Origin of the sequence: Hymenobacter frigidus (assembly GCF_014640435.1) — a bacterium.
GTDB lineage: Bacteria > Bacteroidota > Bacteroidia > Cytophagales > Hymenobacteraceae > Hymenobacter > Hymenobacter frigidus.
In genome coordinates this window covers 1-57,671 of record NZ_BMGY01000014.1, presented here as the reverse complement: position 1 = coordinate 57,671, position 57,671 = coordinate 1, and the positions used below count along the sequence as shown (strand labels likewise).

General features: G+C 60.2%; 47 protein-coding genes. 25 read left to right on the top strand and 22 right to left on the bottom strand.

What is annotated here, in order from left to right; translation table 11 throughout:
• Positions 1-100: 100 nt before the first annotated feature.
• Positions 101-256: a hypothetical protein gene (locus IEW17_RS09415; RefSeq protein WP_188561836.1), complete on the top strand. Its 156-nt coding sequence runs from the start codon at positions 101-103 to the stop codon at positions 254-256.
• A 275-nt stretch (positions 257-531) separates the two neighbouring features.
• On the opposite strand, the gene IEW17_RS09410 is transcribed toward IEW17_RS09415, so the two are convergent.
• From IEW17_RS09410 to IEW17_RS09390, 5 genes are all read right to left on the bottom strand, one after another.
• Entirely contained in the window at positions 532-3,321 is a 2,790-nt protein-coding gene (locus tag IEW17_RS09410) for a DUF4394 domain-containing protein (RefSeq protein WP_188561790.1), read from the bottom strand.
• Positions 3,322-3,738: 417 nt separating this feature from the next.
• Positions 3,739-8,262 (bottom strand): DUF4394 domain-containing protein, encoded by a 4,524-nt coding sequence (locus IEW17_RS09405; RefSeq protein WP_188561789.1) that lies wholly within the window; start codon positions 8,260-8,262, stop codon positions 3,739-3,741.
• A 225-nt stretch (positions 8,263-8,487) separates the two neighbouring features.
• Positions 8,488-9,693: a DUF4394 domain-containing protein gene (locus IEW17_RS09400; RefSeq protein WP_188561788.1), complete on the bottom strand. Its 1,206-nt coding sequence runs from the start codon at positions 9,691-9,693 to the stop codon at positions 8,488-8,490.
• Positions 9,694-9,838: 145 nt separating this feature from the next.
• On the bottom strand, positions 9,839-10,354 hold the full coding sequence (locus IEW17_RS09395; protein ID WP_188561787.1) for an MOSC domain-containing protein: 516 nt from the start codon (positions 10,352-10,354) through the stop codon (positions 9,839-9,841).
• A gap of 24 nt (positions 10,355-10,378) precedes the next feature.
• Positions 10,379-10,843 (bottom strand): hypothetical protein, encoded by a 465-nt coding sequence (locus tag IEW17_RS09390; protein ID WP_188561786.1) that lies wholly within the window; start codon positions 10,841-10,843, stop codon positions 10,379-10,381.
• A gap of 352 nt (positions 10,844-11,195) precedes the next feature.
• On the opposite strand from IEW17_RS09390, the gene IEW17_RS09385 reads away from it, so the two are divergent.
• The 3 genes from IEW17_RS09385 to mutM all read left to right on the top strand — a co-directional run bounded on the left by IEW17_RS09385 (position 11,196) and on the right by mutM (position 14,312).
• Positions 11,196-12,161: a M48 family metalloprotease gene (locus tag IEW17_RS09385; protein WP_188561785.1), complete on the top strand. Its 966-nt coding sequence runs from the start codon at positions 11,196-11,198 to the stop codon at positions 12,159-12,161.
• A 114-nt stretch (positions 12,162-12,275) separates the two neighbouring features.
• Entirely contained in the window at positions 12,276-13,190 is a 915-nt protein-coding gene (locus IEW17_RS09380; RefSeq protein ID WP_188561784.1) for a PhzF family phenazine biosynthesis protein, read from the top strand.
• A 285-nt stretch (positions 13,191-13,475) separates the two neighbouring features.
• Positions 13,476-14,312: a DNA-formamidopyrimidine glycosylase gene (gene mutM / locus IEW17_RS09375; RefSeq protein WP_188561783.1), complete on the top strand. Its 837-nt coding sequence runs from the start codon at positions 13,476-13,478 to the stop codon at positions 14,310-14,312.
• 135 nt (positions 14,313-14,447) lie between these two features.
• On the opposite strand, the gene IEW17_RS09370 is transcribed toward mutM, so the two are convergent.
• From IEW17_RS09370 to IEW17_RS09355, 4 genes are all read right to left on the bottom strand, one after another.
• Complete coding sequence (locus IEW17_RS09370) at positions 14,448-15,305, bottom strand: tetratricopeptide repeat protein (RefSeq protein ID WP_188561782.1); 858 nt, start codon at positions 15,303-15,305, stop codon at positions 14,448-14,450.
• The gene (locus IEW17_RS09365) at positions 15,277-15,777 is read right to left on the bottom strand and encodes a hypothetical protein (RefSeq protein WP_188561781.1); all 501 of its coding nucleotides are present in this window, start codon (positions 15,775-15,777) and stop codon (positions 15,277-15,279) included. Before IEW17_RS09365 ends, IEW17_RS09370 begins: the two co-directional genes overlap by 29 nt.
• Before the next feature lie 8 nt (positions 15,778-15,785).
• Entirely contained in the window at positions 15,786-16,142 is a 357-nt protein-coding gene (locus IEW17_RS09360) for a hypothetical protein (protein WP_188561780.1), read from the bottom strand.
• A gap of 92 nt (positions 16,143-16,234) precedes the next feature.
• Positions 16,235-17,281, bottom strand: coding sequence for an SDR family NAD(P)-dependent oxidoreductase (locus IEW17_RS09355; RefSeq protein ID WP_188561779.1), 1,047 nt, complete (start codon positions 17,279-17,281; stop codon positions 16,235-16,237).
• Between the two features lie 179 nt (positions 17,282-17,460).
• On the opposite strand from IEW17_RS09355, the gene IEW17_RS09350 reads away from it, so the two are divergent.
• A complete protein-coding gene (locus IEW17_RS09350) occupies positions 17,461-17,970 on the top strand; it encodes a hypothetical protein (RefSeq protein ID WP_188561778.1) in 510 nt (169 codons plus the stop codon).
• 109 nt (positions 17,971-18,079) lie between these two features.
• Positions 18,080-19,108 (top strand): bile acid:sodium symporter family protein, encoded by a 1,029-nt coding sequence (locus tag IEW17_RS09345; protein ID WP_188561834.1) that lies wholly within the window; start codon positions 18,080-18,082, stop codon positions 19,106-19,108.
• A gap of 209 nt (positions 19,109-19,317) precedes the next feature.
• Here IEW17_RS09345 and IEW17_RS09340 read toward each other — a convergent pair whose 3' ends face one another.
• Entirely contained in the window at positions 19,318-20,031 is a 714-nt protein-coding gene (locus tag IEW17_RS09340; protein ID WP_188561777.1) for a dienelactone hydrolase family protein, read from the bottom strand.
• 143 nt (positions 20,032-20,174) lie between these two features.
• Between IEW17_RS09340 and IEW17_RS09335 the strand changes: the two genes are divergently transcribed.
• From IEW17_RS09335 to IEW17_RS09315, 5 genes are all read left to right on the top strand, one after another.
• On the top strand, positions 20,175-21,230 hold the full coding sequence (locus tag IEW17_RS09335; RefSeq protein ID WP_188561776.1) for an LLM class flavin-dependent oxidoreductase: 1,056 nt from the start codon (positions 20,175-20,177) through the stop codon (positions 21,228-21,230).
• Between the two features lie 169 nt (positions 21,231-21,399).
• A complete protein-coding gene (locus IEW17_RS09330; protein WP_188561775.1) occupies positions 21,400-22,554 on the top strand; it encodes a DUF4856 domain-containing protein in 1,155 nt (384 codons plus the stop codon).
• Between the two features lie 88 nt (positions 22,555-22,642).
• Entirely contained in the window at positions 22,643-23,761 is a 1,119-nt protein-coding gene (locus tag IEW17_RS09325; RefSeq protein WP_188561774.1) for an imelysin family protein, read from the top strand.
• 131 nt (positions 23,762-23,892) lie between these two features.
• On the top strand, positions 23,893-25,260 hold the full coding sequence (locus IEW17_RS09320; protein ID WP_188561773.1) for an HTTM domain-containing protein: 1,368 nt from the start codon (positions 23,893-23,895) through the stop codon (positions 25,258-25,260).
• Positions 25,241-27,700: a TonB-dependent receptor domain-containing protein gene (locus IEW17_RS09315; RefSeq protein WP_308420611.1), complete on the top strand. Its 2,460-nt coding sequence runs from the start codon at positions 25,241-25,243 to the stop codon at positions 27,698-27,700. The genes IEW17_RS09320 and IEW17_RS09315 overlap by 20 nt, the downstream gene beginning before the upstream one ends.
• An 83-nt stretch (positions 27,701-27,783) precedes the next feature.
• Here the strand turns inward: IEW17_RS09315 and IEW17_RS09310 are convergent, their stop codons facing one another.
• Together IEW17_RS09310 and dnaB are read right to left on the bottom strand one after the other, a co-directional pair.
• Positions 27,784-28,551: a sulfite exporter TauE/SafE family protein gene (locus IEW17_RS09310; RefSeq protein WP_188561771.1), complete on the bottom strand. Its 768-nt coding sequence runs from the start codon at positions 28,549-28,551 to the stop codon at positions 27,784-27,786.
• Between the two features lie 97 nt (positions 28,552-28,648).
• Positions 28,649-30,265 (bottom strand): replicative DNA helicase, encoded by a 1,617-nt coding sequence (gene dnaB, locus IEW17_RS09305; RefSeq protein ID WP_229748920.1) that lies wholly within the window; start codon positions 30,263-30,265, stop codon positions 28,649-28,651.
• Positions 30,266-30,561: 296 nt separating this feature from the next.
• Here dnaB and IEW17_RS09300 point away from each other — a divergent pair, with 296 nt between their 5' ends.
• Complete coding sequence (locus tag IEW17_RS09300) at positions 30,562-31,953, top strand: UDP-N-acetylmuramate--L-alanine ligase (RefSeq protein WP_262891825.1); 1,392 nt, start codon at positions 30,562-30,564, stop codon at positions 31,951-31,953.
• Between the two features lie 156 nt (positions 31,954-32,109).
• Here the strand turns inward: IEW17_RS09300 and IEW17_RS09295 are convergent, their stop codons facing one another.
• Both IEW17_RS09295 and IEW17_RS09290 read right to left on the bottom strand, forming a co-directional pair.
• Positions 32,110-32,670: a hypothetical protein gene (locus IEW17_RS09295; RefSeq protein WP_188561770.1), complete on the bottom strand. Its 561-nt coding sequence runs from the start codon at positions 32,668-32,670 to the stop codon at positions 32,110-32,112.
• Between the two features lie 46 nt (positions 32,671-32,716).
• A complete protein-coding gene (locus IEW17_RS09290) occupies positions 32,717-33,514 on the bottom strand; it encodes a M48 family metallopeptidase (protein ID WP_188561769.1) in 798 nt (265 codons plus the stop codon).
• A gap of 243 nt (positions 33,515-33,757) precedes the next feature.
• Between IEW17_RS09290 and IEW17_RS09285 the strand changes: the two genes are divergently transcribed.
• From IEW17_RS09285 to IEW17_RS09255, 7 genes are all read left to right on the top strand, one after another.
• Positions 33,758-34,372: a fumarylacetoacetate hydrolase family protein gene (locus IEW17_RS09285; RefSeq protein ID WP_188561768.1), complete on the top strand. Its 615-nt coding sequence runs from the start codon at positions 33,758-33,760 to the stop codon at positions 34,370-34,372.
• Positions 34,373-34,559: 187 nt separating this feature from the next.
• Positions 34,560-36,584: a M23 family metallopeptidase gene (locus IEW17_RS09280; protein WP_229748926.1), complete on the top strand. Its 2,025-nt coding sequence runs from the start codon at positions 34,560-34,562 to the stop codon at positions 36,582-36,584.
• A 142-nt stretch (positions 36,585-36,726) separates the two neighbouring features.
• A complete protein-coding gene (gene bcp / locus IEW17_RS09275; RefSeq protein ID WP_188561766.1) occupies positions 36,727-37,176 on the top strand; it encodes a thioredoxin-dependent thiol peroxidase in 450 nt (149 codons plus the stop codon).
• A gap of 439 nt (positions 37,177-37,615) precedes the next feature.
• Positions 37,616-38,479: a transketolase gene (locus IEW17_RS09270; RefSeq protein ID WP_188561765.1), complete on the top strand. Its 864-nt coding sequence runs from the start codon at positions 37,616-37,618 to the stop codon at positions 38,477-38,479.
• Positions 38,480-38,649: 170 nt separating this feature from the next.
• Complete coding sequence (locus tag IEW17_RS09265; RefSeq protein ID WP_229748919.1) at positions 38,650-40,020, top strand: vWA domain-containing protein; 1,371 nt, start codon at positions 38,650-38,652, stop codon at positions 40,018-40,020.
• The gene (locus tag IEW17_RS09260; RefSeq protein ID WP_229748918.1) at positions 40,017-40,520 is read left to right on the top strand and encodes an endonuclease domain-containing protein; all 504 of its coding nucleotides are present in this window, start codon (positions 40,017-40,019) and stop codon (positions 40,518-40,520) included. Before IEW17_RS09265 ends, IEW17_RS09260 begins: the two co-directional genes overlap by 4 nt.
• Positions 40,521-40,632: 112 nt before the next feature.
• The gene (locus tag IEW17_RS09255; protein ID WP_188561763.1) at positions 40,633-41,589 is read left to right on the top strand and encodes a transketolase family protein; all 957 of its coding nucleotides are present in this window, start codon (positions 40,633-40,635) and stop codon (positions 41,587-41,589) included.
• A gap of 598 nt (positions 41,590-42,187) precedes the next feature.
• Here IEW17_RS09255 and IEW17_RS09250 read toward each other — a convergent pair.
• The 3 genes from IEW17_RS09250 to IEW17_RS09240 all read right to left on the bottom strand — a co-directional run bounded on the left by IEW17_RS09250 (position 42,188) and on the right by IEW17_RS09240 (position 43,660).
• Positions 42,188-42,559: a hypothetical protein gene (locus IEW17_RS09250; RefSeq protein ID WP_188561762.1), complete on the bottom strand. Its 372-nt coding sequence runs from the start codon at positions 42,557-42,559 to the stop codon at positions 42,188-42,190.
• A gap of 412 nt (positions 42,560-42,971) precedes the next feature.
• On the bottom strand, positions 42,972-43,313 hold the full coding sequence (locus IEW17_RS09245; RefSeq protein WP_188561761.1) for a DoxX family protein: 342 nt from the start codon (positions 43,311-43,313) through the stop codon (positions 42,972-42,974).
• On the bottom strand, positions 43,313-43,660 hold the full coding sequence (locus IEW17_RS09240) for a DoxX family protein (protein ID WP_188561760.1): 348 nt from the start codon (positions 43,658-43,660) through the stop codon (positions 43,313-43,315). Before IEW17_RS09240 ends, IEW17_RS09245 begins: the two co-directional genes overlap by 1 nt.
• A gap of 209 nt (positions 43,661-43,869) precedes the next feature.
• Between IEW17_RS09240 and IEW17_RS09235 the strand changes: the two genes are divergently transcribed.
• The 4 genes from IEW17_RS09235 to IEW17_RS09220 all read left to right on the top strand — a co-directional run bounded on the left by IEW17_RS09235 (position 43,870) and on the right by IEW17_RS09220 (position 46,914).
• Positions 43,870-44,418 (top strand): RNA polymerase sigma factor, encoded by a 549-nt coding sequence (locus IEW17_RS09235; protein ID WP_188561759.1) that lies wholly within the window; start codon positions 43,870-43,872, stop codon positions 44,416-44,418.
• Positions 44,419-44,483: 65 nt separating this feature from the next.
• Positions 44,484-44,951 carry a hypothetical protein gene (locus tag IEW17_RS09230; RefSeq protein WP_188561758.1) on the top strand — a complete coding sequence of 156 codons (468 nt, stop codon included), beginning with the start codon at positions 44,484-44,486 and terminating at the stop codon, positions 44,949-44,951.
• A 33-nt stretch (positions 44,952-44,984) separates the two neighbouring features.
• Entirely contained in the window at positions 44,985-45,461 is a 477-nt protein-coding gene (locus IEW17_RS09225) for a hypothetical protein (protein WP_188561757.1), read from the top strand.
• A 256-nt stretch (positions 45,462-45,717) separates the two neighbouring features.
• Complete coding sequence (locus IEW17_RS09220) at positions 45,718-46,914, top strand: aspartate aminotransferase family protein (protein WP_188561756.1); 1,197 nt, start codon at positions 45,718-45,720, stop codon at positions 46,912-46,914.
• A 109-nt stretch (positions 46,915-47,023) separates the two neighbouring features.
• On the opposite strand, the gene IEW17_RS09215 is transcribed toward IEW17_RS09220, so the two are convergent.
• Positions 47,024-47,485, bottom strand: coding sequence for a tellurite resistance TerB family protein (locus tag IEW17_RS09215; RefSeq protein WP_188561755.1), 462 nt, complete (start codon positions 47,483-47,485; stop codon positions 47,024-47,026).
• Positions 47,486-47,840: 355 nt separating this feature from the next.
• Between IEW17_RS09215 and pfkA the strand changes: the two genes are divergently transcribed.
• The gene (gene pfkA, locus IEW17_RS09210; protein WP_188561754.1) at positions 47,841-48,812 is read left to right on the top strand and encodes a 6-phosphofructokinase; all 972 of its coding nucleotides are present in this window, start codon (positions 47,841-47,843) and stop codon (positions 48,810-48,812) included.
• A gap of 142 nt (positions 48,813-48,954) precedes the next feature.
• Here the strand turns inward: pfkA and miaA are convergent, their stop codons facing one another.
• The 4 genes from miaA to IEW17_RS09190 form a co-directional block, all read right to left on the bottom strand.
• A complete protein-coding gene (gene miaA, locus IEW17_RS09205) occupies positions 48,955-49,893 on the bottom strand; it encodes a tRNA (adenosine(37)-N6)-dimethylallyltransferase MiaA (protein ID WP_308420610.1) in 939 nt (312 codons plus the stop codon).
• A gap of 173 nt (positions 49,894-50,066) precedes the next feature.
• Positions 50,067-51,746 (bottom strand): amidase, encoded by a 1,680-nt coding sequence (locus IEW17_RS09200; protein ID WP_188561753.1) that lies wholly within the window; start codon positions 51,744-51,746, stop codon positions 50,067-50,069.
• A 600-nt stretch (positions 51,747-52,346) separates the two neighbouring features.
• Positions 52,347-52,817 carry a DUF3828 domain-containing protein gene (locus tag IEW17_RS09195; RefSeq protein ID WP_188561752.1) on the bottom strand — a complete coding sequence of 157 codons (471 nt, stop codon included), beginning with the start codon at positions 52,815-52,817 and terminating at the stop codon, positions 52,347-52,349.
• A 177-nt stretch (positions 52,818-52,994) separates the two neighbouring features.
• Positions 52,995-54,146, bottom strand: a complete 1,152-nt coding sequence (locus IEW17_RS09190) for a glycosyltransferase (RefSeq protein ID WP_188561751.1) — start codon at positions 54,144-54,146, stop codon at positions 52,995-52,997.
• Positions 54,147-54,276: 130 nt separating this feature from the next.
• Here IEW17_RS09190 and IEW17_RS09185 point away from each other — a divergent pair, with 130 nt between their 5' ends.
• On the top strand, positions 54,277-57,618 hold the full coding sequence (locus tag IEW17_RS09185) for a PAS domain S-box protein (protein WP_188561750.1): 3,342 nt from the start codon (positions 54,277-54,279) through the stop codon (positions 57,616-57,618).
• The last annotated feature ends 53 nt before the right edge of the window (positions 57,619-57,671 follow it).

The following is a 57,671-nucleotide window of genomic DNA, read 5'->3' as shown; positions in this document are numbered from 1 at the left end:
AAATAATTTATACTTAAAAATTATTTGCGCTTGATGCTTCGGTTATTTCTGAATAAAGCGCAAGCACCTCAAAAAGCTCACTTAAACCGACCAGTTGGGTTTGCTATGTCAACTTATTGTCAACCCCAACGACTACCTCATGCACCTCGACGGGAGCCATACGGTAGTGGCTTTGCTGCTGCTGCTGCCCAACCGGTACATCAGTGTAGTTGGGCGTAAGGAATACGCCGTATGCGGGCCCCAGCACATCGAGTAAGGCGCTTCCCATCAGACGGAAATTGCGATGAACCTGCCCGGGACCGTAGTCGGCGCGCTCATGCCCGACGCTCATCCTCCGCAATCCAACTGCTCGTCACTACGCGTAGGTGGGCGTGTCTCCTTAGGGAACAGTTGTTTTCATAGCTCGGAAAGCCTCTCGCCTTTGGCGGGAGGCTTTTTTACTGGACAGCTTCGATGATAATAAAAGCAAAATGCCCCAACCATAACGGCTGGAGCATTTTGCTTTTAGTGTTGACGGTCAGTTTCTTCTGCTTACTGGATGACGAGTCTCTTGGCGACGAGTCCGGCGGCGGTGCGGGCCAGCACCGAGTACACGCCGGGGGCCAGCCCGGCCAGGGGCAACTCGAGGGCCTCGGTGGTGCCGGCGGCCAGCGTGCGGGTGAGCACGGTGCGGCCCAGGTTGTCGACCACCACCACGGTGGTGGCGGTGGTGCCGCGCAGGGCCACGGGCAGCAACAGCGTGGCCGTGCTGTGGGCCGGGTTGGGGTACACGGTAGCCAGCCGGGCCAGTGCCGCCGGGGCGGTGGCCAGCACGCGGTTCTGGGTGGAGAAGACCACGGCGTAGCGGCCGCTGGTGGCCCCGTTGGCGGCCAGCGTCAGGCTTACTGCGGGCGTGGTGGCCAGGTCGGAGTAGGTGCCGGTGAGGACGTCGCGCAGGTAGGCGCGGTAGTTGGTGGGCAGGTTGGTCAGGTTATCCACAGCCAGCGTGTAGGAGCCAGCGGCGGCGGCGCTCAGGCGCAGGGGCAGCACCACATCGGTACCGGTGAGCACGGGCAGGCCGTTGATGGCAACTGCTTCGGCGCCCGCTTCGGTGGCCAGGGTTAAGCCGTTGCTGTTGGGCAGGTCGGCGGCGTCGAAGGCGCGGTCGAAGGCGGCGGTGGCCCCTTGCTCAAAGTAAACGGCCGTCTGGGTGGCGGCGGTAACGTTGCGCAGCGTTAGCGTGAGCTGGGCTCGGTCATCGGCGGTGCCGCGCTGGAAGGGCGTGTTGTTGTAAGTGGTGAGACGCTCTTGGTTGGTGAAGGAGATGCTGCCGACTTGGCTGGGCGCGCTGGTGCGCACGAAGAAGCCCTGCGATGAAGGCAGAATATTCGTGCCGCCGTTCACGCCCACACCGTTGATGTAGCTAGCATACGAACCGGTGTACTGCCCGCTGCTCTTGAACACATAGAGCGCATTGTCAACATTGGTGAGGCGGCCGGCGTTAATCATGGCCTGCCAATCGAGCGGGGCGGGGTAGGGGTTGCCGCGCAGGTGGTAGCCGCTTTCGGCCTGGCCGCCGCGGGTGAGGCCGCCGGCCGTGAGCGGGCCATTATTGAGCGTGCCCACAAAGTCCACATTGGCCGTGGCCGGGATATTGACGGTATAGCCGCGCGTCGCTTCTAGGCCATCGCCCAAGCTGTTGGGTGAGAAGAAACCTTTGTCAAAGTCCATCGGTACGGGGCTGCCACTGGTGTTCACGCGGTTTTCGTCGTAGCCAAAAACCGTGGGGAACGGCCGCACCGTATTGCCAATCGTATTGTAGTTGGGGTTAACTATTGGCGCATAGCCGGTGGTGGTCAGGTCATTCACGGTACTGCCGCTCACGGGTGGGCTGTAGTGGCGGTAGCCCACCCCACCGTTGCGGCTGGGGTCAATGTAGCGTTGCACGGTAGCCGCGCCCACCACGCTGCCGCTGATATTTACCACCTGAGCCGTGTTGTTGGCATCGGAAAGCAGCGTAAAGGTCTGGCCCGTCACGGTGAGGTCGCCATAGAGGGTGAGTAAGCGGCGGACCGAGGCGGAGGCCGCTAAGGAGGCGGCTGTCGCCAAGTTGGCCGTGCCTAGGCCAATGGTCAAGTTCTGGAAAGTGGTGGAAGAGGTACCGCCAATGGTTTGGGCAGTATTCAGGTCGAGTACCACGGTGCCGCTGCCGCTGCCGGCCAAGGTCCCGTCGTTGTTAGTGAAGTTGCCGCCCACTACCAGGTTGCTGCCGTCGGCGGTGGTAAGCAAGGCTCCGGTGTTTAGCGTGATGGCGCGGGTTTGCTGGTTGGTGCTTACAATGGGCTGGAAGGGCGTACCGCCGGGTATCACCACATCGGTGGCGGCGGTGGGCACGAAGGCGGGGGTCCAGTTGGCGGCCGTGCGCCAGTCGGTACTCACCGAGCCGTTCCAGGTAACGAGCACGGGCGGGGCCAGGGTCACGGCCAAGTCGCGGATTTCAAAGTTCAGAAGGTTGCTGGCGGGCACCGTGTTGCCCAGTTGCGTGGCCACGCCAGTGGCCAAGTCGAGGCGATACGTATTGGTGGCGCGCGCGCCATTCGAGCGCGGGGCCGTCACCTCCGTCACGTAACCCACGTTGGTGTTGTTGCCGGGGTTGAAGTAGATATCCAAGCCAATGGCATCAGGCTGCCCAATGCCATAAGTGCCGGGTGCGGAGCCGCCTGTGATGACGAAAACTACTGTGCTTTGCGTGTTCAGCGTGCCAGCATTGGGCGGGTTCTGAATAGAAAACACGCCATTGTTGCGGTAGTCAAAATCATAAAGCGTGGTGGTAGCAGCCGTGCCCACCGTGGAGTTGGTGTAGGCTATTGCGCCCACGCCAGGATTGATACCGGCGTTGGGGTCGCCGGCGGCATATGCTAGCGTGCCATCGGTGGCGGCAATGCTGCCAGTGACGGGGTTGAGGCGGTAGTTGGTATCGTTGGAACTCACTACCCGGATGCGGTCCACGGTCGGGTTAAAGTCAAAGCTAATACGTTCGGAAGGCCCACCCAACTCCAGCCTAATAGCGCTGCCGATGGGCGAGGCCACGTTGGTGCCGGGATTGAGTAGATACAACTGCGCGTTGGCTCCAACGGTGGTGGCATCATAGCCTAGGGTATAAAGCAGGTTATCGGCGGGACGGTAATCAATGCCAATCAGCGTTTGGCCAGCTGCCACGCCCGCAATACGCACGGGTGCCAGGTTCTGGGCCGCGCCACTATTGGGGTCGATAAGCACCAGGCCCTGCGCCCCCACGGGTTCGCCCCGAAAGTTGGAGCCCGTGATGGTGCCCAAGCCCATGATGGTTTGCGCTCGGACCAGCGGTGAGCTGGTTAGTAAACCAAGTGCTAAGAGGCAGCGTGCGCCGCATCGGCCCAGCCAGGGATATGATTTAAGAGATGGTATGATTTGTCGCATAATGGTTATCGCTTTAATGGTAATATTTCGGGTGATACTAACCGTTGATGTGGTGATTCTTAAGTTAGTAAAAAAAGTCTTGGTCGGATTTGCGTCCGTGTACGGGGCTCAAAAAGAAAAGATTAATTTCAGCTGATAGAATATTAATAAAAATATGAAAGCTCTCTTATGCCGTAATAATTACCAATAACTGATGTGGCTATCAGGGTAAGCATCTTCCAAAGCAAATGGTCCGCTCCCCGACGAAAATCGGGCAACGGACCATTCTTGCTTCAGTAGTAGGCTACTACCCACTACTGTCTACTGAATCACAAGGCGCTTAGCGACGAGCCCGGCGGCGGTGTGGGCCAGCACCGAGTACACGCCGGGGGCCAGCCCGGCCAAGGGCAACTCGAGGGCCTCGGTGGTGCCGGCGGCCAGCGTGCGGGTGAGCACGGTACGGCCCAGGTTGTCGACCACCGCCACGGTGGTGGCGTTGGTGCCGCGCAGGGCCGCAGGCAGCAACAGCGTGGCCGTGCCGTGGGCCGGGTTGGGGTACACGGTGGCCAGTTGGGCCAGGGCCGCCGGGGCGATGGCCAGCACGCGGTTCTGGGTGGAGAAGACCACGGCGTAGCGGCCGCCGGTGGCCCCGTTGGCGGCCAGCGCCAGGCTTACGGCGGGCGTGGTGGCCAGGTCGGAGTAGGTGCCGGTGAGGGCGTCGCGCAGGTAGGCGCGGTAGTTGGTGGGCAGGTTAGCCAGCTTATCTACAGCCAGCGTGTAGGAGCCAGCGGCGGCGGCGCTCAGGCGCAGGGGCAGCACCACATCGGTACCGGTGAGCACGGGCAGGCCGTTGATGGCAACTGCTTCGGCGCCCGCTTCGGTGGCCAGGGTCAGGCCGTTGCTGTTGGGCAGGGCGGCAGCATCGAAGGCGCGGTCGAAGCCGGCCGTGGCCCCTTGCTCAAAGTACATGGCCGTCTGGGTGGCGGCGGTGGCGTTGCGCAGCGTTAGCGTGAGCTGGGCTCGGTCATCGGCGGTGCCGCGCTGGAAAGGTGTGCCGGGGTCGGTGGTCAGGCGCTCGGCATTGGTGAAGCCTAGGCTACCGGTCTGGCCGGCCACGGTGCGAACGAAGAAGCCCTGGGCCACGGGCACCACGTTGGTGCCGCCGTTGGTGCCCACACCGTTGATGTAGCTGGCGTAGGAGCCCGTGTACTGGCCGTTGCTTTTGAATACGTAGAGCGCATTCTGCACGTTGGTCAGGCGGCTGTTAGTCACCATTGCGTTCCAGTCCAGAGGTGAGGGGAAGGGGTTGCCGCGCAGGTGGTAGCCGCTTTCGGTCTGGGTGCCGCGGGTGAGGTTGGCCGCCGTGAGGGGCGTCACCCCATTATTGAGCGTGCCGGTGAAATCGACCAGCGCCGAGGCGTTGATGTTCACTGTGTAGCCGCGCGTCACTTCAAGGGCATCGCCCAGGGCGTTGGGCGAGAAGAAGCCTTTGTCGAAATCAGTGGCGGCACCAGTACTACCGCTGGTGGTCACGCGGGCTTCGTTGTAGCCGAATACGTTCGGGAACGGAGTTACGGTATTACCCACAGTGTTATAGTCCGAGTTCACGATGGGCGCAAAACCCGTCGTTGCCAAATCATTCACCGAAGAGTTGCTCACCGGCGCCGAGTAGTGGCGGTAGCCCACGCCACCGTTTAGGCTGGGCGCGATGTAGCGCTGCACCGTGGCCGAGCCCGTGAGCACGGCGCTGCCGTTGTTCACCACGTAAGCCGTGCCGGCGGCATTGCTCAGGAGCGTGAACGCGTTGGTGCCGCCGATGGCGAGGGTACCGTTCAGGGTCAGGGCCCGCTGCACCGATACGGCGGCGGCGGTGCTGGCGGCGTTGGTAACCGTCAGGTTGGGGAAAGCAGAAGCGCTGGTGCCGCCGATAACCGAGGCCGTGCCGCCCAGTACCAGGGTGCCGGTGCCGCTGCCGGCCACGCTGCCGCCGTTGCTGGTGAAGTTGCCACCGGTGGTTAAAGTGCCACCGTTAGCCAGCGTTAGCACGGCGCCAGAGGTCAGCGTCACGAGGCGGCCCTGTTGGGCGTTGCTCACGGTGGGCTGGTTGGGCGCACCGCCCGGGATGATTACGTCGTTGTTGGCGGCAGGTACCTGGGCAGGTGTCCAGTTGGCGGCCGTGCCCCAGTCGGTGCTCACGTTGCCGTTCCAGGTGATAAGTGTGCCGGCCTGAATAAAGGCGGCCAGGCCCGTTACGTTCGTGCCCTGCCCGATGGTGCCGAGGTTGGTAACTGCCCCATTGGTCAGGTTGAGGTTGTAGAGCTGGTCAAACGAAGTACGGCCGGCCGTGGCGTCGGTGTTCAGGGCCAGCAGCGCCAGGTTGGTGGTCGTGCCCGGCGTGTTGAAGATGTCGAAATCCGCGCCATCAGGGGCGGCGGCGGTCAGGCCGCTGGTGCCCTGCGCTACAAGGACGCCGTTGTTGGGCGGGCTTTGCAGGTAGAGCGTGCCGGTTACCGCATCGTAGTCAAAGAGCTGCGTCGTATTGGCATTGCTCTGGTTGTTGGTGTAGGCAGCCGCACTGGCGGGAGCGGTCAGCGCCACATCCGTGGCAGCAATGCTGCCATCGTTGGGGTTGAGGCGGAGATTGGCGCGGTTGGTGCTGATTACCCGAATGCGGTCGACGGTGGGGTTGAAGTCGAAGCCGATGCGGTCCGTGGTGCCGCCCAACAAGAGTGTAATCGGGGCCGTGCCCACGGCCGTCACGGCCCCGGTGGTCAGATTCACCGTGTACAGGCGCGATTCGCCATTGGTGGCATTGTAGCCCAGCGCAAACAGCTGGCCCGTAGCCGGGCGGAAGTCCGCGCCCACCACTACCTGGCCCGCCGCTACGGCGCCCAGGTTCACCGCCGAACGGATAATGCTGGGCGCATTCGAGTCAAACGAAATCAGGTTGCCGCCCGCAATTGCGTACACCAGCTGGCCGGTTACCGCGCCCGGAGCCACGGCCACCGTCGAGGCAGCCGACAGGGGCACCGAAATATCCCGCACGCTGATGCCCAGGCCAATAGCACCGAGGTCAGATGCTGCCTGAGGCGTATTCACCGTGGGGCTGAAAGCATCCAGCGAGTAAAAGCGGCTGTTGTTGGGGGCCGCGGTGGTAGCGGCAGCCAGATAACCGATGTTGGCCGTGCCGTTGTAGTAGATGTCGAAGTCGTTGATGGCCCCAATGGCTCCGCCCACGCCCGCGCCGTTCACGCCGGTTAGCGTGCGCGAGTTGGTGAGGGTGCCGTTGTTCGGCGGGTTCTGCAAGGAGATAAAGCCCAGCGCATGGTCCAGGGCGTAGAGCCCGGTGGCCGTGGCCCCCACGAAAGAGTTGGTGTAGGCCACGCTGCCCACGGTGGGGTTCTGGCCCGCGCCGGGGTCGCCGGCGGCGTAGTTCAGGTTGAGGTCGATGCTGGCAATGCCGCCGGTGGTGGGGTTGAGGCGGTAGTTGGTATCGGCGGTGCCCTCCACCCGGATGCGGTCCACGGTGGGGTTGAAGTCGAAGCCGATGTGGTCGGTAGCGCCGCCCAGCTCCAGCCGGATGGCGCTGCCCACCGCCGTAGCGGCACCCGTAGACATATTGATGATGTACACCTGGGCGTTCAGCCCCGGCGCTATCAGGGCGACATCGTAGCCCAAGCCAAACAGCTGCCCAGTGTTGGGCCGGAAATCAGTACCCACCAAAATTTGCGTAGCCGGCAAGCCCGAAATGGCCACCACGCTGCGCACCACATTGGGGTTATTCGAATCGAACGTAATGATGTTGTTGGAAGCGGTAACGCCGTACACTAACTGCCCGGTGATGGCCACGAGGGGAGCCGGGGCCGGAATCGATACGGCGATATCGTACACGTTGAACGGAGCCTGTGCAAAAGCCGGCACGATGTTGCCGCGAAATGTGGCTTGGCCGGTGCCCAGGTTCATCGTATAGAGGTTGCTGGCGGATAAGTTGTCGCTATTCGGGGCCGTTACTTCCACCACAAAGGCCTCATTGGTGCCGGGCGTGGTAAAGAACGATACGTCTAGGTCAATGCCCAGCGGCGAGCCCGTGCCGAAAGCACCAAACATTACGGTTTGCTTATTGGTGAGCACGCCGTTGTTGGGCGGATTCTGAATGGAGAGAATGCCCGTGTTCAGCTCATCGAAGTCGTAGAGCGTGGTGTTGCTGCTGGCAAAGTAGGAATTGGTGTAGGCCACCGCGCCCACGCCGGGGTTGGCGGGCGTACCATCAAGGTAATTCAGGGCAAGGTCGGTAGCTGCAATGCCGCCGGTGTTGGGGTTGAGGCGGTAGTTGGCATCGTTGGTACTCACCACTCGGATGCGGTCCACGGTGGGATTAAAGTCGAAGCCGATGCGGTCAGTCGCGCCACCTAAATTCAGGCTGATGGGGCTGCCCACGCTCGTGGCTACGCCCGTGGCGGGGTTTAGTGCGTAGAGCTGCGCATTGACGGCTGGGAAGGCCGCCGACGCGTTGTAGCCCAGCGCAAACAGCTGCCCGGTGTTGGGCCGGTAGTCCATGCCCACCAGCGTTTGGCCCGCCGTCACGCCCATCACTGGCGTTACGGAACTGGCCGGCTGGCCGTCAGAGGCCGTGATGCTGAAAATGCCCTGGTCGCCGGCCGTGCCGCCAGTCGGCAGCAGCGGGTTGGTACCAGCTGTAATGTTTTGGGTGAGCGTGCCCAAACCGTAAACCGTCTGGGCTTGGGCATCGGCCGCTCCCAGGAGCAGCGCCAGGCTTGCAGCAGTGCCCAGCAAACGACGAATGCCCTGGCGCGATGCTAGGTGCGAAAGTAGTGGTGTGTGCATGAACTGAAAAGTAGGGTTAGTGAATAGAAAAGCCGAACAAATGGATATACTGCCTGCCATGGGCTGGCGCGACTCAGTTACGTGTGCTTGGGGCTAATTGGATGAGCCCTTGATGACTTTTTAACAACTAAATTTTGTCGTGCTCAGCACGTTGCGCACAAAAGCAGCAAAAAGGCCTCAATCCGCTAGGATTGAGGCCTTGATAATTGCAACTGCCCGTTTCGCTTAGTACACCACCAAGCGCTTGGTCACCAGCCCAGCCGCGGTATGCGCCAGCACCGAGTAGATGCCGGGAGCCAGGCCGGTCACGGGCAACTCTACAATATCGGAGGAACCAGCGGGTAAGGTGCGGCTCAGTACTACCCGGCCCAGGTTATCCGTTACCGAAACGACGGTGGCTTGCGCGCTCCGCAGGGTGGCCGGCAGCCGCAGGGTCGTGGTGCCGTGCGCGGGGTTGGGGGCCAGCGTGGCCAATTGGGCCAAAGCAGCCGGGGCTGCCGCCAATGGCAGGCCAATGGCTACGGCAATGTCGCGCAGGGCGAAGGGAATGGTGCGCGGCACGGTATTGCCCACCAGGGTGGCCTGGCCGGTAGTCAGGTTCAGGCGGTATAAATTACTGCTGCCCATGGCCGTTACTTCCATCAGAAAAGCTTCGTTGCGGTTGGTAGCGCCGTTGGCGTAAATATCGATGTCTATAGCCGCTGGTGCCCCCGTCACAAACGAGCCAAACATGACCGGCACCGAAGCCGTGAGCGTGCCATTATTGGGCGGGTTTACAACGGAGAGCAACGCCGTGTTGGCCGGGCTGGCGGGGGACGCAATGTTCAGCTCGTCGAAGGCATAAAGCGTGGTGCTGATGGCCCCCGGGAAGGAATTGGTATACGCCACGGCGCCGACGCCCGGCGTAGCAGGCGTGCCGCTGGCATAGGTCAAGTTGCCGTCGGTGCCGGCAATGGCTCCGGTGCTGGGGCTGAGGCGGTAGTTGGCGCGGTTAGTGCTCACCACCCGAATCAGGTCGGCCACGGGGTTGAAATCGAAGCCGATGCGGGCGGTGCGGCGGCCCAGCTCCAGGCGCACGGCACTGCCCACGGGCGTGGTGGCCCCGGTGGTCGGGTTCAGGGTGTAGAGCTGGGCATTGGCTGTGGGAGCCACGGTCAGGGTGTCATAGCCCAAGGCGTAGAGCTGGCCGTTGCTGGGCCGGAAATCCATCCCAACCAGTTTTTGGTTGGCCGGCACGCCCGCTATTGGCGTGGCAGCCCCGGCCACGCCCGTAGCAGGGTCGATGGTTGTCAATCCCTGCGAGCCCGCCGGCGTGCCCAAAAAATCGGCGGTGAGCGTGCCCAGCGCATACACGGTCTGGGCCCGGGCGGTAGGGCCAGCCACTAGTGCCAACCCAAAAATAGCGCTGGCCAGCCAGCGGCTAGCAGTCAAAAAAGAAGGTAGGCATGAGGTCATAATTGCAATAACTGCAGGAGGGGAAAAGTAGGATTTCAAACAGCCGCACCCCTCTAAGGTTACTGTTGCCAGACAATTGGAAAACCTTCATACAGCCGTCGTCAGTCGGCGCTGTATTCTGCTACGCCACCACCCGGACCACATCACCCACCCGAATGCGGCCGCCCTGCGCAATGTGCGCCGTGAGGCCGCCGTGGCCCCGCATGGCGTTGTAGCCGCCGGGGCCCAGCTCTTCCTCCATGCGCGAGCAGGGGTGGCACTCGCCGGTTATGTCGAGCAAAATGTCGTCGCCGATGCTGATTCGGCGGTTTTTCAGGGCCAGTAGGTTTAGGCCACTCACCACCAGGTTGCGGCGCAGGCGACCGGGGTTCAGCGGCGCATCCAGCCCCAGAAAGCCTGCTACTGCCGCCAAATGCTCGTGCTGAATGAGTGTAATCTGGCGCTTGCCGCCGGCCTTGGGCCGGGCGTGGTCGCCGAGTAGGTGCGAGTCGGTTTTCAGCTCCGCTTCCGGTATTGAAATCAGTGGTTCGCGCCGCACCGGCCGCTGCCCAATCCATTCTATTGAGCCGGTTTGGGGCAGAGTGGCCAGCAGGCGCGCCACTATCGATTTATCGTCGCCGAAGAAAGGAAAAGCCATAAGTAGAATAGGAAACGGAAGAAATTACAATTCGTCGGGCGTGCCGAACCCGTCGCGGATTTCGGTGTGCCGAATCTGGCCGCCGAGGCTGCCGGCCCGGGCCAGTAGGCCAAAACTGATAAAGGCCAAGGCCAGGGTCAGCAGCGTCAGGAGCCGGGCCTTGGGCGAAGTATTTTTCAGCAGCAGCAGGCTGAACAACGCCAGGGCCGCCGCGCCTTCCAGAGCCCAAAATCCCAGCTCCGCTGCCTCGGCGTGGTTTTGAATCAGGGCCCCGCTCACGCGGGGCATGTCCTGCACAATGGCCGCCGCGCCCTCCCCCGTGAGCTGCGCGGGCAGGCACAGCAGGCCCGCCGTCAATACCGCCACTAGCCCGGCGCGAGTCAGGCTCAGGTTTTTTTGCAGCACGCCCGCCGCCAGCAGCACGGCGGCAAACAGACTGCCCATTATGGGCAAATGATTAACAATGAGGTGGATGTGAGCTTGGTTCATCGAGGAGAATACTGGGGTGCAGGGCAGGGTGGCAGCTACGGCTACAAAACTACTTCGGCCTTAGCGGGTGGTAGGTGGCTACGCAACCGTTGCGGCTGCGGCATGACTCTTATAAAATGAACTGCCAGCCCCTACAAATCGTTATTTCGGCAGCAGTTTCTGCAATCTTCAGAATTGAACTTTGGTGCATACTGCCAGCCGCTTTTCGCTCGTTGTTGCTAAGTGTGCTGGTTGCTTAAGTTCAACTCTTTGCGCGCTTTTTGGCTAAATTTTAGCCTATTAGCAGTAATAATTCTCGGTACTGCGCTTGCCTTTGTTTTGGACATTAGTCATTCACTCCCGACTTTCAATTATGACTTTCCTTCCTCGTTTACTCAGCCGGCTGGCGGTTCCGCTGTTGCTGGCGCTGCCAGTGTTGCTGGGGGCTCCGGCCCGGGCCCAAACCGCCCCGGCTCCCACCGACGTTATCCGTGAAATCACCGATGCCGTGGGCCTCAAATCCCGGTTCGAGCTGCGCGCCACCCGCGAAATTGATAACGCGGCCGCCGTGGTCTACAACGGCAAGCGTTTCCTGCTCTACAATCCCGACTTCCTGAATTCGGTGAACCGGGCCGGCCATACCGACTGGGCCGGCATCAGCATTCTGGCCCACGAAATGGGCCATCATCTCAATGGCCATACCTTGCGCACCGGCGGCTCACAGCCCGCCGATGAGCTGGAGGCCGATGAATTCTCCGGTTTTGTGCTGCGCAAGCTGGGGGCCAGCATGGCCCAGGCCCAGGCAGCCATGGCCACCGTGGCCGACGATGGCGGTTCGGCCTCGCACCCCGGCCGGGCCCCGCGCCTGGTGGCCATCGGCCAAGGCTGGCAGCGGGCCAATGGTCAGATTGTGGCCAGCGCCCGGGCCGTGGCTCCGTCGGCCGCGCCGGCGGTGGTAGCCGCACGCCGCGCGCCGCAGCCCGGCCGTTCCACCTATGACAGCACGCCCGTGCGCCTGTTCCCGATGGAGCCAACCGCCGCCGATACCCGGGAAATGGTGGCCATCAGCCAGACCAGCGGCGATGCTGTGCGCCTAGTGGGCCAGCTCACGTTCCGTAACGACCCCGAGCAGCGCTATTACCTCACCAACGGCCTGAGAGTGGTGCGCGTAGATGCCGAGGACAATGCCGAGGAAGTGGGCCGCGTGACTCGCACTAGCAGCCCGGCCTTTCCCTTCGTGCTGACCGATGGCCGGCAGCGCCGCCTGTTCATCACCGCCCGCGGCGATGTGTACGACAAAGCCGGCCAGCGCGTAGCCAAGCTGCACGACCCGTCCTAAATCGAATAATGAGGAGTGTGAACTACGGCAACGCCGACTGGTCCCAAGCCAGTCGGCGTTGCCGTGTTTGGCGGGTGGGTTGTTCCTTCGTGGCTTCAGCCAGCTTATCGCCTCATGTCCCAACTACCCTTTCTGCTCGTCGATGCCTTCACTACCCAGCCACTGAGCGGGAATCCCTGCGCCGTGGTGCTCGATGCCGATGCGCTGGACCCCGCCATGCGGCAGCGCCTGGCCCGCGAGTTCAATCAGTCGGAAACCGCCTTTGTGAATCGGGCCGCACCCGGCAGCACCGAATTCACGGTGCGCTTCTTCACGCCCGCCGAGGAGATTCCGCTGGCCGGGCACCCCACCATTGCTACCGTCACGGCCCTGCTCCACGCGAGCCGGGTGGCGCTGCCTGCCTCCGGCGCTCCTCTCACGCTCACCCTGCACCTGCTCCACGGCCCCATTCGGGTCGATGTAATGTCGCCGACTGGCACCGAGCCCCCGTTGGTGTGGATGACGCAGCGCCAGCCGGTGTTCGGGGCCACGCACGCGCCGGAAACCGTGCTGCCGCTGTTCGGCCTCACGCCCGACGACCTGTTGCCCGGCGCGCCCATCCAGACGGTGAGCACGGGCACGCCCCAACTCATGATACTGCTGCGCGACCACGCCGCCCTGCGCCGCGCCCACGTCGCCGACCCCGCCGCATTGGGTCGCTATCGCGCCGAAAGCGACTTTTTCAGCCCGCACCTGTTTTGCCTGGGCGGGGCCACGCCGGCCGGCCACACCTTTGCCCGGCACTTCGGCACCCCGCCCGATGTGTCGGAAGACCCCGTCACCGGTTCAGCCACGGGCGGCATGGCCGCCTACCTCTGGCGCCATGGCTACATCAATTCGCCAAATTTCCTGGCCGAACAGGGCCACGACATGGGCCGTGCCGGCACGGTGCAAGTACGCATCAGCGGCGCCCGCGAGGCCATAGATGCGGTGCAGATTGGCGGTACCGGCGTGGTGGTGCTGGAAGGCAGTTTGCGTGGGGATTTGTAGGAGAAGGAGGCAACTGAGTCGAGGTTTGAGCTGTTAACGAAGCAAAAAATCCGTCATTTCGAGTGCAGCCGAGGTATCTCGCGTGCTGAACTACAGCGGTTCTCAGGTTCGTGCACGTGGCGTAACTGGGGGAACCTCACCCCCGGCCCCTCTCCAAAAGAGAGGGGAGCCTGATGACCAGTACACCAACCTGAGAACCGCTCTAAATGAACCGTCAGGTAATGTGAGCGAGATGTCTCGGCTGAGCTCGACATGACGATATTATTACCTTTTTTCTTTCCGTCAGTGCCCGAACTTCCCGAAGTCGAAACCTACCGCCGCTTTATTGACCAACTGGCCGTGGGGCAAACCATTGGTGCTGTGCAGGTAAATGATGCCCACGTGCTGGCTACGCCCGAAGACCAGCTTCGTGCCGGCTTGGTGGGCCATACCATCACGGGCACCAGCCGGCTGGGCAAAAACTGTTTTCTAGAGCTGGACAACGGCCAGGTGTTGGTGCTGCATTTCGGCATGACCGGCGACATCGGGGCCTACCGCGACGAGCCCGATGCTCCGCGTTTCACCCGCGTGGCCCTGCACCTCGAGGATTCCGGCCTGCGCCTCGCCTTTATCGACCCGCGCAAGTTTGGCCGCATCCGACTGGCCGAAAGCGCCGCCGCGCATCAAAAAGCCAAGAAAATCGGCCCTGATGCGCTGGAAATAACCGCTGCCGAACTGTACCAGAAACTGGCCCGGCGCAAGACCCTGCTGAAACCCTTGCTCCTCGACCAAAGCATCACCGCCGGCCTCGGCAACTGGATTGTGGATGAGGTGCTGTTTCAGGCCAAAATTCACCCCGAACGCTTGGGTACTTCGCTGACGGAAAAGGAAGGCAAGGCCCTGCACACTGCCATGCAGCTGGTGCTGAATACCGCCATTAATCAGGAAGCTAATTACCGCCATTTTCCTGCCAGCTTCCTCATTCATGCCCGCGAGTGGGACACTTCGGCCACGCCCGCCAGCGACGATGCCCACACTTTTTGCCCGCGCCACCCCAAAGTGAAAATTGAGAAACAATATGTGGGTGGGCGGGCCACTTACACCTGCCCCAAGTGCCAGCCCGCGCCCGCGCCACAAGCATAATTGACATACCCGCGCCCGCACGCCCTAAACACACAGGCTCCAAGCCAATCAGCGGCACCAGCAGCGTGCTAATCCAATGCGCCCGCGGTGTTTCTGACGCGTTAGAAACACCGCCAATTAGTAAAGTAGTTGGAATTAGTTTCCACGTTGCTTCAACGCTTGTACTACCTCGTATTCCGTTATCTGACCAGGGTAATTGGCGTAAAATATGTTGTCTTCATTCAACCGGTAGCCGCCAATCAATGCCCGTTGGGAGGCATTAAAGTGCTGCATAGCTAAAGCCTCCTGGCCTTGGGCCCGGTAGACCAGGGCTACATAATAATTGGCTTCGGGGTGCTGCGCATACATTTTCAGGCACCGCTCCAGATACGATTGGGCTTGCGCGTACTGCTCTCTTTTTAGTGCCAAAATACCAGCGTAGCACAGTGAATTGAAATGAATTTCGCCCTGTCCGGTAGTTCCGCGCTGCAGCAGCATGTCGTAGTTGAACGCTGCCTCCGCCCGTTTATAATTACCCGTTTCCATCTCGCACAAGCCCTCATAAAACGCATAGGTGTGGTCCATTTCCCGACCGTTGGGCTTGAGTTTAGCTACCCGCTGAAAATCGATAATTGCCCCGGCGTAATCTTTGGTAAAAATACATTTGAGAAATCCTCGGTAAGCCAGCCAGCGGTTCGCATCCAGTGCCACGGCTTTGTCTACGAGGGGAAAAGCTTTGGCATAATCGCCGCACTTGATGAGCGGCATGGCCTTCTGTTGATACGCGTAGGCGATGTTGGGGCAGGCCGCAATCAGGCTGTCGCAATACAGGGCCCACTTCGGACTCAGGTAGCTGATGGTGTGCGCGCCGCGGTCAAGGTATTTGGCAACCAGACTGTCTTGGTATTGCTTGCTGCCGCAATTGGGGTCCGTTATCACCGCAACCGGTTTTTGGCAATGCCCTAGCTGCGCCATTGCCAGTAAGCTAAGGAATAACGGCCACGACTTTCCCATTGCTTATTTTGAAGGTTAAATACGTGTAGTAATTCGTTGATGCGCCGTTCGGAAGGGTGGCCATTTGCCAGCTCGTCAGCGTTTTCAGGAAGGCATATAATTCATTCACCAATTCTTTGCGGAAGTGAATTTTCTGATAGGAAGCATCGGTTTGCAGTACTTCCGTTTTGGGTTGCCGGTAGCCTGCGCAGTCCACCAAAAACCGGAATGTAATGTAGCCGCTGCCAGTGTATCGTTGGTTTTTGCCCCGCAGAAATAAATTCGCTTCCTCGACCAGTGTGGCTGAGCTACGTGGGTATTTCCCATCTACATTAAAATAGACCACGAAGGGAGTTTTCGCGCAAGCTGGGTTGCGGGCGGTTGTGGTGTCTAGATATTCCCCGTCCGGCAACACGATATTTTGACTGTGGCCCGGTAGATACAGCAGTAGAAAAAGCAGCGTAAGTATCTGCCTTAATTGTTGTTTTGGCATGCGCAACATTAATGAGTGGTTTTGTTGTCCCACTCGTCGTAATTCTTCTTCATGGCCCAAAGTGTCGAGAGTAAGGCCACCGCTACAATTAATCCGACTAAGACGCTGGCGAAAATAAATACAGCAAAGGATGCAATTATCAAATAAATACGCAGCCCGACTTTGCGGTATTCGTCTTCCTGAAGCGGATACTTACTGAGCTGGAATCCGATGATGCTGGCCCACAGCAAAATCGCCCAAGACAACACCCCCAGAAAGAAAATGCCGCTTGCCCGCATCATCATGATGCCGCTGCCTACCAGACCGAGTAGGCAGAGGACAATCGCAATTAGCGCGAAAACGCGAATGATTTTGGGTTGATACATTGGCAGTGGGGAAATAAGTGCCGAATGTACGGGCTGGTGATTGCCCGGCTTTACTGCTTCCTGCCCAAACCCTTATTCTGATAAACTCGCGTTTACCCTAGCTCGTTGTTTTTCGCGGCGGCTTTGCGGTTCAGGGCAGTGAGGGGCGAGCGGGTGATATCAGACTCGCTGTCGTAGCCTTTGCGGCGCACGTTGGCGGCGGCGCTTTCGCCGGTGGCCGGCAGGGCGCGGTTCATCCAGCTCAGGATGTCGGTGGTGGTGCCGGGCAGCAGCCCGTGGAAAGCGGCCAGGAATTTGGCGGGCAGCGAGAGGATGACTTCGCCATCGCCGCGGCGGCAGGCATTCCAGATTTGGCGGGCGGCCTGCTCCGCGCTCAACGTGAAACCGGGCAGCGAATCGGCGATGCTGAACCAGGCAAATTCTTTTTCGTGCTGGCCCTTCACTTCGACATGGCCAACGCTGCCGGTGCGCAGCAGGCCGGGGCACACGGTAGTCACCGAAATGCCGTGCTGCCGCAGCTCGGCCCGGAAGCCTTCGGACAGGCCCACCAGAGCAAATTTGCTGGCACTATACGGCGCCATGTGGGGCAGGGCCACCTTGCCGCCCAGCGACGAAATATTTACGACGCGGCCCGCGCCACGCTGGCGCATGCTGGGCAGCACGGCCAGCATGGCGTGCAGCGGAGCCCAGAAGTGCATGGCCATGGAATCCTCAAAATCGCGCACGTCCATGTTGTCCAACGGGCCAGCGGTGATGATACCGGCATTGTTTACGAGCACATCAATCGGCCCGAGGCGGGTTTCGACTTCGGCCACCATGGTGCGTACCTCCACTTCGTTGGTGAGGTCGCGGGAAAGGGTGAGCACGTCGGCTTCGGCCGCGCCGGCCATGAGCAAGTCCTGACGGGCGCGGGCCAGCTCGGCCTCGTCGCGGGCGCAGATGGCCACGCGGGCCCCCTCGGCCACGGCCTGGCGGGCCAGCACGAGGCCCAGCCCGCGCGAGCCGCCGGTGATGAGCACCACGCGGCGGCTCAGGTCGTAGGAGCCGCGGCGGTTGCCCCATATGGTTGCGGCCAGGGCGGCGGCCCCAAGGCCGGCGGCCAGCAGCCAATTGGTTTTCGAGCGATTGGCGTTTTTCATGGTCAGTAATAAGGCAAAAGCTATACAAAGGTTTCACAATGGAGGGCGAAAGCCCGCTTTTTCGACTATCAGTGGCACGAAACGTGGTTTGGACCGCGTTGCCAGGCTGGCTGGTTCGGTTTTCAGCCGATATTTGCGCCGCGTTCGCCGCCGGCTTTTTTCTGTAATTCCCTGTTCCTATGAAATTGTTGTTGCTTTTTTCTGTGCTGTTGTTGGGTACCGCGCCGGCCGGGTTGGCGCAGGCCCCTGCCACCGCCATTGTCAAAACCAAGGTGAAGCCCGTGAGCCAGCCCGGCGTGAAAACCAAGGTTGCGCGGCCGGCCGAAACACCGATGACCGCGCCTTCGGATGCGGTGATTGATGCAAAGGCCAACGCCCTTACCACCAATATGCAGCAAAATCTGGGCCTTTCGCCCCAGCAAACGGAAAAGGTGCGCGTCATCAACCGTCGGGCCGTGGAGCAGGTCGAGTCGGGCCGGATGCGCTACAAGGGTGACCCGCGCAAGCTGGCCGGCATTGTGGAAAGCGCTGGCAGTTCGCGACTGTCCGCCATCAAGGACGTGCTGACCCCGACTCAATTCAATAAGTACCAGCGCAAGCGCGAGGAGAAAATGGGAGTGCCCAACGTGCAGGGCGTGCAGGGTAACTCTGCTCCCGGCCTGGGCGGTGGCGCGGGCGGCGACCAGTAGCGCACAGCACGCGATAATCTTACTTTCAAAGCGCCAGGTTCTAAGAATCTGGCGCTTTTTTGTGCTCTTTACCGCACCATTAGCGCCAGCCCTGGCGTATGCCAACCTCATGACCCAACCTGCTCCGAACCGTTTTGCCGCCCTATTGTCCCGCGCCGGCCTCGACTGGTTCCTGCTCGCGCTGATTGGCGTGGTCGTGCTGGCCTATTTCCAGCCCGGCTTGGGCAGCAAAGCCAGCCCCGTACCCTGGAAAACTATTGCGACGATAGGAGTAGCGCTGGTATTCTTCTTTTATGGCTTGAAGCTGAGCTTTGCCAAGCTGCGGGCCGGCATGCGCAACTGGCGACTGCACACGCTGGTGCAGCTGGCTACGTTCGGGCTGTTTCCGGCGCTGGCGCTGTTGGCGCACCCGTTTTTTGGGGCCGAAGGTGGGGAGACGCTTTGGCAGAGTATCTTTTTTTTGTGCGCGCTGCCCAGCACCGTGTCCACGTCGGTTGTGATGGTGAGCATTGCGGGCGGCAACCTGCCGGCGGCCATCTTCAACGCCAGTATTTCGAGTCTGTTGGGTATTATCATCACCCCGTTGCTCACCAGTCTGGTGCTGCACACCAGCGCGGGCGGTGGGCAGCTGTGGGGCCTGGCGGTGCAGCTGCTGTGGCAAGTGGTGCTGCCAGTAGGAGCAGGGATACTGCTCAACTCCCGCTTCAACGCCTTCGCCGAGCGGCACAAAGCCGGCCTGCGCATTTTCGACCAGGTTACCATCCTGCTCATCGTATTCACGGCCTTCTGCGATTCCTTTGCCGATGGCATCTTCACCAGCTACCGGCCCGCCGATATTTTCAAGCTGGGCGTGGGCATGGTGGCGCTGTACCTGTTGGTTTTCGGCATCATTTGGGGCCTGAGCCGGGCGCTGAGATTCCCCCGCGCCGACCAGATTGTGGCCGTGTTCTGCGGCTCCAAAAAATCATTGGTGCATGGCAGCGTGATGGCCAGCCTGCTCTTTCCCGCCAGCGCCGCCACGGGTCTGATTCTGCTGCCGCTAATGCTCTATCATGCCCTGCAAATTGTGCTGGCCAGCAGCATGGCGCAGTATTTTGGCCGGCAAGCCGTGGCGGAACCGGTGATAGCAACGGCTTAATGCTACGAGCCCTGACGCGGAGAACCTCACCCCCGGCCCCTCTCCCCAGGAGAGGGGAGCCACGGCGGCGCATTAGAGTGGGTTTTTTGAACAAAGAATGCCCGATTCTATTAAGAATCGGGCATTCTGGTTGCTTTTCTTATTAGGTTCCCCTCTCCTGGGGAGAGGGGCCGGGGGTGAGGTTTTGCGCCTCAGGGCTCGCAGCAGGCCTACTTATCCAGTTTCTCGCCCAAAAACGCCAGCGTCAGCGCCCAGGCTTCGGCCGCGGCTGCGGCGTTGTAGCTGGGCCGCTCGTCGCAGTAAAATCCGTGGTCGGCGTAGGAAATAATGGTGTTGAGGTAGGGCTTGTGGGCCGCCTCCACGGCGTCGATTACTTCAGCAATGTGGTCTTTGCCGATGTGCTCATCGAGCCCGCCCCAGAAAAACAGGTGCGTAGCGTGCAGGTCCTTGGCGCGGTCGGCGATAGTGTGGGTGCCGCCGCCGTAGTAGGATACGGCCGCCGCCAGCGGCAGCACGGCATTGGCCAGAAACGCCACCCGCCCGCCCAGGCAAAAGCCGATGCTGCCGATTTTGTCGGCTTTCACCAGTGCCTGGGTTTGCAACCAATCGAAAGAAGCCTGCAGGTCGGTGGTCAGGTCCTCGTCATTGATGGCAATGTAGTGCGGCATGGCCCCGTTGGCGAAATCCGAGTAGGCGATTTCCAAGCCCGGTGCGGCCGTGCGGTGGAATAGCTCGGGGGCAATCACGGCGTAGCCAGCCGCCGCCAGCCGGTCGGCCACGCTGCGAATGTGGTGGTTGACGCCAAAGGCTTCCTGCAGCAATATGATGCCCGGCACCGGGCCGGTGCTGCTAGGGAAAGCCGTGTAGGCGCGCATTTCGGTGCCGTCGGCCACGGCGAGGGTAACAAAATTCTGGTCGCTCATCGAAGGGAAAGGGAGATAGTTCGGTGCATAACAGCTGAGCCGGCAATTGTTCATTGGCGCGGGTAGCCGGCCGGGCCGGCGTTGGCGCACTCGAACCGGAAGGCCTGGCGGCTGGTTATGCACCTTGTTCCCTTCTCATAGCTATGAATTCCTCCCCCCAAATCCGCCTCAACGTGCTCGACCAGTCCCCCATCCGGCCCGGCAGCACCGCCCGGCAGGCCCTGCTCGAAACCGTGGAGCTGGCCCAGTTGGCCGACCGTCTTGGCTACACCCGCTTTTGGGTGAGCGAGCACCACAATAGCGACGCCCTGGCTGGTTCCGCGCCCGAAGTGCTCATTGCCCACCTCGGCGGCCAGACCCAGCGCATCCGCCTGGGCTCGGGTGGCGTGATGCTGCCCCACTACAGCGCCTTGAAAGTGGCCGAGAGTTTCCGGCTGCTAGAAAACCTGTTTCCCGGCCGCATCGACCTGGGCATGGGCCGCGCCCCCGGTGGCGACCGCCTCACGGCCCACGCGCTCAACCCCAGCAACACCTTCAACGAGCAGGATTTTGTGGAGCAGCTCCTGGACCTGCAGGCCTACCTGCGCGATGATAAAGTGCCCGACACCATTCACGAGCAGGTGATGGCCGCTCCCCAAGCGCCGACTTCGCCCGAGCTATGGCTGCTGAGCTCCAGCGGCCAGAGCGGCTTGTTTGCCGCGCACCTGGGCATGGCGTTTTCGTTTGCGCAGTTTATTAATGGTAACGGCGGCCCGGCAGCCGTGCGCCAGTACCGCGAGCGGTTCCGGCCCAGTAAAGAGCTGGCCGCGCCGCTGGCCAATGTGGCCGTATTCCTGATTTGTGCCGACACGGAGGCAAAAGCTCAAGAGTTGCGCGCCGCCATGGACCTCATGCTGCTGCGCTTCGGCAAGGGTGAGCGCGGCACGTTCCCGAGCACCGAGGAGGTAGCGGCCTACCAGTTTACCGCCCAAGACCAGGCCCACCTGGTTTTCAACCGCAACCGGGTGGTGAGCGGCACGCCCGCCCAGGTACACGCCCAGCTCACCAAAATGGCCGCCGAATATGATGTAGACGAAATCACCGCCGTCACCATCACCGCCGATTTTCAGGACCGGTTGCGCTCCTACGAGCTGCTGGCGGAAGCTTTCGAGCTTGAATCAATGGGCAAATTGCGTGAACAACAAGTAGTTGTTTTCTAAAGAAGGCAATGTCAGATATTCTTATGGAAAGATGAAAACTTGGGGCAATATTATTTGGAACGATTCTAAATAGACTTTACCTTTGCAGCAGTTTAGAACGATTCTAAACAAGAAAGTGCCCCAGCTGTTGGGGTGTTTTCCCCCTAGTTCTTCTGCTCTCTTTATCAACATGAACACCTTTAGCCGCACCTCCTTCGGATTATTTGTTGCCGTCCTTGGTTTCACTTCCTGCAGCAAAGACGATGAAGCCATTCCGGCCCCGGCCTCGGCCCTGCGTGCCAAAATTGACTACGCCACCATCACGGCGGCTTCGTCCTACACCACTTCCTTTAAGGATGCCTACGGGGCCGCTACGGTAGACTTGGGGGTGGCGGCTACCCGGCTCGATATGTTCACTGAGCTGAATAGCTACATGGCCACGGTGGCCGCGCCCGCTGCGCCCGCCACGCTCGACCTGGCTCGGCTGCGCAACCTCTACGCCAACACCAATGCTCCTTTTGTCGCCCCAGCCCTGAACGCACCGGGTGTGCAGCTGCGTGACAAAACGGCGGCCTCATTTTCGGACGCTAACGCCACTATCGTCCGCAATTACATCGACGGCCAGCTGGCCAACCTGGCTACGGCCAGCCAGTCGGTGAACCGGCCGGCCACGCCCGGCAACGCCGGCCGCGTGGGCCGCTACCTGGTCGATGCTCGTGGTTTCGAGCCCAATCAGGTTATTCAGAAAGCCCTGCTCGGCGCGCTGCTGCTCGACCAGATTGGCAATGTGCTCCTGACCAACAATTCCCTGGCCGCCGAAAATGGTAAGGTGATGGAGGGCAGGCTCTACTCGGCGCGCGAGCACAACTGGGATATGGCCTACGGCTACCTCACGACCAACGCCATTATGACGACGGACATTGCCCTCACACCCCGCGAGCGGTTCCTGGCCGGCTACCTGAACGAGAAAAACGGCCCGGCCTCGCCCGGCGTGTACCTGGCTTTGCTGAAAGGCCGTGCCGCCATTGTCAACAATGACGAAGCGACCCTGCGGGCGCAGGCCGACATTATCCGCACCGAGTTGGAGCGGACCATTGCCAAATCCGCAGTGTCTTACCTGGCAAACTGGAAAGCCGCTGCCGACCCTGCCGTGAAGGTCCACGCCTTGGGGGAAGGCATCGGGTTTGTTTACTCGTTGCGGTTCTGCACCAAAGCCGGGGCCGATACCGCTTGGGCTGATTCCGTATTGAATGGCCTGACCTCGGGAGCTCAGGGAGGCTGGAGCCTCACCAACGCCCAAGCTGATGCGGCTATCGCCGCCATTAACACCAAATTTTCGCTCTAAGCAACTGCCTGAGTCGGCCCAACCGGGGCAGCGACGCAACCTTGCATCGATGCCCCGGTTGGGTTGCTGTCACATTTCAATCCGTAGTATGAAAAAGTCGATTTTGCTCTTCTCGTTGTCGATGGTCCTCGCCGGCGGAGTTGTTTCCAGCTGCAAAAAAACGACAGAAGGCCCGGATACGGCTACCGGCACCACCGACCTGAACCGTGCTGCCCTGCTCACGGAATGGGCCGACAACCTGGTGAAGCCGGGCTACCAAGCCTTCGGCGGCAAGCTGACGGTGCTGAAAACCCAGACCGCTGCCTTCACCGCCGCGCCCACCGTGGCCGGCCTGCAGAGCGCCCGGCAGGCCTGGCGCGAGGCTTATCTGGAGTGGCAGAAAGTGGAAATGTTTGAATTTGGCCCGGCGGCCGATGTTTCGCTCGTCAACCATTTCAATATTTATCCTACCGACGCGGCTGGCATTCGCCAGAACATCGCATCGGGTACCTACAATTTTGAATTATCGGTGGCTATCCCCCAGCAGGGCTTTCCGGCTCTGGATTACCTGCTGAACGGCATTGGGGCCGATGACGCGGCCATCGTGCAGAGCTACACCGCCACGCCCAACCAGCGCCGTTACCTCACCGATGTGGTGGGCAAGATGGACCAGCTTTTCACCGGCGTGCAGGGGCAGTGGAACGGCTCGTATCGCGCCACGTTTATCGGCAGCACCGGTACCAACGCGGGCAGCTCGCTCTCGCTGGCGGTGAACGCGTTCTCGCGGCACTACGAGCATTTTCTGCGCTCCGGCAAAATCGGCATTCCCGCCGGAGCCATGACGGGCACGGCTGCGCCCGATAAAATTGAGGCCTACTACTACCGCCGCGAGTTGCCGTTGCAGCTAGCCGTAGCGGCCCATGCGGCCGTGCAAAACGCCTTCAACGGCCGCGCCGGCCAGCCCTCTCTCAAGACTTACCTCGATGCACTGGGGGCCAAGGATAGCCGCACCGGTCAGTCGCTGGTCCAGATTATTAACGCGCAATTCGGTACTGCCGCCCAGCAGCTAGCCAGCCTTGGACCGGACTTGTACACCACCATTCAAACGCGGAATACTGCCGCCACCCAGGCCTTCGCCGAGATGCAGCGCGCGGTGCGTCTGCTGAAAGTGGACATGACCTCGGCCATGAGTGTGACCGTGACCTACGTGGACAACGACGGGGATTAGTCATTGAGAACGTCATGCTGAGCTTGTCGAAGCATCTCTACCGCGCAACTAATTCAACTGATTACAACGGAGCGGTAGAGATGCTTTGACAAGCTCAGCATGACGTTCAAACGAATTTCTAAACAGCTTCAATGGCAGAAGAATCGCAGCCGCGCTATTTCCTGACGTATATTTCTCCCGCGCCGCTGGCCGTATTCCGCATGGCCTTTGGCCTGCTGATACTGGCCAGCGTCGTGCGTTTTTGGGCCAAGGGCTGGATTGCGGAACTGTACATACAGCCGAAGTTTTTCTTCCCGTACTACGGGTTGGATTTCATCAAGCCGCTGGGGCCGTACACCTACGCGCTGTTTGCCGTGTGCGGTGGGTGCGCGCTATTGGTGGCGCTGGGCTGGCACTACCGCCCGGCTGCGGTGGGTCTGTTCCTGAGCTTCACCTACATCGAGCTGATGGACAAAAGCACCTACCTCAACCACTACTATTTTGTGAGTTTGGTAGCGCTGCTGCTGGTTTTTTTACCCGCCGATGCTTCTCATTCGGTGGATGCCGTCCGTCGGCCGGCCCGTTGGCACGACCGGGTGCCGCGCTGGACCGTGGATGCCCTGCGGCTGCTCGTGGGCATCGTGTATGTGTACGCGGGCCTGGCCAAGCTCAACTCCGACTGGCTGCTGGCGGCCGCGCCGCTGCGCATCTGGTTGCCCGCCAAAAATGACCTACCGCTGGTGGGCTTCCTGTTCAACTACCCCGCCACGGCCTACGTGTTCAGCTGGTTCGGGGCGGTTTACGACCTCACGGTGCCGTTTTTTCTGCTAAACCGCCTGACGCGGCCCTACGCCTACGCGGCGGTGGTAGTGTTTCATGTGCTCACGGCCATTCTGTTTCCCATCGGGATGTTTCCCTACGTGATGATAGTGGCGGCACTGGTGTTTTTCCCGGCCGACTCCCATGAGCGGCTGCTGGAAGGGGCGCGGCGGCTGCTGCGCTTTGCGGCACCGGCTGCCCGGCCGGCCGCGCCACTGGTGTACCGGCCCCGCGTGCGGCTGGCACTGCTTATCGGTTTCGCCCTGTTTTTCATGGTGCAGCTGTTGGCCCCGCTACGCTACTGGTTGTACCCGCGCGAGCTGTTCTGGACCGAAGAAGGCTACCGGTTTTCGTGGCGCGTGATGCTCATGGAGAAGCTGGGCCAAGTGCAGTTTAAGGTGGTGGATGCCGCCACCGGCCGCGCCCGGCTGGTGAATAACAGCGAGCACCTGAGCGTTTTGCAGGAAAAGATGATGGCCACTCAGCCCGACATGATGCTGCAGTTTGCGCACTACCTGCGCGCTTACTACGCCCGTCAGGGCGTGCGCAACCCCCAAGTTTACGCTGATGCCTACGTGAGCCTGAACGGCCGCCTCGGTCAGGCCTACATCGACCCCACCGTGGACCTGGCCCGCCAAGCCGAGGGCTTCGCGCCCAAGCCGTGGATTTTACCTTTTAATGATGAGATTACCGGTTTATAAAGCCCTGTTGCTGCTGTTTTTGTTGTCGTCCGGCTTTGCCGCCCACGCCCAGGAAATCCTGCGCGGCCGGGTGCAGGTGGCTAGCGGCGGCCAGCCCGTGGTGGGCGGTGAGGTATTCGTCCGTAGCCTGAACCGTGCGGTGCTCACCGACAGCACGGGGCGCTTTGAGGTGAGCGGGCTAGCGGCCGGTCCGCAGTCGGTGCTGGTATCGGCGCTGGGCTACCTGCCGTTCAGCATCACCGTGACGCTGCCCGCCGATGGCTTCAGCTTTGAGCTGACCCGCCGCGACCAGACGACCCTGAAAGAAGTGGTGGTGGCCGCTCCGCAAACCACGTTTGGCCAGACGCGGCTGCGTGAGGTGGAGGGCACGGCCATTTTCGCCGCCAAAAAGTCGGAAGTCATCGTGCCCGAAAACCTGGTGGCCAACCTGGCTACCAACAACGCCCGCCAGGTGTACGCCCGGGTGCCGGGCCTCAACATCTGGGAGAACGACGGCGGCGGCCTGCAGCTCAGCATCGGCGGGCGTGGGCTCGACCCCAACCGCACCAGCAACTTCAACGTGCGGCAGAACAACTACGACATTTCGGCCGATGCCCTGGGCTACCCCGAAAGCTATTACACGCCGCCAACCGAGGCCGTGAAGCGCATTCAGTTGGTGCGCGGGGCCGCTTCGCTGCAGTACGGCACCCAGTTTGGCGGCCTGCTTAACTTCGAGATGCGCAGCCCGGAGCCCGACCGCAAAGCGGCCGTGACTTCGCGCCAAACGGTGGGCTCGTTCGGGTTTTTCAACTCCTTCAATAGTGTGAGCGGCACGGTGGGCAAGCTCAGCTACTACACGTTTGCGCAGTACAAGCGCGGCAACGGCTGGCGGCCTAACTCGCAGTACGAGAGTAAAACCGCCTACGCCGACGTGCGCTACCAGTTTACCGAAAACCTGAAAGCCGGCGTGCAGGTGACGCACATGGACTACCTGGCCCAGCAGCCCGGCGGCCTCAACGACGCGCAGTTTCGGCAGGATGCCCGCCAGTCGAACCGCGCCCGCAACTGGTTCGCCGTCGACTGGAACCTGTTCAACGTGAATGCCGACTGGAAGCTCAACGCCCGCTCCAACGTGAACCTGATGGCCTTCGGGCTGGTGGCCGCGCGCCAGTCGTTGGGCTTCCGCCCCAACGTGGTGAGCCGGCCCGACGAGGACTACATCGGCCGCGACCTCATCGACGGTGCTTTCCGCAACTACGGCCTCGAAGCCCGCTTCCTGAACCGTTATCAGCTGGCCGGCAAAGACGGCGTGCTGCTGCTGGGCACGCGCCTCTACCGGGGCACTACGCATAGTATCCAGGGCTTTGGGCCAGCCGGGCGCGGGGCCGATTTTCGCTTCGTGGAGCCGGATAAGTTTGCCAGCACCCGCAACTATTCCGACTACCGGTTTCCCAACCAAAACGTGGCCGTGTTCGCCGAAAACATCTTCTACCTGAGCGACAAGGTTTCCATCACGCCGGGCGTGCGCTACGAGTACATCCGCACCCAGGCCGACGGCGTGCTCGACGCCGTGTTCCGCGACCTGGCCGGCAACATCACCCAAATCAACCGGCAGAACGAGAACCGCCTAAACCCGCGCGGCTTCCTGCTGGGCGGCCTGGGCCTGAGCTACAAGCCCAGCGAGCGGCGCGAGCTCTATGCCAACCTCTCGCAGAACTACCGCTCCATCACGTTCAGCGACATGCAGATTGTGAATCCCTCGTCCGTCATCGACCCTAACCTGCAGGACGAAACCGGTTTCTCGGCCGACCTGGGCCTGCGCGGCGAAACCCCCGGCGTGCTCACCTACGACGTGAGCCTGTTCGCACTGAACTACAACAACCGCATCGGCGAAATCACGCAGTACGATGCTTTCGACAATCCGTTTCGTCGCCGCCTGAACGTGGGCCAGGCCCTGATAGTGGGCCTCGAAGCCTACGGCGAAGCGGAGCTGCTGCCGCCGCCGCCGGACCCCGCCGCCACCCCGGCCGCCCCGCGCTGGCAGTGGTCGGCCTTCGGCAACGTAGCCCTGATTCGGAGCCAGTACCTGCGCAGCGTGCTGCCGCTGGTGGAAGGTAATCAGGTCGAGTTCGTGCCCGCCATAAACCTGAAAACCGGCACCCGTGTCGGCTACGGCCCGGTTAAAGCCTCGCTGCAGTTCCTGTACCTGTCGCAGCAGTTCGCCGAAGCCACCAACGACGAGTCAACCACCAGCCCGTCGGCCGTCATTGGCCCCATCCCGGCCTACCAGGTTTTCGATGCGTCCGTGTCGTGGGAGCGGCGCTGGCTCAAGCTGGAAGGCAGCGTGAATAACCTGCTCGATGCGCGCTACTTCACGCGCCGCGCCACCGGCTACCCCGGTCCCGGCATCCTGCCGTCGGACGGCCGCAGCTATTTCCTCACGGTAGGGGTGAAGCTGTAGAGACGCATGCGTCTCACTGTTGAACAGTCTTAGCCGGTTCGTTTGAACGTGATTATTCAACGGTGAGACGCAGTTATGCGTCTCTACGCTCCGAACGTTTCCCAGCTCAACTTTAGAATAAAAGCGCTGACTACGACCAGAAATAGCACCCGCACGAAGCCGGTACCGCGCCGCAGGGCCATGCGCGCGCCCAGCGTCGAGCCCAGCATGTTGCACGCGGCCATGGGCAGGGCCACTTTATACAGCACCTGCCCGGTGCTGGCAAAGAAGGCGAGGCTTACTACGTTGGTGGCCACGTTCACCAGCTTCGCCGAGGCCGAAGCGGCAATAAAGTCGTAGCCGAACAAGCCCACGAAGGCGAACAGCAGCAAGCTGCCCGTGCCCGGCCCAAAGAATCCGTCGTAGAAACCCAGTGCCGCGCCCAGGGCCACGCCCGTCAGAATTTCGCGCTTACCGTGCAGGCGTGGGGCGTGCAGGCTGCCAAAATCCTTGCGCCAGGCTGTATAGATGGCCATGAGCACCAGCAGCCCCAGCACCAGCGGCCGCACGGCTTCCTTGTGCAGCCCGCTCACCGCCCGCGCTCCCAGCAGCGCAAAAGCGCCCGCCACCAGCGCCGTGATTGCCACCGTGCGCCAGCGGATGTCCAGCTTGGTTGGGCTCCTAAGGTAGCGCTGCAAAGCCACCGCGGTACCCGAAAGGCCCGCTACTTTGCTTGTGCCCAGTATTGTAGGGACCGGTATCCCCGGCAGCAGCAGCAGCATAGCCGGCAGCTGAATAAGCCCGCCCCCGCCCACCATAGCATCAATAAACCCGGCCAGAAAGGCAAACAGACAGAGCAGCACTAAGGTCATAAATGATTAATTAAAAAATTGAGAATTAAAAATCAAAAATGAGCCGCTCGGATTCGGAACGGTCCTTTCTTAACTTTTAATTCTCAAATTTTAATTCTCAAAACGGCGGGTCTTCGTGCTTGTTCATATTTCCCTTCGGAAATGGCACGGGGGACTCGTTGATTTTCGAGCCCAGGCGGATGGTGTTTGGCGCAAAGTTGCTGGGCTCGCTGTCGAAGTTGCTGGCGGGCAGGCCATTGGGCTGGTAGCCGCTGCTGTCGAACCCGCCGCCGCCTTCGCTGTCGAGGTCGGCAAACTTGGTGAAGCGGCCGATGAACTTGAGCTGCACAGTTTCGAGCGAGCCGTTCCGGTGCTTGGCGATGATGACTTCGCCCACGCCCTGCGTCGAATTACCTTCGGCGTCCTGGTCGAGGCCGTAGTACTCGGGGCGGTAGAGGAAGATTACCATGTCGGCATCCTGCTCGATGGAGCCCGATTCGCGCAGGTCACTCAGTTGCGGGCGCTTCTCGCCGCCGCGGGTTTCTACCGAGCGCGAGAGCTGCGAGAGGGCCAGTACGGGCACATTCAGCTCCTTGGCAATGCCCTTGAGGGCCCGCGAGATGCTGGCAATTTCCTGCTCGCGGTTACCGCCGCGGCCGTCGGTATTGCCGCTCATCAGCTGCAAGTAGTCTACGATGATGAGCTGCACGTCCTTCTGCGAGCGTAGGCGTCGGCACTTGGTGCGCAGCTCGCGAATGCTCAGGGCCGGCGTGTCGTCAATGTAAATCGGGGCGGCCGAGAGGTCGGTAATTTTGTGGTTGAGCTGCTGCCACTCGTGGTCGGCCAGCGTGCCCTTTTTGATTTTGTCGGAATCCAGCTCCGCCTCAGCCGAAATCAGACGATTAACGAGCTGCAGCGAGGACATTTCCAGCGAGAAAATAGCCACCGGGCGCTTGAACTCCACCGCCGCGTTGCGCATGGCCGAAACCACAAAAGCTGTTTTGCCCATACCTGGCCGGGCGGCAATAATCACTAAGTCAGAGGGTTGCCAGCCGCTCGTGACGCGGTCCAGGGCCGTGAAGCCGGTGGGCACGCCGGTCAGCCCGTCCTTCTGGTTTTTCTTTTCTTCGAGCTGCTTGATGGCCTTGCCCATCAGGCTGCGCATGTCGTCGAAGTTTTTTCGAATGTTCGATTCAGACACTTCGAACAACGAAGATTCGGTGTCGTCGAGCAGTTTAAAAACGTCAGTGGTGTCCTCGTAAGCATCGCGCAGGATATCGCTCGAAATGCGAATCAATTCGCGCTTGATGGCCGATTCGGTGATGATGCGGGCGTGGTATTCCACGTTGGCCGCCGAGTTTACCTTGGCCGTGAGGCTGGCTACGGCGAACGGTCCGCCGGCGGCTTCGAGAGACCCCATCTCACGTAGCTCATGCACCACAGTAAGCTGGTCGATGGGTTCCGACTTGTCAAACAGCCGGATAATAGCCTCGTAAATAAGCTTGTGCGAGGCCTTGTAAAAGCTCTCGGGTTTGAGCAGGTCAATTACCGAGGTGAGGGCATCTTTTTCCAGCATCAGGGCGCCGAGCACGGCCATTTCGAGCTCGGGGGCCTGGGGCGGCAGCTTGCCGGCCGCGCTGGCATTGAAGGGGACCGAGCTACCGCCCCGATTGCCCCAGGCCGCTTTGGCTCGGGCAGCGGATTGTTTCAGGCGGTCGTCCATTTGGTCGGGCATAATTAAAACAGAGGTATTTGGGCAACAGGAAACAGCCGGCCGGAATTGTAAGAGCAACCGGACAGCCCACGATTTACACAAAGCTAACCCCGCCGGGGCGGAAAAAGATTGGGTGCATCAGTCGTTTCTTTTCAGTATGGAATGGCGGCGACGGCCGGGATTTTGTACTTTCGCGGCCCTTTCCTGTTGTCAGGGATTAGCTGTCAGGCGCTGGTATCCGGCACTTGCCTGCGAGCACCTTCACGCCAGCCTGTGAGGTTCTGAAAACTGACATAGCATAACTGAAAATCAATATTTTGGAGTCATCAACCCGTAATCCGCAACCCGAATCCATCCACCTGATTGCGGTGGGCGGCAGCATTATGCACAACCTGGCGTTGGCCCTGCACCGGCGCGGGGCCCACGTCACGGGCTCCGACGACGAGATTTTTGAGCCTGCGGCCGGCCGCCTCGCCGCCGCCGGCCTGTTGCCCACGCAGGAGGGCTGGGATGCGGCCCGCATCACCCCAGACTTGTCGGCCGTGATTGTGGGTATGCACGCCCGGCCCGACAACCCCGAGCTGCTGCGCGCCCAGGAGCTGGGCCTGAAAGTGTACTCTTTCCCTGAGTATATCTACGAGGCCAGCCGCGACAAGCAGCGCATCGTCATCGGTGGCTCGCACGGCAAAACCAGCATCACGGCCTGCATTCTGCACGTGCTGCGCTACCACGGCCGCAAGTTCGACTACGCGGTGGGGGCCCAGCTGGCGGGGTTCGATTTGATGGTGCAGCTCACCGACGACGCGCCCATCATCATCATTGAGGGCGATGAGTACCTGTCGTCGCCGGTGGACCGGCGACCCAAGTTCCACCTCTACCAGCACCATATCGGCGTGATTTCGGGCATCAGCTGGGACCACATCAACGTATTTCCGACCGAGGAAATTTACCGCGAGCAGTTCCGCATTTTCGCCAATATGACGCCCAAGGCCGGCGTGCTCATCTACGACCGCGACGACGAGCAGACCCAGCTCATCGCCGTGCCCACCAGCCCCGATGTGACCTATATCGGCTACGGCCCGCACGAGCACGTGATTCGGGATGGTAAAACATTCCTGCTCAATAAAAAAGACGAGGAGGTGCCTGTGCAGGTGTTTGGCGAGCACAACCTGCGCAATATCTCGGCCGCCAAGGAGGTGTGCAAGCAGCTCGGTATCAAGGGTAAGAACTTTTTCAAAGCGGTAGAGTCGTTTCCCGGCGCGGCGCGGCGCCTGGAGCTACTGAAAGCCGGCGCTACCTCCGTGGTGTACAAGGATTTCGCCCACGCGCCCAGCAAGCTCAAAGCCACGGCCACGGCCCTGAAAAAGCAGTTTCCGCAGCGTCGCATGGTGGCCTGCCTGGAGTTGCACACCTTCAGCAGCCTCAACCCGGATTTCCTGCCGCAGTACGCGCACTGCTTCGATGCGCCCGACGTGGCCGTGGTCTACTTCAACCCCCAAGTGCTGGCCCATAAGCGCCTGCCGCCGCTGGCCGCCGCCACTGTGGCCGAAGCCTTTCAGCGCCCCGACATCCGGGTGATTACCGACAGCGCCGAGCTGGCTGCCTTCCTGCGCAGCCAAGCTGGGGCCAACACCAACCTGCTGCTTATGTCGTCGGGCACGTTCGACGGGATGGATTTGGTGGCGCTGGCGGCAGAGGTTGCCGGCTAGTAGCCGCCCTGATTGATTTAGTGATAAACGCCAAAAAAGCCCGCTATGCAGCGGGCTTTTTTGGCGTTGGAGGCAGTGGTAGCCGTTTCTTATCGGTCGTAATGAGCAGGGCCAAAGCGGTGAGGGCGGCCCGCAGCAGCCATTTGTTGTGCGTGTTCATCGAATAGCGGCGAAGAGGGAGTTGTTCTTGTCCACTTTCAGGTCGCAGTTGCTGCCGCCCACTTTTTCGCCGCAGGTGGTGCCCACGATGCGGCCGTTCTCAAAGTTGAAAAAGCACATGGGGCAGCCCGTGCCGCTGATGGTGTAGCGCTCGGCATTGGGGCGCAGGTAGAAGGTGTTGTCGCCACCGCTGCTCAGGGGCAGGGCCATGGCCCGAAACGCGCCGTTGCGCAGGCCCATGCCAATGAGGTAGTAGCTCACCGCCGCGCCCACGTCGCCGGGGGCCTTGCGAACCTGGATTTTATCAATCACCGTGCCGTCGCCAAACTGCCGGATGAAGGCTCTGGCCAGCTCGTTGCGCGGCGTGATGTACTCGGTGGAGCTGTCGGTGAAATGCACAATTTGCCGGCTCTCGGGCGCCGCGATTGCCTCGCCCTTGATGCGGTTGGGGCTGCCGAATTCGTTGGTGGCCGGCTTGGTCGTTTCGCACGACATGGCCAGCAGTAGCACCAGCAGGCTCAGCAGGCCCAAGCCCAGAACGCGAGGAAGGAATTTCATTGGTAGTGGGTGAATGATTAACGGTCAGCAGGCAACCGCTATTCGGTTAGCGGGGCTTGTAGTACTTCCGGGCTTCGGGCAGCTCGCGCTGAATGTCGGCAATGCGGGTGCCATTCGAAGGGTGCGTGGAGAGGAATTCGGGCGGTGAGGCCTGGCTTTCGCGGGCATCCATGCGCTGCCAGAACGCAATAGCGCCGTCGGGATTGTAGCCGGCCAGCGCCATAAAAATCAGGCCTAGGTGGTCGGCTTCGGTTTCCTGGTTGCGGCCGTAACGGAGCAGGCCCAGCTGCGAGCCCACCCCGAAGGCCTGTAGCGCCAGCTCCTGCGTGGCGGGCGCGTTGGTGGAAAGGGCCGCCGATAGGGCTTGCCCACCCAACTGCTGCACCAGGCCCTGGCTCATGCGCTCGGAGCCGTGCTTGGCCACGGCGTGGGCCACTTCGTGGGCCATCACCACGGCCAGACCGTTTTCATCCTGCGTGATGGGCAGAATGCCGGTGTACACGGCCACTTTGCCGCCGGGCATGCACCAGGCGTTCTGCTGCTTGTCGTCCTGGATAACGTTGAATTCCCACTGGTAGCCAGCCAGCTGGTCGGCGGCGTTCTGCTGCCGGAAATAGGTTTCGACCGCGCCTTGGATGCGTTGGCCCACGGTGCGCACCATGGCTACCTGCTGCGAGTTGCTGGAAAGCGGACCCTTGGCGATAACTGTGCGGTATTGCGTAGAGGCCAGCGAATTGATTTCGCTGTCGCTCACGAGGCTGAGCTGACGGCGACCCGTGATGGGTACCGTAGTGCAAGCCGCCAGAAAAGTCAGGCCGGCGAGAAGGGTGAGTTTTTTGAGCATGATGCTAAAAGTAAGATATAGATGGACTGACCACCGAAGCAGTGAGCCCAATTGGTTGTGGTGGCTGGCCGGTTGGGCCCGTGCACGCAGTGCATGGGCGGCTGCCTGGCGGCTATACGGGCAGAGGTTGGGTAAAAGTTTAGCCCTGGCAGCCCGCCAGGGCGGGAAAACCCATTAGCCGGTTGCCGAAAGCCGGTGCCGGGCCGTAGTTTTGAGCCTTTCTCGTTCGCCTCACCTTCCGTTATGAAAATCATCTGCATCGGCCGCAACTACGCCGACCATATTGCCGAGCTGCACAACGAAGTTCCTAGCGCACCCGTCATTTTCCTCAAGCCCGAAACTGCGCTGCTGCAGCGTGGTCAGCCGTTTTTCATCCCCGAGTTCTCACAGGACATTCACCACGAGCTGGAGCTGGTGCTGCGCGTGAGCAAGAACGGCCGCCACATCGACGAGTCGTTTGCCCATAATTATTTCGACGAAATTGGTTTGGGCATCGACTTCACGGCCCGCGACCTGCAAAGCGAGCTGAAGAAAAAGGGCCTGCCCTGGGAGTTGGCCAAAGCCTTCGACGGTTCGGCCCCAATTTCGCCCACCTTTAAGCCCGTGGCTGAAATCCCCGACTTGGCCAACATCAACTTCCACCTCGAAGTAAACGGCGAAACCCGCCAGACCGGCAACTCCGGCCTGATGCTGCACCCGTTCGCCAAAATAATTAGCTTCGTCTCCAAGTATTTCACCCTGAAAATGGGCGATATGATATTCACCGGCACCCCGGCCGGCGTGGGCCCGGTGAAAATGGGCGACCAGCTGGAAGGCTTTCTGGAAGGCGAGAAGCTGCTAGAGTTGGGGATTCGGTAGGAGGGAAGGAGAGCAAAAGAAAAAGCTTGTTGCGATGTAAAATAACGTCATGCTGAGCTTGTCGAAGCATCTCTACCGCTTCGTTGTAGCCTTATTAAAATATGACTGTGCGGGATAGATGCTTCGACAAGCTCAGCATGACCGTTCTACGTACCAGAAGAATAGCGTAAGTTAAAAACGATTGATTGTGCAGAAAGAGAAGTTGACCGGGCTGACCAACCCACAAAAGACCGGGCTTGCTATCAGCCTGTTTATCGTGTTTCTGACCTGGCGGGTGGGCGGCCAACAGGCTGATTCGGCGGGCCGTGACGGCACCATTAGCGAGCTGCTGAAGGCAGGGCGGCCCACGGTGGCCCCGGGTTATTTCCTGTTTCCCATCGCACCGGGCGCGCCGGGCTTTCTGGCCGGCAGCATGGGCGAGTTGCGGCCCAACCACTTCCACGGCGGCCTTGATATCAAGACCGGCGGTGGGGTGAACCAACCCGTGTACGCCGCCGCCGACGGCTACGTGTCGCGCCTCAAGCAGTCGTCGTTTGGCTACGGCAACGTGCTCTACCTCACGCATCCCAACGGCCTGACCACGGTGTACGGTCACTTGAACGAGTTCAAAGGGCCGGTGGCGGCCGAGCTGATGCGGCGGCAGTACGAAAAGCAGAGCTACGAGCTGGAGGCCTTTTTCGAGAAGGACCGGTTTTCGGTGAAGCGGGGCGAGGTGGTGGCGCTCTCGGGCAACACCGGCGGCTCGGCCGGCCCGCACCTGCACTGGGAAGTGCGCGATGCCCAGGACCGGCAGTATAACCCGCTGCAATGGGGCGGCTTTCCCGAAATTCAGGACCACGTGGCCCCCACGCTGCAGGCCTTTGCGCTGGAGCCGCTGGGCATTGAGGCGCGGGTGAAAAACGTATTTGCCAAGGCGCTGTTTGCGCCCAGGGTGCAGCCGGGGCCGGGCGTGGCCACTACCTGGGCCGATACTATCAGCGCCTTTGGCACGGTGGGGCTGCTGGTGCAGGGTTTCGATAGGTTTGATAATGCCTGGAACCGCAACGGCATTCAGCGCGTGACGGTGCAGGTGAACGGCCAGCCGTTCTACCAGCACACCATCGATGCGGTGCCGTTTCCGACGGGCACCCGGCAGGTGGCCAACTTTGTCGACTTCCTCTACCAGAACACCCAAGGCCGCACCCTGCAAAAGCTGTGGGTGGACGAAGGCAACGACCTGGCCATGTACGCCACCACGGGCCCCAGCAAAGGCCGCCTGAACGTGGAAGCCGGCAAGCTCTACCGCGTCGATATTGCCCTGGCTGACTCTTATAATAACCAAACACTCGTGCACCTGGTGCTGCGCGGCGAACAGCCGGCCTACTTCAAAACCCGCTCGGCGGCGATGAAGAAGCCGGCCCTGCGCTTTGAAGTCACCCGCAACCTGCTGAAGGCCGTGGCCGCCGACCCCAGCGCCGACTCCGTGGCCGCCAACCTGGTGCTGCTGCGTGGCAACCGCCGCCTCGAAATCCGCCCGAGCTACACCCAGAACAGCGAAAACGTGTACCTCTACGACCTGCGCGCCGGCCTGCCCGACTCGCTGCGCTTCGGCTCCATCACCAAGAAATTTGACCGGCAAGTAATGATTCCGGCCGGCAAGGAAACCAACTACGCCACCGCCTTCCTCAACCTGGTGTTTGGCCGCGAAACGCTGTTCGATAACATTTACCTGAGCACTGCTTTCAAGCCCGAGCCCACCGGCAGCGGCTTCTGGACGGTGGGCTCGCCGCTGCAGCCTTTCTACAAAACGGCGGTGCTCACCCTCAAGCCCGCCACCCCGCCCGCCGACCCGGCCCGCACCGCCATCTACTCGGCCACGCCCAAAGGCGGCAAGGCCTACCTGGGCGGCAAGTGGGACGACCGCGGCCAGATTACGGCCAATATCCGCCAGTTTGGCTCCTACCGCATCCTGCGCGATACCACCGCGCCCAAGGGCAGCCTCATCGGGCGGCCCGGCGGGCAGGTGCTCTTCCGCGTGGCCGACGACCTTTCCGGCCTGGCCAGCTACCGCCTGCTCATCGGTGGGCAGTTCCGCCTGCTGCGCTTCGAGCACAAGAATTCGACCCTCTTCACCGTGGCCCGCGATACCTTAGGGGCCCGCCTGCGCGGCCCCGCCGAGCTGCGCCTGACCGACCAAGCCGGCAACGAGCGGGTAATTCCGCTGAGCCTGTAACATTGTAGCGTGGACTCTGCGAGTCCGCGCATGAACGACACCCGAACGATTACCGCCACGCGCGGACTCACAGAGTCCACGCTACACCCGAATTACCGCCACGCGCGGACTCACAGAGTCCACGCTACATCCCCAACCCGCCATGACCCTCGAACCCGGCCAAGCCGCCCCCGATTTCTCCGCTCCCGACCAGGACGGCAACATTATCTCCTTGCTGGACCTGCGCGGCCAGAAAGTCGCCCTCTATTTCTACCCCAAAGACGACACCCCCGGCTGCACCGCCCAGGCCTGCAACCTGCGCGACCACCAGGAGGAGCTCACCGCCCACAACATCAAGGTCATCGGCGTGAGCACCGATGGCGAGGCCGCGCACAAGAAGTTTGCCCTCAAATACGACCTGCCTTTCCCGCTGCTGGTGGATACCGACAAGGCCATCGTGCAGGCCTACGGCGTGTGGCAGGAAAAGAAAAACTACGGCAAAACCTACTTGGGCACCGTGCGCACCACGTTTTTGATTGACGAAAACGGCGTGATTGAGCAGGTTATCACAAAAGTCGACACCAAGGAGCACGCCGCCCAGCTGCTGAAGTAACTGAGGATATCCCCAACTGGCATTTTTGGGCGGCGAAAGCCCCTGGGGATGTCCGTAACGTGCATTTCCGGACGGCGAAGCCAATTACAACTGGTTGCAACGACCATTTTCGTATGATGAAGCCCGTTGCAACTGGTTGCAATGACCATTTTTGTGTGATGAAGCTCGTTGCAACTGGTTGCAATGACTATTTCTACGCGGTGAAGCTTCTTACAACTGGTTGCAACGACCATTTTTGGACGGTGGAACCCCTTGTAACCAATTGCAATGGCCATTTCTGGACGGTGAAGCCTGGTGTAACCCATTGCAATAGCCATTTCCGCCCGGCGAAACCCATTTCCAATCGGCGAAGTCTGTGGTACGTGTGTATCACAGGCTTTTTTGCCATACTCCAACCCGGCCCCTTACCTTTACCCCACCGAATCCTCACCCCATCGTTATGCCCCTGACCGCCGAAATAACTACTGCTCAACTCCAGGAAACTGCCGCCCAGGTGCGGCGCGACATCGTGCGCATGGTGCACGCCGTAAACTCGGGCCACCCCGGCGGCTCGCTCGGCTGCACCGATTTGCTGGTGGCGCTCTACTTCAAGGTGATGAAGCACAACCCCGAGGTGTTCAGCATGGATGGCATCGGCGAGGACCTGTTTTTCCTCTCCAACGGTCACATCTCGGCCACTATCTACTCGGTGCTGGCGCGCTCGGGCTACTTCCCGGTGAGCGAGCTGGCCACGTTCCGCAAGCTCAACTCGCGCTTGCAGGGCCACCCCACCACCCACGAGGGCCTGCCGGGTATTCGCATCGCCTCGGGCTCGCTGGGCCAGGGCCTGAGCGTGGCCTGTGGCGCGGCCCAGGCCAAAAAGCTCAATGGCGATGACCGCCGCGTATTCGTTCTCATGGGCGACGGCGAGCTGGAGGAAGGCCAGAACTGGGAGGCCATCATGTACGCCGCCCACCACAAAATCGACAACCTCATCGGCATCATCGACCACAACGGCCAGCAGATTGACGGCCCCACCGCCGAAATCGGCGGCCTCGGCGACCTGCGGGCCAAGTTTGAGGCCTTCGGCTGGCACGTGCTTCAGGCCAACGGCAACAACTTCGACACCCTGCTGCCCGCCCTCGAAGAAGCCCAAGCCGCTACCGGTCAAGGTAAGCCGGTCATGTTTATCATGGACACGAAGATGGGCTTCGGCGTCGATTTCATGATGGAAGGCCACAAGTGGCACGGCGTAGCCCCCAACGATGCCCAGCTGGCCACCGCCCTGGAGCAGTTGGTAACGGGCACGGTGGGCGACTACTAAATCACGGATTTCTGTTGATGCCGCAGTGCCTCCAACTTCACCCCCTCGGTCCCCCTCTCCCGCGGAGAGGGGGGAGCCTGACGATTTCCAGTAGTTGGAATCAACTGGCTTCTCCTCTTCGCGGGACTCTGCGCTTTAAGCAGATGCGGGGCCAGACGGTGAGGTTGGTCGTGTGCGCGCTACTACTGCTCTTCGGCTTTCAAAGCCACGCCCAAAACGCGCCCGTTGAACGCCCCAAAGTCACCCGCATACTCTTCCTGCTTGATGCCTCGGGCTCGATGATGGCCCCCTGGGAGGGCCAGCCCCGCTGGAACGTGGCCAAGCGCATGCTGGCCAAAATGGTGGACTCGCTTAACGCCTATCCCAACCTGGAGCTGGCCCTGCGCGTGTACGGCCACCAGTCCCCCAACGCGGAGAAGAACTGCGAAGACTCGCGCCTCGAAGTGCCCTTTGCGTCCCGCAACGCGGCGGCCATCAAGAAGAAGCTGACCGAGCTCAAAGCCCAGGGCAACACGCCCATCACGTACTCGCTGCTACAGTCAGCCAACGATTTTCCCACCGATAAATCGTCGCGCAACGTGCTGCTGCTAATCACCGACGGCCTCGAATCGTGCAACCGCGACCCCTGCGCGGCCTCCATCGCCTTGCAGCGCAAGCACGTTTTTCTCAAACCGTTCGTCATCGGCATCGGGGCCGAGCGGGATTTTGGCAAGCAGCTCGAATGCCTTGGCCAGTACTACAACGCTGCCGAAGTCGCCACTTTCCGCACGGTGATGAACGACGTCATCGCCAAAACGCTGAGCAAAACCACCGTCGCCGTCAACCTCACCGATGCCGCCGGCCAGCCCGTGGAAAGCAACGTCAACATGACGTTCGTGAACAACGTGACCGAGCAGCCCGAATACAACTACGTGCACTACCGCAACGACCAGGGCAAAGCCGACGTGCTTGACATTGACGCTCTCCAGAGCTACGATTTGGTGATAAACACCGTGCCACCCGTGCGCCAGGCCAACATTCCCATCCGGCCCGGCACTGCCAACGTCCTCACCTATAAAACGCCTCAGGGCACGCTTTGGCTGCAAAGCCCGCCGCTCACGCCCAACCCCTACGGCACCATGCGCGCCGTGGTGCGCACCCCCGGCGGCACCACCGTCACGGCCAGTACCTTTGGCACCCGCCAGAAGCTGCTGACCGGCAACTACGAAGTGGAAGCCCTGACGCTGCCGCGCACCGTGCGTCGCATCACCGTCAAGCAGGGTCAGGAAGCCACCGTGACCTACGACGCCCCCGGCACCCTCAACATCACCACCGATTTGAAAGGCTACGGCAGCATCTACCAACTGAATAACGACGAGTCGCAAACCTGGATTTACTCGCTGCCCGATGCTGGCAGCAGTAAGCTGAATTTGCCGATGCAGCCGGGCGCTTACCGGCTGGTATTTCGAACTAAGACGAGCACGGGCAGCAAGTTTACCGACGTGCGCAATTTCAGCATTCGCAGCGGGCAAACTACTTCGGTGGCCATTTTTGGGAAATGAAAACAGTGTGCGGTAAAGAAGGAAGCACGACAAACTCCCCTCCTTTTTTAAGGAGGGGACATTTCAGCGAAGCTGAAATTGGGGTGGTTGCGTTCGTTGAACGACCTGACTGCAACACGCGCACTGCCCAAGGAACCATGGATAACTACCACAATCTCCCACAGAAAAAAAACGACCGTCGCACCCTCCGCAACAACCTGACTCCCGCCGAGGCAACCTTATGGAAAGCCCTTAAAAACGGCCAAATAGCCGGCCGCAAATTCCGCCGTCAGCACAGTATCAGGGCGTATGTACTGGATTTTTATTGCCCCGAAGAAAGGTTGGCAGTGGAATTAGATGGTGCCGGGCACTTTACCGTTTCCGGTAATCTGCACGATGCGACCCGGACAGCTTACTTAGAAAGCTTGGGAATACGGGTCTTGCGTTTCGAAAATAAGTTAATTTGGGCGGGATTAGACAATATTTTAGAAACAATCAAAAGTGGTTTTTCTGCAGTTTAATTTTTTTTAGCCGGTCGTTCAACGACCGCAACCACCCCAATTTCAGCTTCGCTGAAATGTCCCCTCCTTAAAAAAGGAGGGGAGTCTGATGTTCTTACACTCCCCAATACCCATGAAAGACTTCCCCTACACCGAATCCAAGGACACCCGCAGCGGCTTCGGCGCCGGCCTGCACGAGCTGGGCAAAACCAACCCCAACGTGGTGGCGCTCTGCGCCGACCTCACCGGCTCGCTCAAGATGGACGCCTTCAAAAAGGACTTCCCCGAGCGGTTTTTCCAAGTCGGCATCGCCGAGGCCAACATGATGGGCGTGGCTGCGGGCATGACCATCGGCGGCAAGATTCCCTTCACGGGCACCTTCGCCAACTTCAGCACCGGCCGCGTCTACGACCAGATTCGCCAGAGCATTGCGTATTCCGACAAGAACGTGAAAATCTGCGCCTCGCACGCCGGCCTCACGCTGGGCGAAGACGGCGCCACCCACCAGATTCTGGAAGACCTGGGTATGATGAAAATGCTGCCCGGCATGACCGTCATCAACCCCTGCGACTACAACCAGACCAAAGCTGCCACCATCGCCATTGCCGAACACCACGGCCCGGTGTACCTGCGCTTCGGCCGCCCGGTGGTGCCCAACTTCACGCCCGCCGACCAAAACTTCATTATCGGTGAAGCCGTGATGCTGAACGAAGGCACCGACGTAAGCATCTTCGCCACGGGCCACCTTGTGTGGAAAGCAGTGCTCGCCGGCAAGCTCCTGGCCGAAAAGGGCATCAATGCCGAAATCATCAACATTCACACCATCAAGCCGCTCGATGCGCAGGCCATCCTCGCCTCGGTGCGCAAAACGCGTTGCGTGGTTACGGCCGAAGAGCACCAGATGAACGGTGGCCTCGGCGACAGTATCGCCCAGCTGCTGGCCCGCGAAGAGCCCCTGCCCTTGGAAATGGTGGCCGTGAACGACAGCTTCGGCGAAAGCGCCACCCCCGACCAGCTAATGGAGAAATACAAGCTCAACGAAGCCGCCATCGTGGCCGCCGTGGAAGCGGTGATGAAGCGCCGGAAGTAAGCCCAGCCCGAAACGCGAAAAGCCCCCGTAGTAAATTTACTTCGGGGACTTTTTGCGTGTTGGCTATTAGCAGTTAACGGTAGGACCTGGCGAAGGTGGGGAATTAGAATTCCGTCCGCCCCACTTTTGCCAAATCCGTGTTATCAGCCGTTATTCTGTTCACTCGGAGCTATTCTGTTTAGAGTTCGCAAAAATATTTGGTGGTGATCTAAAGCAGGATGAAAACCAGAATTTAATCAATTAGTCGAGAAGCAAAACACGCTTTTGGGGAGCAGTAAAAGCCACTTTGGTGTCATTAGATTCAAAATCATCTCGCTTTAGACCACCGCCATATTGTTTTAAGAACTATAGGTTGTTGATAGGCAAAAAGAAATCAGCCAAGTTACCGTGTTTTTCATCCGACCAAAGATGTACGAAACGGACCTGACTGATTTTCAGTGGTAAGTTATTGAAGAAACCTTACCCGATACGCGCCGCCGCAACTATTAGATGCTATTGATTGTCAATGCGTTGCTGTTGATAAAAATCACGACTGCACAAGGTCCGCAGTCAGTTTGCTCAAAGCTATGTCGTCTATTCGTGTTTGTATTGTCGTCAATTAATTTGAAATACAGTTATATTTTGTAATTAAATGGTTAAGCAAATCTCCATAACCCCAAATAATTGTTCCTATAAAACTAATAATAGGTCCAACAACTCCAACTGCACTTCTACTGGCTAAGTCGTTTTTTACATAATCAGGAACGGGTTCACCAAGTGCTTCAAAATATTGTGGACTATTTAAATTAAAAGGTGTTTCAGAACTTTTAATATTCAGAAGCAAATCCTCTTTTACAATTGATGTCCGTGCTAAAAGAACAATCCCAAGTCCAACTACTATTGAACCACTTCTGCTAAACCAAATAAAATCTTTCAAATAAATACTTTGAGCAAATCCGCCTACTGCAAATAAAGTTGCTATTATGGTCATTATGGGAATGCTTGAAAATAAGTTTCTCATAGTGTTGATGTTCTGTTTAGTCGTTATTTTAAAAAAGGTTTTTCATTACTCGTCTATTTATTTACGCACTAAAGAAAAGCTCATTAGAATTTCGAAAGTTTCAAGTTTGCAATGCTGCCATTGGTGACGCATAACATTCGGATTACCGCAACTCGTAGCACAGCAAGTTGCGGCAATCCAGCCTTACTACGCAAGTAACTTGCGGGAAACCATCCTAATCAGCGTGCTATTCGCAACTTGCGGGAAACCATCCTAATCAGCGTGCTATTCGCAACTTGCGGGAAACCATCCTAATCAGCGTGCTATTCGCAACTCGCTGGTTACAATCCCAAGCTGTCGAGGGGAGAGGGTGGGCGGGCGCGCTATCTTCGATGGCTACCTTTTACTGCGGCAGCGCCTTGTAAAAAATATAGGCGTTCAATACCATAAAGGAAAACGCCGGCAGGCAGACCAATACGCTGTCCCCAATCTTGAGCCGGACGGCCACCCCTAACAGCATCAGCAGAGCTAATCCGCCCGCCGAAAGCAGCATAATCGGATTGAAGGCCAGGCCCACCAGCAGTCCTATCGCGCCCAATACTTCTAAAATAGCCACCAGCATTCCCTGCTTTTCCAGACCAAAGCGCTTGAACTCGCTTTTCATGTTTGGTGATTTGAAATAGGCGATGCCATATGTTAAAAAAGACAGGCTGGAGAATAGAACAAGAGCAAGAAAGAAACTCATTACGAAATTAATTTTAGGGACACAGCCGCGATAAAAACGCAGAGCGCCAGAAGGAACAAAGAGGGCAGGCGCTTGCTCCAGGGATTATTTACTTTGACGTGGAAATATTGCGCCGCGGCCATCAGGAAGCCCATCAGCAGCGCGGGAATCAGAACCAAAGCCGGGTACCAGATGCCAGCGACCAGCAGCGTGGCCAATATTATTTTGGTTCCCCCTACTATGGTTCGGGTTAAGTCATTCAAGCCGTATTGGTTGAATTCTTTGACGATGTTATCGAATCGGAATATCCATACGTAGCCGACGGATAGTGCGACAATTATTTGGGCAATGGAAGCGGAGGTATTCATCTTTTACTGATGGCTTAGATTTCTTGTCAATTTAATGGAACTGTTTTTTGGGGTGGCGGGCTGGTTGTAGCTCGTCAAGTTTTCTCTAAATATAGGGAGGTTTGCTAGTTTCAGGTAGGTGCTGGTCTTTTTAGCGGCGAGTATTAAACGCGGGGAGTACTTTGCCGTCCAACCCATGCCTTCGCCACCCAGGCGTATTTTTTCGCCGTTTGGAAGACCACGAAATACTTCTCAAGTTTCAGGACCCGGCCAGCCGCAGCCTGGCGTTCAACCAGCTCGTGCGCAAGTACCAGAGCAAGGTGTACTGGCACGTGCGCAAGATGGTGATAGACCACGCCGACGCCGACGACCTCACCCAGGACGTATTCGTCAAAGTGTGGAAGCACCTCGAAAATTTCCGGCAGGACGCAGCCTTGTTCACCTGGATTTACCGCATCGCCACCAACGAATGCCTGAATTTTCTGGGTAGCAAGCGCCGCAAGTTTCTGCTGCCGCTCACCGATGTGGGAGCGGAGCTGGCGGCTAAAATCCAAGCCGACCCGGCCATTGCGGGCGACGAAATCGAGCTGAAGCTGCAACAGGCCATTCTGCGGCTGCCCGACAAGCAGCGCCTCGTATTCAACCTGCGCTACTACGATGAGATGCCCTACGAGCAAATGGCCGAGGTAACGGGCACCAGCGTGGGTGCGTTGAAGGCCAGCTACCACCACGCCGTGAAAAAAGTGGAAGACTACGTGACCCGCAACACCGATGACTAGCGTGCCCCAGCACAATTTTTTATTTATTGAATTAAACGCCGCCCCCTATTCTTCATCCAACTTACATGAAACCTTCCTTCAAGCTAGATGCGCACCCTCGGCGGTCCCACCCGCCGCTGAGCAGCCCGCCCGCTGGCTATTTCGATAGATTACCCTCCCAAATCATGGCCCGGCTGCCCCAGGCCGAAGCCCGCGATACGGCTGCCGGCGGGGGTTGGCTTGGCTTTTTATCGCCGGCTTTGCGCACGGGCCTGGCCTCGGTGGCGGTGCTGGGCGGCTTCGCGGCTTCGTTTTATATGAGCGGCACGCCACAATTGGTGCCGGCTACGGCCAGCACCGCCTCGCTCGATGCCGTACCCCGTACCGAGCTGGTAGGTTACCTGCTCACGAGCGGTGCTCACGTCGAAAGCGCGGACCTGGCGGTGCTCACGGCTGCCCATCCGGGTATTGCCAAGGATTTTCTGCACGCCTCGGAAGCTGAATTGAATGAGGTGCTCGACTCGCAGCCTTCCGAAGAACTTACCTACCTATAATTCTCGTCAACTATCATGTCTGCTTTTCCATTTATGCTTCGATTATTTAGTCTGGTCGCGCTGCTCCTGATGTTGGCTCCCACGGCCCACGCGCAGGGTGGGGGCGGGCTCGGCGGGGGCCGCAAAGGCCAGCGCCTGGGCCAACTCGAAAACGCTAAAATTGCCTTTATCACCAACCGCGTATCGTTGACTCAGGAGCAGGCCCAGAAGTTCTGGCCGCTCTACAACGAGTTTTCGGCCCGCCGCCGTGAGCTTAACCGCAGTGGCCGCCTGCTGCGCCGCGATGTGACCGACGGCATGACCGACCAGCAAATCCGCGAGAATTTCAACCAGGCCTTCGCCATGCGCCAACAGGAGCTGAACCTGGAAAAAGACTACTTCGATAAATTTCAGAAAGTAATTGCCCTGCGTCAGGTAGTCCAGCTATTTCAGGCCGAACGGGACTTCACCAAAGAGGTTATCAAGCGTGTAGCCGGGGCTGGTGCGCAGCCTGCCATCAATACCGACTGAGTTGCAGCGGTATTCAATCAAGCTAAAAGTAAAGAGGCCGCTGCCCCCGCAGTGGCCTCTTTACTTTTGCGGGGCAATCGAAGTGGGGCCTTGTTGGTTCTAACGAAGCCCTTTCTCTTTGTCTATCTGTCGTGCTGAGTGCAGCGAAGCACCTTATCACGTTCGCAAAAATCCTGGGAGCCCAACCAGGTGCTTCGCTGTACTTGGTGTGATAGACGAGTGACGCCATTTCGACCCCAAATACGACAACCACTTGATGCTCACACCCCGCCAGCTATTCCTCCGCCACCAGGCCCAAACTTCTGACTTCCCGCTGCTGCTGGAAATTGAGCGGGCTGAAGGCGTCTACATGTACGGCCCCGACGGCCGCCGCTACCTCGACCTGATTTCGGGCATTGGCGTGAGCAACGTGGGCCACCGCCACCCGCGCGTGCTGGCCGGCATTCAGGCGCAGCTCGATAAGTACCTGCACCTGATGGTGTACGGCGAGCTGGTGCAGGCCGTGCCCGCCCAGCTGGCCGAGGCCATCCATCAGACCTTGCCCGCGCACCTGGATTCGGTATTTTTCACCAACTCCGGTACCGAGGCCATCGAGGGCGCGTTGAAGCTGGCCAAGCGCCACACCGGCCGCACCGAGCTTATTTCCTGCCTCAACGCTTACCACGGCTCCACACACGGTGCGCTCTCCATCACCGGTTCCGAGGATTTCAAGAACAGCTTCCGGCCGCTGCTGCCCGACGTTCGCCACATCCGGCACAACGATTTTGCCGACCTGGCCCTGATAACCGAGCGCACGGCGGCCGTCGTCATCGAAACCGTGCAGGGCGAGGCCGGCGTGCGGGTACCCACGCCGTACTACCTGCCGGCCCTGCGCCGTCGCTGCCGGGAAGTGGGTGCCTTGCTCATCCTCGACGAAATCCAATGCGGCTACGGGCGCACCGGCACCATGTGGGCCTTCGAGCAGTTCGGTATCGAGCCCGATATTCTGGTTTGTGCCAAGGGCATGGGCGGCGGCATGCCCATTGGGGCCTTCATTTCGAGCACGGAAATCATGTCGGGCTTCAAAACCAACCCGATTTTGGGCCATTGCACCACGTTTGGCGGGCATCCGGTGAGCTGCGCGGCGGCGCTGGCCACGCTGCAAGTAATGCAGGACGAAAAGCTGGCCGAGGGCGTAGCCGCGAAAGCAGCGCGGTTTCGGGCGCAGCTACGGCACCCGGCCATCCGGGACGTGCGGGGCTGCGGCCTGCTCCTGGCGGTGGAGTTCGACTCCTTCGCCGTCCTCAAGCCCATCATCGACCACGCCCTGGCCCACGAAGGCATTCTGACCGACTGGTTCCTGTTCTGCGACAACTCTCTGCGGCTGGCCCCGCCGCTCATCATCACCGACGCCGAGATTGACGAGGCCTGCGCGGCTCTGCTGCGGGCCATCGCGCACATCACGGGCCAGTAAGCGGCGGCTACCACTGGCCACGCAAAAGGCCCGTCGGCTTTCCTCGAATGAGGAAGTGGCGACGGGCCCATGCGCTTGCGGCCACGGCCGACAAATGCCGTTGAATAAGCTAGTTGATATCGACCGTGGGGCGAGGTAATTCGTTGTAATTCAGAAAAGAATTTGATTCTTCTTTGATGCGCTCGCGGGGCTGGCCGTCCTTCACGCCTTGCGAAATTTTGCGCACCAGCACGCCCACAATGGCTTTGCGGAAGCCCAGCTTCTCGGCCATTATGATGCAGAAGTCCATTTCCGTCTCATCCACGATACCGTCGGCCAACATCATATCAACCAAGTCAAAAATCTGGTCGAACCGCTCTGAGTCGTTGGTGGGCAGGTCGGTACTGCCTTCTTTGGAGCCCGATACCAACGCCTGTACCTCCGAGGAGCTGATGCCGTTTTTCTTGCCCACGGAAATGATAAACTTCATTTCCCGCTCGTCGATGTGTCCATCGGCTTTGGCAAGCGCGGCGAGGTTTAACAGGTGACCCTTAATTTTTTTGGCCTGCTCATTTTCGAAAAAACCGAACATATAACGTGGGAATTAAGTGGTGGGAAATAAGTTAACGGCCAGTGGGCCAAATGTTGAGGTAAGATACACGGAAAACAGCTAGTTGCTATCCGTCGGACACGCGAAATGTAAAAAAAAGATAACCTGAACATAAAGATGCTCCGGTATCCTCGGTAATAGTGCCTGCCGACCGCTGGATGGGTGTATTGAAGCGGGTGCAGGGCCAGCTTCGGCGTACTCAGGCCCGTATTACTACAGATTCATTCCAGCATCTAAACGAGTAATGTGAAAGGGAGGGTGAAAATTTGCATTCATTTCGCGAACTTTGCGAGGTTTGGCTGCCATTTGCGCATCCGCTGGATTAATAAATAGTAAGATGAAGAGAATTGGAGTTTTTACCAGCGGCGGCGATTCGCCCGGCATGAACGCGGCCATTCGGGCCGTGGTGCGCACCGCTACCTACCACGGGTTGGAGGTGTACGGCATCATGCGCGGCTTCAGCGGCATGATTAAGGGCGAGTTTGTGCGGCTCGATTCGGCCTCGGTGTCGAACACGGTGCAGAAGGGCGGTACGATTTTGAAATCGGCCCGCAGCCAGAAATTCATGACCAAGGAAGGCCGCCAGCAGGCCTTCGACCAGTTGGTGAACAACGGCATTGAGGGCCTGGTGGCCATTGGCGGCAACGGTACGTTCACCGGGGCCATGATTTTTGAGGAAGAGTTTGGCATTCCCACCGTGGGTGCGCCCGGTACCATTGACAACGACCTCTACGGCACCGATTACACCATTGGCTACGACACGGCCGTGAACACGGCGCTCGACTGCATCGACAAAATCCGGGACACGGCCGACTCGCACGACCGCTGCTTTTTCGTGGAAGTAATGGGCCGCGACTCGGGCTACATCGCCATCCCGTGCGCCATCGGCGGCGGGGCCGAAATCGTGATGATTCCCGAAACCCAAATGAGCGTCGATGTCGTGGTCGATACCTTGCAAACGGGTTGGAAACGCTCCAAAACCTCGTTCATCGTCATCGTGGCCGAAGGCGAGGAGGAAGGCAACGCCACCAACGTGGCCGCCCGCGTGAAGGAAGCCATTCCGCAGCTCGACACCCGCGTCACGGTAATTGGCCACATCCAGCGCGGCGGCTCGCCCACGGCTGCCGACCGTCTGCTGGGCTCCCAAATCGGCATCGCCGCCGTGGAAGGCCTCATGAACGGCATGCGCAACGTCATGGCCGGCATCATCGACAAGAAGCTGGTGTACACGCCCTTTATCGACACCATCAACAAAAAGAAGCTCATCAACCAGAGCTTCATGCGGATGGTGGAAATCCTATCGGTTTGAGTGAGGTAATAACAAGGTAAAGAGAACGTCATGTCGAGCTTGCCGAGACATCTCGCGTGGGGCAGTAACCCAGTCGTTGGCTCCGCCTGCCTTCGGTTCCACGGTGCGCGCGAGATGTCTCGGTAAGCTCGACATGACGTTCTTATCGATTATCCTTCACTGCCCCGCCACCTAATTCCACCCACTGGTACGCCGCATCCCGCCGCAACCACGTAAGCTGGCGCTTGGCGTAGCGCCGGGTATTGCGCTGCAACAGGCGCACGGCTTCGGTCCAGTCGTAGTTGCCGTCGAGGTAGCCGAATATCTCCTGATAGCCCACCGTTTGCAGGGCGTGGTGGTGGCGGTAGGGCAGCACGGCGCGCACCTCGTCCACCAATCCGGCGGCCAGCATATGCTCCACGCGCAGGTTGATGCGCTGATACAGCGCTTCCCGCTCGCGGGTGAGGGCCACTTTCACGTTGCGAAACAGCGGGTTTTCGGCGGGTGGGCCGGCGGTGTGGAAGCTGGAAAACGGCTGGCCCGTGGCGCGGGTAATTTCCAAGGCGCGCACCACGCGCTGCGGGTTTTGCTGGTCGATGCGGGCGTGGGCCACGGGGTCGGTTTCGGCCAGCTCGGCCACTAAGTGGGAGAGGCCGTGGGCGGCCAGCTCGGCGTGCAGCAGGGCACGGACTTCGGGCGGCACGCTGGGCAGCTCATCCAACCCATCGGTAACGGCCTGCACATAAAGGCCCGAGCCGCCGGTGAGAATGACCAGCGGGTGCTTTTGGAACAGCTCGGTTAGCAGGGCCAGGCAATCGGTGGCAAAGCGCCCCGCGCTATAATCTTCGCCGATGCTGTGGCTGTCGATGAAATGATGCGCCACACCCTGCATTTCGGCGGGCGTGGGCTTGGCCGTGCCGATGCTCAACTCCCGAAAAAACTGCCGCGAGTCGGCCGATACAATTTCGGTTTGAAACTGCTGGGCCAACTGCACACACAAGGCCGTTTTACCCACGGCGGTAGGGCCGGCAACGGTGAACAGCACCGGGCGCGGGTCGGCCGCCGTGGGCGTGAGTTGAGCGAGGAGGTAGGAGGGAAGCAAAACGCTGCGCTGAACGAAGAAAGAGGAACGAAGGAAGTAGAACGAAGAACTTGGGGAACGTCATGTCGAGCGTAGCCGAGACATCTCGCGTGCAGCAGTAACTCATTCGATTAGATTACTACCCCGAGCAAGATGTCTCGGCTACGCTCGACATGACGTTTCTGGGTACATTATTACTGAAGAACGGGGTGCTTCTCGTCGAATTCAGTGGCGTCCTGATAGGCTTTGGCCAGGGCCAGGAGCTTGCCTTCTTCGTAGAGCTGGCCCATGAAGGTGATGGTGGTGGGCAAGCCAGCGGCCGTGAAGCCGTTGGGCAGGGCAATGGCCGGGTGGCCGGTGAGGTTGGTGAGCGTGAGGTTGGCGCTGAAGGACGGGGCGATGTAGGCATCGAGGCCCTTCAGCTTTTCGTCCATCTGCTCGATGAGCAGGCTGCGCACGCGCTGGGCCTGCAGGTATTCGACGGCCGGAATAAAGCGTGAGGAGCGGAAGGTATTGGGCCAGGCCGAGCGGTTTTGCAGCACCATCTGGCCATCGCGGCCCGAGCGGGTGAGGTCGTCGAACGCCGCCGCGCCCTCGGCCGTGAGCACGAAGCGCAGGGCACCGGGCGCGATGGCAGGCAGCTCAATGGGCACCAGCTCCACGCCGAGCTTGCGCAGCACGTCGAGGCTGGCCTGGTCGTTGGCTTTGGTGGCGTAATTCTGGTCGAATGCCGCCTTGAGGTAGCCCACGCGCAGCTTCTTCACGCTGGTGTCGAAGGCGTAGCGGAAGGTGTTCGGAGCCAGCAGAGTGGCGGCATCGCGGGCATCGGGGCCGGCGGCGGTGAGGGCGGCCAGCACCAGGGCGCAGTCTTCGGCGGTGCGGGCCAGGGGGCCGGCTTTGTCCATGGTCCAGCTCAGGGCCATGGCCCCGGCGCGGCTCACGCGGCCGTAGGTGGGGCGCAGGCCCGTGACGCCGCAAGCCGTGCTCGGGCTGACGATGGAGCCCAACGTTTCGGTGCCGATGGCAAACGGCACCAGCCCGGCCGCCACCGCCGAGGCCGACCCCGCCGACGAGCCGCTGGAACCCTTGGTGATGTCCCAGGGCGTGCGGGTTTTTTCGCCGAACCAGACGTCGCCCTGCGCCAGCTCGCCTAGCGTGAGCTTGGCCACCAGCACGGCTCCGGCTTCGCGCAGGCGCTCCACCACGGCCGCGTCCTCGTTCAGGGTCTGGTCTTTGTAGGGCACCGAACCCCAGGTCGTTTTGTAGCCTTTGGCGCTAAATAAGTCCTTGGCACCGTAGGGAATGCCGTGCAGCGGGCCACGGTACTTGCCGGCCCGGATTTCCTGGTCGGCCTGGCGGGCCTGCTGCAGGGCCAGGTCCTCGGTGAGGGTGATGACGCAGTGCAGCTTGGGGTCGTATTTTTTCAGCCGTGCCAGGCAAAACTGGGTCAACTCTTCGGAAGAAAGCTGCTTGGTGCGCAGCAGCTCGCCCAACTGCCGCACGGTGTAAAAAGCCAGGTCGTCGCGGTTGGCGGGCAGCTTCACCTTACCTGGTAGCGGCAGCAGCTTGCCGGCGTTGCGGGCTCCGGCAAGGGTTGGTTGGCGCAAACGTAGCGGCCGCGGGTCGAAGCCTACGGCCGGGGTCACGCTATTGGGCAGGCTGATTTTGCGCAGCGCCTCGTAGCTGTCGCGGTAGCCGGTGAGGTTACGGCGCGTGGAGTCGAGCTGCGCGTCGCTGAAATTTAACCCAAGTAACTGCTGGGCAGTGCGCAGCATGGGCACCGTGATTTCATCGGGGGCCGTAGGGCGGGCCATCCAGGCGCCGGCCCCGAAACAGAGGCTGCCCAGGAGCAGCGCGGGTAGGAGTTTTTTCATGCGAAACAGAAGCTGGTTGAAGGGCGCAAAGCTAGAGCGGTTCTCCGGTACGCGTCCACCGGGTGCGGGATATCGCCTTAGAACTGGCGAAAGACCTGGGCGTATTTACGCCGTTTGTCGGGCGACGAGTCGCTGGATTTTGCTGCCATAACAGAAGAAATACACGTCCTTCTTCTATCCGTCATTTCTAGACAAACTCACCCATGCAGGGCACAGCGAAACATGACCTTCCCTGCCCTCTCTTGAGGGAGGAAGGCCAATGCCGAAAACAAGGCCCCAAACCGCAAAAGTGCCACGCTGGACGCAGCGGTCGGAAGGGCCCAAAATCGTTCTGATTCCAAGATGTGTCCGGGAACTGAGATTGTGTCAAGGGACAGAAAAGAAGATGAGCATGGCGCTTTTGGTACTTCCCCACTTCCCCTAAAATTCTGTTTGCCTAGGCCCGGGAAAGCGTCTGGTTTCGAGTTTGCGAAACTCATCACCTCGGCGCGTTTCGTAAACTTTGATTAGTAGACGGGTTTCTTAAACTCGCCCCGCCCTACTGGGGCCAGCTGGCCACCAATTGAAGGGCTGATTTCTGCCGTTCACCGAAAGGAGCGGTTAGTACTTCTTGTATTTAAAACTTCTGATAGCTGCAATTTTGAAACTATTGCCTTGCTTGAGCACGGTCAACTGAATGGCCACCTTAAACTGGGAAATATCATCCCCCAAAGAGACCGTGTAGAAGTTGGCGCTTTTTACATCTCTGCGCACCGCTAAGGTGTTAATCCACGACAAATCCACATCCTGCGATTGCGTAAACGGGTCCGCGTCTACGTGCCCCTGCTGAGATTGCGCATTGATTTTGCGCAGCAAACCAGCCGTACAATACTTTTTTGGAAGGGTCTGTAGCTTTTTTAACGCATCCGTCGCGGGTAGCTCGGAAAACGCGGTGATATACGCGGTGTAAAATTCCCTGAGCATCGCGATTGCCTGCTTGTCGGTGGCGGCATTTTGTGCTTGTACACCACGATAAGGGGATATTGACAGGCAGCAAATGAGGAGTAGAAATAGTAAAGTTTTTGCCTTCATTCGTCGTGTATGGTTGTTGTGGGAGCCTACCGGTGGTTTACTAGATTGGTGCACCAAAACGGTGATTTAAATAGCCACTGTCCTGTGGATAGGAGTTGATAAGGGCCCGTTATCGTTCCATAAAGCAAGTCATCCTCAACCGTCACATAAGGCAAAGAGCCCCTGAGTGACTCAACGCTACGGCAGTGGCCCCGCCGCATCGACCACGGGTACCATTGCTCCCCATAGCCGCAGCAGCTCCCGTTCCTCGTGCTGCCAGCTGAGCTGGGGCGCGGCGCGCCGGCAGTTCGCGGCCAGGTGCTCGTAGCGGGTGGGGTCTTCGCGCAGCAGGCGGTTGAGGGCGGTGGCCAGCGTGGCGGGGGCGAGGTCGGCTACCAGCTCGGCCACGTCGAACTGCTCGTTGAGGGCGCGGTATTCGGGAAAATCGATGAGTACCTGCGGAATGCCGGCGTGCACGTAGTCGAAGAACTTGTTGGCCAGCGAATAGTAGTAGCTCAGGCCAGTGTTTTCGAGCAGCATGATGCCCACGGCAGCGTGGCGCGTGACTTCACGCAACGCTTCGGGCAGCACGAAGCCCCGAAACTCGACCTGCCCGGTAGCCAGCAAGCCCAGCCGCCCGGCCCGTTCGCGCAGGGCCGCCGACAGGTCGCCCTCGCCGCAAATGACCAGCCGGCCCGCCACCTGCGGCATGGCATCGAGCAGGTTTTCCAGGCCCCGGCCCGCGTTCAGCGCGCCTTGGTAGAGAATGTAGCCGCCGGGGGAAACTGGTACCGCTGGCAGCGGCGCATCCGCTTGCAGGCGGCTCACGTTGCGCACCACGGCGAAGGGCCGGCCGTAGCGCTGCTCAAACACCCGCGCCAGGGCCGGGCCCACGGTGTAGGCCAACCGGGCACGCGGCACGATGAAGCCTTCTATCCAGCGCCATACGCGCTGCACGGCCGGGCGGCCCACCACTTCGGGTACTTCCGTGAATAGCTCGTGGGCATCGTACGCAAAGGGCTGGCCGCCCAGGCGCGCCCGCAGCCACACGGGCAGGGCGGTGTCGAGGTCACAGGCGCACCAGGCGGCGGCGCGCTGGCCCAGCAGGTAGAAAAACAGCCGCAGGTTGTATTCCAAATAAAACAGCTTGCCGTGCTGAAACCAGCCGCGCAGGCGGTGCTGGGCGTAGGGCTGGGGCGTGAGCGGGGGCGAGGCCGGCCGCTGCCAGCCCACCAGCTGCACGCGGTAGCCCGCGGCGGCCAGGCTGCCGCAAATGCGCTGCATCCGCTGGTCGTAGCACAGGTCGGTGGTAACGGCGAAGAGCAGCAGCGGCGCGGGAGAAGGCGGCAAGGGGGTGGGAGAACGGACCGGGGCCGGGCCGCGTTAGTTACTTTTGGTCAAATTTACGCTGTAGCCTGCCGTGGGGCAGTGCGGATTATCTTAGCAGGAAATATTACCCAGGGCGTACGCGTTTTTCTTTATGGCTTCATCTACGGTTGCTACTTCTGCCCCCACTACGCCGCTGCCCGCCGCGCTGCTCGACCAGTTGGGGCAGTTCTACCTGTTGCTTGATGTGAATGGGTCTATTGTGGAGGTGAACGACACCTTCCTGACCTTCGTCGGCTACAACCGGGCGCAGGTGCTGGGGCAGTTTGGCTGCGATATTTTTACCGTTCCCGCCGAGCGGGCGGCCTATCGCCAGCAATACCTCGATGCCATTGCCAGCGAAACCGTGGTGGCCAGCTACGAGCGGCCCGTGCTCACGCACTTGGGCCATCCGCGCCCGGTGCAGTGGCGCACCGGCTTCACGCACGATGCCGTCGGGGCTGTTAGCGGGACTTGGCTGGTGGGACAAGAGCCCCAGAACCGCACCCTGGCCCCCGCCGCCCTGGCCGGCGACAGCACCCATTTGCAGGACTTTCTCGACAATGCCCAGGACTTGGTGCAGCACCTGCGCGCCGACAATGGTTTTCTTTTCGTGAACAAGGCCTGGAAGGAAAAGCTGGGCTACACCGATGCCGAGCTGGCCACCCGCACCCTCGCCGATGTGGTGCACCCGTACTACAAAGCCAAGCTGCTCTACCAGCTGCGCAACCTGTACGACGGCGAGCCGGTGAACAAGGTAGAAACCGTGTTTCTGACCAGCCTGGGTAAGCCCGTGCACCTGATTGGCAGCATGAGCGTGGTGTACGAGGAAGGCCAGCCGGTGAGCAGCCGCGCTATTCTGCACGACATCACGGACCGCATCAAGGCCGAGCGTCTGCAGAAGGTTTACTACAGCATTGCCAACCTGGCCATTTCAGCCAAGGACCTGCCCAGCCTCTACGGGGCCATTCACCGCGAGCTGAGCAAGATTATTGAAACCAGCAACCTGTTTATTGCGCTCTGCGACGACGCCCGCACGGAGTTGCAGTTTGCCTACCACGTCGACCAGCACCCTCAGCACCGGCCGAAGGCGGTACGGCCGTTTTCGTCGGGCGTGTCGGAGTACATCATTGCCGGCGGGCAGCCGCGCTACCTCACCCACCTCGATTTTCAGCAGCTTATCCGCAACGGTACCGTCATTGCCTACGGGTTGGTGCCCGAGGTGATGCTGGCCTCGCCGCTGAGCATCGGCGACCGTATTATCGGCGTGCTGGCCGTGCAGGATTACGGCCGCGCCGATACCTACACGCCCGGCGACCTCGACGTGCTGCACTTCATCTCGAACCAGGTGGCCCTGGCCATTGAGCGCAAGCGCAACGAGGAGCAAATCGGCAAGCAGACGGCCCGCCTGAACGCCATCTTCGAAAGCGGCTCGCACGTGATGTGGACGGTGGATACCCGCGCCCACCTCATGAACTTCAACCGCAACTACGCGGCCCTCTTCCTGCGGCGCAATGGCACGTATCCGGTGCGCGGCCTCAACCTGTGGGAAGCCGACCTGGCCCGCATGCCCGAAGCCGAGCGCGACACCTTTGTGCAGCACTACGATGCGGCCGCCAAGGGCCAGGCCCAGCGCTTCGAAATGCGCCTGCACGATGTCCGCGGCTACGATGTGTGGACCGATATTTACCTCAACCCAATTTACCTGGGCGATGGCTCCTTTGAGGAAATTTCGGCCATTGCCCACGATATCACCGAGCAGAAGCGGGCCCAGCTGGCCCTGGAGGCCCAGGAGGAGAAGTTTCGCTCCATTTTCGAGTCGTTCCAGGATATTTACTACCGCACCGATAGCGAAGGCCTGCTGACCATCGTCAGCCCGTCGGTACGCGAGGTGCTGGGCTACGAGCCCGAAGACGTCATTGGCAAGACCGTGGCCGACTACTTCGTGAGTGCCGACGATATACCCCGCGCCGATGTGGAGGCCAAGCGCACCGGCATGCTGCGCAACTTTGAAACCCGGATGTGGCACAAAGACGGCTACCCCGTGAGCGTGCTCGTGAATGCCCGGGTAGTGAATGCGGGCGAAGTGGGTACCGAAGGCATTGCCCGCGACGTGACTGAAATCCGGCAGATGCAGGACGACCTGCGCCAGGCCAAAGACGCTGCCGAAGCCGCCTTGGAAGCCAAAACCCAGTTTCTGGCCAACATGAGCCACGAGCTGCGCACGCCCATGAACGGCATCATCGGCATGATTGACCTGCTCGACCAGACCGTGGAAACCGACGAGCAGCTCGACTACGTGGACACGCTGCGCAAAAGCTCCGACGCGCTGCTCACCATCCTCAATGATATTCTGGACTTGTCCAAGATGCAGGCTGGCAAGCTCCAGGTGCACGAGTCGGCCCTGGAGCTGCAGGCTGTGATGGAGCGCATTCGCGCCCTGTTCATCTACCGGGCCGAGCAGAAAAATATCCGCTTCACCTACCACATCACGCCGCACACGCCCGCCTACGTCATGACCGACGAGGTGCGGCTGCTCCAAATTCTGAGCAACCTGGTGGCCAACGCCATCAAGTTCACCAACGAGGGTACGGTGGGCATCGTGGTATCCAGCGTGAGCACCGACGGCGAGCTGCACACCCTGCGCTTTGCCGTGCAGGACTCGGGCATTGGCATTTCGAGCGATAACGCCAGTCTGCTGTTCACCAATTTCACCCAGCTCGATACTACGCCCAGCAAGGCCTACGGCGGTACCGGCCTGGGCCTGAGCATCAGCCGGCAGCTGGCCGAGCTGCTGGGCGGTGAAATTGGAGTGCTCTCCGACGAAGGCGAGGGCTCGGTGTTCTGGTTCACCATCAGCGTCCGCGAGGCCCGGCCCGAAGACCGGCCCGCCGTGGTCCCGGTGCGCGAGCCCGTGTTCCAGCCCTTCGAGGCCGCGCCCCGCGTGCTGCTCGTCGATGATAACGCCATCAACCAGAAGGTGGGCCAGCGCCTGCTGTCCAAGCTGGGCTGCGAGGTGCACGTAGCCAGTGGCGGTCCCGAAGCCATTGCCCTGGCCACGGTTGCCGACGCGAACTACAACATCATTTTCATGGACATTCAGATGCCGGATATGGACGGCGTGGCCGCCACGGCCGAAATCCGCCGGCTGCTGGGTGCCGCCTGCCCGCCCGTGGTGGCCATGACGGCCTACTCCATGCAGGAAGATGCCGGCCGCTTCATGCGCCAGGGCCTCGACGACTACGTGGGCAAGCCCGTGAAAAGCCGCCACCTCTACGAAGTGCTGCACCGCTGGCTGCGCCCCCGGGCGGCTCGCCCGGCCCCGTTGCTAACGGGTGACGATGCCGATGCCGATACGTCCGCTACACTGGTAGCTGCGCCCGGGGCTGTTGCCGCCCCGGAAATGGCCCAGGCTGCGCCAGCCAGTGCCACCCCCGCGGTAGAACTAGTGGTCTGACAACTTAGTTTTGCGTTGTTACTTTGGTCAGGTCGGCGTACCTGTTTTTCAAG

Coding starts and splice junctions, on each gene's coding strand:
- IEW17_RS09410 (WP_188561790.1), bottom strand. CDS start 3,321: ATGGGCTTGGGCACCATCACGGGCTCCAACTTTCGGGGCGAACCCGTG.
- IEW17_RS09405 (WP_188561789.1), bottom strand. CDS start 8,262: ATGCACACACCACTACTTTCGCACCTAGCATCGCGCCAGGGCATTCGT.
- IEW17_RS09395 (WP_188561787.1), bottom strand. CDS start 10,354: ATGGCTTTTCCTTTCTTCGGCGACGATAAATCGATAGTGGCGCGCCTG.
- IEW17_RS09390 (WP_188561786.1), bottom strand. CDS start 10,843: ATGAACCAAGCTCACATCCACCTCATTGTTAATCATTTGCCCATAATG.
- IEW17_RS09385 (WP_188561785.1), top strand. CDS start 11,196: ATGACTTTCCTTCCTCGTTTACTCAGCCGGCTGGCGGTTCCGCTGTTG.
- IEW17_RS09380 (WP_188561784.1), top strand. CDS start 12,276: ATGTCCCAACTACCCTTTCTGCTCGTCGATGCCTTCACTACCCAGCCA.
- IEW17_RS09370 (WP_188561782.1), bottom strand. CDS start 15,305: ATGGGAAAGTCGTGGCCGTTATTCCTTAGCTTACTGGCAATGGCGCAG.
- IEW17_RS09365 (WP_188561781.1), bottom strand. CDS start 15,777: ATGCCAAAACAACAATTAAGGCAGATACTTACGCTGCTTTTTCTACTG.
- IEW17_RS09360 (WP_188561780.1), bottom strand. CDS start 16,142: ATGTATCAACCCAAAATCATTCGCGTTTTCGCGCTAATTGCGATTGTC.
- IEW17_RS09355 (WP_188561779.1), bottom strand. CDS start 17,281: ATGAAAAACGCCAATCGCTCGAAAACCAATTGGCTGCTGGCCGCCGGC.
- IEW17_RS09350 (WP_188561778.1), top strand. CDS start 17,461: ATGAAATTGTTGTTGCTTTTTTCTGTGCTGTTGTTGGGTACCGCGCCG.
- IEW17_RS09345 (WP_188561834.1), top strand. CDS start 18,080: ATGACCCAACCTGCTCCGAACCGTTTTGCCGCCCTATTGTCCCGCGCC.
- IEW17_RS09340 (WP_188561777.1), bottom strand. CDS start 20,031: ATGAGCGACCAGAATTTTGTTACCCTCGCCGTGGCCGACGGCACCGAA.
- IEW17_RS09335 (WP_188561776.1), top strand. CDS start 20,175: ATGAATTCCTCCCCCCAAATCCGCCTCAACGTGCTCGACCAGTCCCCC.
- IEW17_RS09330 (WP_188561775.1), top strand. CDS start 21,400: ATGAACACCTTTAGCCGCACCTCCTTCGGATTATTTGTTGCCGTCCTT.
- IEW17_RS09325 (WP_188561774.1), top strand. CDS start 22,643: ATGAAAAAGTCGATTTTGCTCTTCTCGTTGTCGATGGTCCTCGCCGGC.
- IEW17_RS09320 (WP_188561773.1), top strand. CDS start 23,893: ATGGCAGAAGAATCGCAGCCGCGCTATTTCCTGACGTATATTTCTCCC.
- IEW17_RS09315 (WP_308420611.1), top strand. CDS start 25,241: ATGAGATTACCGGTTTATAAAGCCCTGTTGCTGCTGTTTTTGTTGTCG.
- IEW17_RS09310 (WP_188561771.1), bottom strand. CDS start 28,551: ATGACCTTAGTGCTGCTCTGTCTGTTTGCCTTTCTGGCCGGGTTTATT.
- dnaB (WP_229748920.1), bottom strand. CDS start 30,265: ATGCCCGACCAAATGGACGACCGCCTGAAACAATCCGCTGCCCGAGCC.
- IEW17_RS09295 (WP_188561770.1), bottom strand. CDS start 32,670: ATGAAATTCCTTCCTCGCGTTCTGGGCTTGGGCCTGCTGAGCCTGCTG.
- IEW17_RS09290 (WP_188561769.1), bottom strand. CDS start 33,514: ATGCTCAAAAAACTCACCCTTCTCGCCGGCCTGACTTTTCTGGCGGCT.
- IEW17_RS09285 (WP_188561768.1), top strand. CDS start 33,758: ATGAAAATCATCTGCATCGGCCGCAACTACGCCGACCATATTGCCGAG.
- bcp (WP_188561766.1), top strand. CDS start 36,727: ATGACCCTCGAACCCGGCCAAGCCGCCCCCGATTTCTCCGCTCCCGAC.
- IEW17_RS09270 (WP_188561765.1), top strand. CDS start 37,616: ATGCCCCTGACCGCCGAAATAACTACTGCTCAACTCCAGGAAACTGCC.
- IEW17_RS09260 (WP_229748918.1), top strand. CDS start 40,017: ATGAAAACAGTGTGCGGTAAAGAAGGAAGCACGACAAACTCCCCTCCT.
- IEW17_RS09255 (WP_188561763.1), top strand. CDS start 40,633: ATGAAAGACTTCCCCTACACCGAATCCAAGGACACCCGCAGCGGCTTC.
- IEW17_RS09250 (WP_188561762.1), bottom strand. CDS start 42,559: ATGACCATAATAGCAACTTTATTTGCAGTAGGCGGATTTGCTCAAAGT.
- IEW17_RS09245 (WP_188561761.1), bottom strand. CDS start 43,313: ATGAGTTTCTTTCTTGCTCTTGTTCTATTCTCCAGCCTGTCTTTTTTA.
- IEW17_RS09240 (WP_188561760.1), bottom strand. CDS start 43,660: ATGAATACCTCCGCTTCCATTGCCCAAATAATTGTCGCACTATCCGTC.
- IEW17_RS09230 (WP_188561758.1), top strand. CDS start 44,484: ATGAAACCTTCCTTCAAGCTAGATGCGCACCCTCGGCGGTCCCACCCG.
- IEW17_RS09225 (WP_188561757.1), top strand. CDS start 44,985: ATGCTTCGATTATTTAGTCTGGTCGCGCTGCTCCTGATGTTGGCTCCC.
- IEW17_RS09220 (WP_188561756.1), top strand. CDS start 45,718: ATGCTCACACCCCGCCAGCTATTCCTCCGCCACCAGGCCCAAACTTCT.
- IEW17_RS09215 (WP_188561755.1), bottom strand. CDS start 47,485: ATGTTCGGTTTTTTCGAAAATGAGCAGGCCAAAAAAATTAAGGGTCAC.
- pfkA (WP_188561754.1), top strand. CDS start 47,841: ATGAAGAGAATTGGAGTTTTTACCAGCGGCGGCGATTCGCCCGGCATG.
- IEW17_RS09200 (WP_188561753.1), bottom strand. CDS start 51,746: ATGAAAAAACTCCTACCCGCGCTGCTCCTGGGCAGCCTCTGTTTCGGG.
- IEW17_RS09195 (WP_188561752.1), bottom strand. CDS start 52,817: ATGAAGGCAAAAACTTTACTATTTCTACTCCTCATTTGCTGCCTGTCA.
- IEW17_RS09185 (WP_188561750.1), top strand. CDS start 54,277: ATGGCTTCATCTACGGTTGCTACTTCTGCCCCCACTACGCCGCTGCCC.